This window comes from Thermosynechococcus sp. TG215 (assembly GCF_031583455.1).
Taxonomy (GTDB): Bacteria; Cyanobacteriota; Cyanobacteriia; order Thermosynechococcales; family Thermosynechococcaceae; genus Thermosynechococcus.
Genome location: NZ_CP134178.1, coordinates 1423771 through 1479656, shown reverse-complemented (window position 1 = coordinate 1479656; position 55886 = coordinate 1423771). Strand labels below are relative to the sequence as shown.

Genomic DNA, 55886 nt, shown 5'->3' with positions numbered 1-55886 from the left:
GGATGAATGCTTTGCCGACATGTACGTGCATCCCCAAGAAATTGACTACACGATCGCTAGCCTCTTTGACCTCATTGCTGCCTCTGGCCTAGAATTCGTCGGCTTTTCCAATCCCCAAGTTTGGCGGTTGGAGCGGCTGTTGGGCAGCCAGCCAGAACTGTTGCACCGCGCACAGCACTTAGATCCGATCCAGCAATATCAACTCATTGAATGCCTTGACCCTGAGGCAATGACCCACTTTGAGTTCTTTTTGGCCAAGCCGCCGCTGCCCCGTCACGATTGGTCTGAGGATGCGGCTTTGCTGGTGGCTATTCCGTGGCGACACCCCTGCTTAGACGGTTGGCCGGGGGTCTGTGTCTTTAACTGTCACTATGATGTGATTCAGCTCAATCAGGCTGAGCAGCAATTCCTGACGGCTGCGACGGGTCAAAAAAACGTGGCTGAGTTATTAGCTGAGCAACCGGGCTTCAATCTTGCAGGGGTGCGATCGCTCCTTGAGCGGGACTTGCTTCTCTTAGGAGTAAAAGAATGACGGATCTACTGGAAACAGTCTCTGCCAGTGGTGCAGTCTATGATTGCAGTCATTGGGGGCGCCTACGCCTCACGGGGGGCGATCGCCTGAAGTTTTTGCACAATCAAAGCTCCAATAACTGTCTTGTCTTGCAACCCGGCCAAGGGGCAGATACGGTTTTTCTGACCTCGACGGCGCGCACCCTTGATCTTGTCACCCTACTTGTTCATATGGAGTGGGTGGATCTACTGGTGTCACCGCAGCGCCGCGAGTTTCTCTTGAAATGGCTCGATAAGTACATCTTCTTTGGCGACGATGTGCAGGTGAGCGATCGCACTTCTGACAGTTACTGCTACCGAGTGTTCGGTGCCGTTTCGGATCAGATCGCTGACCAATTGGGTCTGCAACCGTTTTCCCAGCCCTACGCTCATGTGACTCTCACCTACGAAAACGCTCCCATAACCATTGCTGCCACCAGTGGCTTAGCGATTCCGGGCTTGACCCTTTGGAGCGATCGCCCCCTCACAGATCTCCTCAATGCCCATCTCCAACTGAATGATACCGACTGGGAACACCTACGCATCCGCCAAGGGCGACCCGCTGCCGACGCTGAACTCACCGAAGACTATAACCCCCTCGAAGCCCGACTGGGGCATACGATTTCTTTCAATAAGGGCTGCTACATTGGCCAAGAGACAATCGCCCGCCTCAACACCTACCAAGGGGTCAAACAACATCTCTGGGGACTGGAATTGAGTGCCGTTGTTCCCGCCCCAACTCCCCTACTTTTGGAAGGGGAAAAAGTGGGTCTGCTCACCAGTTGTACGCCCCTAAATGGGGGTGCCTTTGGTCTAGGCTATGTGCGCACTAAAGTGGGCGGTGCCGGGTTAACCTTGCACACCCCAGAGGGCATCATTGCTCAAGTGGTTGAGGTGCCCTTCTTAAGAACTGTTGCCTAAAAATACTCTCAGCAGAGAATGCTATAATCCAATCGGTTCGTGCAGAAAATTTACTGACCGAAGGAAGGAAGCCTATGGCGACGGCACAGGTGTTAGCGTTCATGCAAAAGACCGCTGAAGATACCCAACTACGAGATGAACTGGAGAACCTTCTGGGGGTAGGGGATGGCAATATCAGCGGCGCTGCCGAACTAGATGCTGAGGAACTCGCTGCCCTGCGAGGAGAGATGGCGCCTAAGGTGGTGGATTTTGCCAGTCAACATGGTTTTGAATTTTCCACCGATGAACTCATTCAAGTGGTTGATTCCTTTGCTCAGCACCAAGCAGGGGAAATTAGCGATGATGAATTTTCCGGGATTTTAGGTGTTCCCATTAACAGTAATCATGCCGAACACAAAAAACAAGTGGCCAATCCTCTGCAGCGCCTAGCCCGCTATCTGAGCAAAACCTATTTGGGTATTGGTGCGGATGAGGAGAGCGAATAAGGCTCAACCACTCTCAGCGAAGCTACGGCCAGCCCGTCGTAAAATCCGTTTGTGGTCCCAATGGTTGCTCCCTGGGCTACTGGTGAAACGATGGCTCCTAATTAGTGCAGTTGGCGTTTTGCTGGCTAGTCTGGGCTTTGCCATTAGCATCAACCTCACCCCCATTTTTTACTTCCTGCAATTTCTAGAGCAGTTTGTTCAAAGTATTGCCCGTTTTGTGCCCAGCTACATCAGTGGCCCTTTACTGCTGCTTGGGGGGTTGGCACTGATTGCTTGGGGCTATGCCCGCACCCTTGGCTCGATTACGGAAGTCCTGTTGCCAGAAGACGACAAGGCCTTGGTGGAGCGGCTGCTCATCCATCGGCGGCTAGGCAGGGGGCCAAGAATTGTTGCTATTGGGGGGGGAACTGGTCTCTCCACCCTCTTGCGGGGACTCAAGCTCTATAGTTCCAATATCACTGCCATTGTGACGATGGCCGATGATGGCGGCTCATCCGGACGACTGCGGCGGGAAATTGGGGTGTTGCCACCGGGGGATATTCGCAACTGCTTGGCGGCTCTTGCCGATGAGGAGAAAATCGTCACTGAACTGTTTCAATATCGCTTTGAAGCGGGGGATGGCTTAGCAGGGCACAGTTTTGGCAATTTGTTTCTGACGGCGATGACAAATATCACGGGGGATCTGGAGCGAGCGATCGCCACCAGTTCAGCGGTCTTGGCCATTCGTGGTCAAGTGTTGCCAGCCACCCTAACAGATATGACCCTTTGGGCACGCCTTGCCGATGGTCGCCTCATTCATGGGGAGTCCAACATTACAGCCGCCCGCGGCAAAATTGTCGAAATTGGTTGCTCGCCCCCAGCCCCCAAAGCCCTGCCCCGCGCCATTCAAGCCCTTCATGAGGCCGACTACATTATCCTTGGCCCCGGCAGTCTCTACACGAGTATCATTCCCAATCTTTTAGTGCCTGAGATTGCCCAAGCCCTAGCGGAGCGGCAGTGCCCCTGTGTTTACGTCTGCAACATTATGACGCAGCCGGGGGAAACCGATGGCTATGCTGTGAGTGATCATGTGCGTGCCCTTGATGCGGTCACGGGCGATCGCCTGTTTGATGCGGTGCTGGTGCAAAAATACCCCCCCAGTGCCGCTCACCTTGAACGCTATGGGCAGCAGGGAAGTACCGCTGTGGCTATTGATCGGGAAGCCCTGACCCGTCAAAACTGTCGACTAATCCTTGCGGATGTGATGGACGAATCCACGCCAACCGTGCGCCATGATTCGCAAAAGTTAGCAGCCATTCTGATGCGTTGGTATGAGCGAGTGCGATCGCTCTAGCCTTGTGCCTTGGGAAGGCGATCCCTAATAATAGAACCGTTGCACTTGGGTCTGTGGCCTGCCATGTCCTTGGAACTTCTGCGATCGCTCGTGTGGATGGACTACCGCCTTGCGGTGCTCTTTACTGTAATTATTCCCTTGATCCTGTTGCTGTGGTCAACGGTTAAAAATGTGCCAGCGATTACCCAACTGCTGATTATCTATTGGCGGGTGGCCAGTCTATTGGCGATTACGGTGTACCTGATGATGCCGCAGTGGCCAGTGGCCTACGTCACCGGATTTATGGCCTTGGTGCTGATTCCCATTAGCCTCTGGTTTTGGGTGGATCTTAATGAAGAAATTAGCGATCGCCAAGATTTGATTGGTCAGGTCTTTAGTAGCTGGCGCTGGGCAATCACGCTCTACTGTATCCTTGCCGCCATTGGTCAGGCCTTTTATTTGCCCTGTGCGTTTGTCGCTGGTGCCGTTCAGACCCCCAGTTGCCAAGTCTGGCTCGAGCCACCCCTGATGTTCAAAGATATTTTCCATGCCCAAGCCCGCGCCGGTACCCTTGGCTTCTTTGCCGCCGTTGCCCTTGTCATCTATATGCTCTATCTGAGCTACTTTGTGTTTGTGCGCTTACCCAAGCAGGGGCGATCGGCGACGGGTCTATAGCCTATGCCGCTGCAACGCATTCTTGAACCTGAGGTCATGGAGACGCCAGAAACGGCTGCTGCCTATGACGCCATGGATTTTACTGCTGTTAATGCCGCCTTCTGTGAAGATTTAGCCGCAGTCTTAGCCAGTGTTGAGCAACCTCTAAAAGTTTTAGATGTGGGTACAGGAAACGGGCGGATTCTGCAAATGCTGCATCAACGCTATCCCCATTGGCAACTAACAGGGATTGACCTCAGTCCAGCCATGCTGGCGATCGCCCGCCACCACAGTCCGCAATTAAACTTTATTCAAGGGGATGCCAAAGCCTTGCCCTTTGCCGACGCGAGTTTTGATGTTGTGATCAGTAATAGCTTGATCCATCACCTAGCGGATCCGCGGCCTGCCCTTGGCGAAATGCTGCGGGTGCTGCGTCCCCAAGGGACGTTGTTTATCCGTGACCTTTATCGCCCAGAAACATTGGCCGAACTGCAAGCCTTGGTTGAGCAATATGCGGGTCAAGACACACCCCAACAACGGCAACTGTTTGCCGATTCGCTCCATGCGGCACTGACCTTAACGGAAATGGGGGATCTGTTCAAAACCTTGCCGCAGCCGCCGCAGCAGTGGCAAGCCACCCTCACCTCCGATCGCCATTGGACCGTTGTGGCACAGCGCTAATGAACCGGCGGCATTACTTTATTGCTTTGTTGCCCAATGCTGACATTCAGGCGGAAGTCACCCGCCTCAAGCAGTATTGTTGCGATCGCTACCAAAGCCAAGCGGCACTGCGCTCTCCCCCCCACGTTACCCTCTATCCCCCCTTTTGGTGGCCAGATGCAGCGGTCGTAAATCTGGAGCAAGCTCTAGAAACTTTTTCCGAGCAAGCCGCTCCAGTGGAGTTGATCCTCGATGGCTTTGCCGCCTTTCCCCCACGAGTCATTTATATTCACGTGGCACCCACCCCAGCCCTCAAGACACTACAAGCAGATCTCGTCAAAGACGTAGCGAAGCCCCTGCACCTCCCCCCTACGCAACGCCATGCCTTTACCCCCCACATGACGATCGCCTTTCGTGATTTAACCAAGGACAACTTTCGCCACGCTTGGGCAGACTTTCAAGCACAATCCTTTGCGGCTCGCTGTTGGGTATCCCACCTCACACTGCTGGTCCACAATGGCCGCCGCTGGCAGATTTATCGTGAATTTTTGTTAAGAAATTTTGCTGCTGATCACCCTTGAAATCAATTTACAACAGGTCAATGACTTGATTTTTGCCAACTGCGGAATTATGATGCAAGGAACACTTTTCTCTCAAACTTCCTAAAATCAGAAGTACAGCCCTTTTTACAAGGACGGCAGACGCTTAAAATCGTGAAAGCCGACAGGGGAGAAGACTGTTTCTCCTATATTTCAGGAAAGGGTTGTAAAACAATATTGTAGTCTTGGTAGTGATAAATACTTAGTGACTTTCATGCGCTATATAAGGCTAGAGGCAAGTGCTGATATTAAGGGGGGAGTATTTGTGTTTTCTATCGTTTGGAGCAACAGAGTTGAATTCAGACGCTTCCATGATCTGAGGAATTTTGGGGAGTCAATGGATCAGCAGTAGCCCATTGCTGAGGATAAGGTTATGAAACTGGAAGATATCTACACCTTTTTCCGCCAGCCACCGCCCGTTTACCTGAGCAAGGAAGTTGCGGTGTGCTATGTGCTCTATACCCTTGTGGAAAAGGGGGACTCCTATGGCACGGCGCTGATTCAAGCCATTGAAAACGAATATCCTCTTTACCGCCTTTCCGATACGGTGCTCTACAGCGCCCTCAAATTCCTCGAGGATGAGGGAATTATTGATGGTTATTGGAAGAAGGTGGAAGGTCGCGGTCGGCCGCGGCGAATGTACCACATTGTTGGCGAAAAGGAGCAACAGGCGCGGGAACTTTCGGAGCTTTGGCTACGCTATTTGCAGGAACATCCCCACCGTCAGGAGTAATCTAAGCATCAAGTTGGCGCAGGCGATCGCGCACGGCTTGCATATCCTGCCACGTTAGCCACTTGGGACTGCCCGGCTCCCGCGAGTTATTTCGCAACAGATAAGCAGGATGAAAAATCGGCATACACCAGCGTCCTTGCCACTCGATCCACTGACCGCGAATTTTTGTAATCCCCCGCTGATCTTGGAGCAAGCCGCGCACAGCCGTTGCCCCCGCCAGTAGAATAATGCGGGGATTGACCAAGCGAATCTGCTCTAACAGATAGGGCAGGCAGGCTGCTGTTTCAGCGGGTTCAGGGACGCGATTGCCGGGAGGGCGGCACTTCACAATGTTGCAGATATAGGCATCCCGTTCACTATCGAGATTGACCGAAGCCAGAATTTTATCGAGGAGCTGCCCTGCCTTGCCAACAAAGGGGCGACCCGTTTCATCCTCCGCTTGACCCGGTCCTTCACCAATAATCATCAGCTTGGCGGCGGGATTACCACGGCTGACCACCACATGGGTACGGGTGGCCGCTAAGCCACAGCGTTGACACTGCTGACAATGCGCCGCAAGCGCCTCCAAGTCGCGGTAGGTACCGGCGGGAATAGGCACCTCAGCGCGCAGCGGAATTTGATCATAGGTAGCAGCATCGAGAGGCGTCGGTGGCGGGGATTCGGCCTCGGTGGGGGCGAGGGTGTCAAATAAGCTAAATTGCAACGGTTCACTCATGTGGATCGTAACTTCCTGAGAATAATGTTAAAGAAACTTCACGAAACTTAGGAAAAACTTAGGACAAATCGCACCAATTTTATGGCGATCGCGGGAAGCTTAATTTATCTCACAAAAGTATTTTACAAATTAATAACTACGGCGAAACAGGTTTCCCACCGCATTGTATAAGAAATACCTGAAGGGTTTAACAGCACGGTTGTTGACCTCACCTAGGGAAACACAGGCTGTTATTCGACCTTTCCGGCACCCACCACTGTGGTGTTCGTGACCTGACATATCCACACCAAGGATCAGCTTGGTCGCTCTAAGGTTGCTTGACACAGCCTTTATGGGTTGACACAAAAACACCATAAAAATCCTGCAATCCCGCTAGGGGCAGGAATGTCAAGAAGTTCTAACTTCTTTAACAACCTTTAAGGAGAATTGATCCATGCTAGATGCATTTGCCAAAGTTGTCGCTCAGGCCGATGCCCGCGGTGAATTCCTCACCAACGCCCAGTTCGATGCCCTGTCCAACTTGGTGAAAGAAGGCAACAAGCGTCTGGATGCCGTCAACCGCATCACCAGCAATGCCTCCACGATCGTTGCTAACGCTGCTCGTGCCCTCTTTGCAGAGCAACCCCAACTGATCCAACCCGGTGGGAATGCTTACACCAACCGTCGTATGGCTGCTTGCCTGCGCGACATGGAAATCATCTTGCGCTATGTGACCTACGCCATTTTGGCCGGTGACTCCAGCGTGCTCGATGATCGCTGCTTGAACGGTCTGCGGGAAACCTACCAAGCCCTTGGTACCCCCGGCTCCTCCGTGGCTGTGGCTATCCAAAAAATGAAAGATGCCGCGATCGCGATCGCCAATGATCCCAATGGCATCACTCCTGGCGATTGCAGCGCCCTGATGTCTGAGATTGCTGGCTACTTTGATCGTGCCGCTGCCGCTGTTGCCTAAGACACAGCTACCGTCTTGTAACTTTGACCGTTCTGAACACGCACATTTTTTAGGGAGATATTTTATCCATGAAAACGCCGATTACTGAAGCTATTGCCGCCGCTGATACCCAAGGTCGTTTCCTTAGCAACACCGAGCTGCAAGCGGTTGACGGTCGCTTCAAGCGCGCTGTGGCCAGCATGGAAGCTGCTCGCGCCCTGACCAACAATGCTCAGAGCCTGATTGACGGCGCAGCCCAAGCGGTGTACCAAAAATTCCCCTACACCACCACCATGCAAGGCTCTCAATATGCCTCGACCCCCGAAGGCAAAGCCAAGTGCGCCCGTGACATCGGCTACTACCTGCGGATGGTGACCTACTGCCTCGTTGCCGGTGGCACTGGTCCGATGGATGAGTACCTCATCGCTGGCTTGTCTGAAATCAACAGCACGTTTGATCTCTCCCCAAGCTGGTATGTGGAAGCTCTGAAATACATCAAAGCCAATCATGGCTTGACGGGCCAAGCTGCGGTGGAAGCCAACGCCTACATCGACTACGCCATTAACGCCCTCAGCTAATAGGCGTTTCCCTTCGTTGCCCGGTGAGGTAAGCAGATGTTGTCGGCGTTGGGCTGACCCTTTGTTTACAGCACCGGGCTTGTTTGTACCCTCGATATTTAGGAGTTTGTACCGTGGCTATTACTGCTGCTGCTTCGCGCTTGGGTACCTCCGCCTTCAGTGATGCTCCGCGGGTGGAGCTGCGTGCCAACTGGAGCGAGGAAGATCTAGAGACTGTCATCCGTGCCGTTTACCGTCAGGTCTTGGGCAATGACTATGTCATGGCATCGGAGCGTTTGGTGAGTGCGGAGTCACTGTTGCGCAATGGCAAAATTACCGTGCGGGAGTTTGTGCGCGCAGTGGCCAAGTCGGAACTATACAAAGAGAAGTTTCTCTACGGCAATTTTCAAACCCGTGTCATTGAACTGAACTATAAGCATTTGTTGGGGCGGGCACCCTACGACGAGTCGGAAGTAATCTTCCATTTGGATCTCTACGAAAATGAGGGCTTTGATGCCGACATTGACTCCTACATTGATTCCCCCGAATACACCGATAGCTTTGGGGATTGGGTCGTGCCCTATTACCGTGGCTTTAATAGCCAGCCGGGTCAGAAAACAGTGGGCTTTAACCGCATGTTCCGTCTCTATCGTGGCTATGCCAATAGCGATCGCGCCCAAGCAGAAGGCAGCATGTCCCGTTTAGCGCGGGATCTGGCCACCAACAGTCCCAATACGGTGGTGCCGCCTTCGAGTAGCGATACGGCCTTTGCCTACTACACCCCCAGTGCCGATGTTCCCCCACGGGCTTGCTTGGGTGGTTCCTTTGGTGAAAGTGGCCGCGTCTATCGCATTGAAGTGGCGGGCATTCGCCAACCGGGCTATCCGGGGGTGCGCCGCAGCAGTACCGCCTTCTTGGTGCCCTATGAGCAACTGTCGAGCAAAATGCAGCAGCTTCAGCGCACGGGTGCTCGCATTGTCAGTGTCAATCCTGCCTAGGAATGTTTGTTTAGCGTCCTTTTGAGATTGGGAGTCAGGTGTCATGTTTGGTCAAACTGCGTCTGGAAGTGCTGCCCTTAGCCCCTCCGGCGCTCGCGTTTTCCGCTACGAGGTTGTGGGTCTGCGTCAAAACGAAGAAACTGACAAAATGGGGTTTCCGATTCGGCGCAGCGGTAGCACCTTTATTACGGTGCCCTACAACCGCATGAATGAAGAGATGCAGCGCATTACCCGCATGGGGGGCAAAATCGTTTCCATTACCCCCGTGGTCGCCTCCTAATTGGCTGATGTCTGGAGAGGGAATGACGGCGGTCTCTGAACCGGTACAACTGACGGTTCCCCAAATGCTGGCGCAGCTTCAGGGGACGGATACCAGTCTCCGCTACTATGCGGCGTGGTGGCTGGGGAAGTTTGGCCTAGAAACAGCAACGGCAGCGGAGCGGCAGGCGATTGTGGCCGCCTTGATTGCTGCTTTGGCCGATGAGGCCGATCGCACAGAATTGGGGGGCTACCCTCTGCGACGGAATGCCGCCCGTGCCTTGGGCAAGTTGGGCGATCGCCAAGCCGTACCGGCATTAATTGAGTGCTTGCGCTGCGAGGATTTTTATGTCCGTGAGGCGGCGGCCATTGCCCTTGGTCAGTTGGGAGACCCCCAAGCGATCGCGCCCCTGCAATCGCTCCTAGAAGGGGGTGTGGCAATGGCGCGGCTCGTCCCCGGTCGCCCGCATCTGGTGCAGCCAGTGGAAGCCGTGATTGAAAGCTTGGGTCACCTTGGTGCCACTGAAGCCATTGCCCTGATTGAGCCATTCTTGGCCCATGAAATGCCGCGAGTCCAATTTGCCGCTGCGCGGGCACTTTTTCAGCTCACGGGAGCGGCCGAGTATGGCGATCGCCTGCTAGCGGCTCTCAACAGTGAGGATGTGCAACTGCGACGGACAGCGCTTCTGGATTTGGGAGCGATGGGCTATCTACCCGCAGCAGAGGCTATTTTGCAGGCGGGTGTTGAAGCGAGCTTCAAGCTCATTGCCCTCCACGGCATCCTCAGCCAGCAACTGCGGCAGGCCGCCCCAGCCGCACAGACCCTCTCCCTCTTTCAAGGATTGGATCAACTGCTGTGAGTGATCTCCATCCCTATATCCATGCCGTTGAGACTGCCACCTCTGCTCCTGCCCTATGCGAGGCGGTGGTTCAGCTTGCCCAGCAAAAAGACACCGCTGCTATTCCCACGCTGATTGCGGTTTTGGGGTACAACAACCCCGCTGCTGCCCAAGCCGCTGTGGCAGGCCTCATTGCCCTTGGGGATGCGGTTGTGGAGCCGCTGTTGGCACAGTTGGATGGATACAACTATGGTGCCCGTGCCTATGGGGTGCGAGTTTTGGGGAGTATTGGTCATCCTGCCGCCCTACGGGTCTTATTGGCTGCCGCGCAGTCGGATTTTGCCCCCAGTGTTCGCCGCGCCGCCACAAAGGCCTTAGGAACGCTCCGCTGGCAGTTAATCCCTGAAGAGACGGCAAGAGAGGCTCAATTAAGGGAAGCACTCACAGTTCTTCAACGCAACAGTGAAGCAGCGGATTGGGCGGTTCGCTATGCCGTGGGTGTTGCCCTCGATCATCTGCATCAGCAGGCGGCTGCTCGTGCCCTTCGGGAAGCGGTGCGTTTCCTCCTCAATCATTTGAGCGATCGCGACCCCGACATTGTTGTGCGTTCCCGTTGTCAACTTGCCCTCCAGAGGGACTCTCTGTCCATGCACACCTAAAAGGATTGGAAAGTTATGTCGTTACCCTTGCTGGCTGTGAAGCCCAGAACCCTTGACCAGCGGGTGGTCAGTTATGAAGTCCCCGCCGAGGATGATCCCGTCATCTACCGCCTCACCGATGCCACCGATGCCGCAGACGTGGATGCCCTGATTTGGGCAGCCTATCGCCAAATTTTCAGCGAGCACCTGATTTTGGACTCCTACCGTCAGCCCTTCCTAGAATCCCAACTGCGCAATCGTGCCATTTCCGTACAGGATTTTATCCGTGGCTTGGGTAAGTCCGAGGTCTATCGCGAGCAAGTGGCAGCCGTCAATTCCAATTACCGCCTCGTGGATGTCTCCTTCAAGCGATTCCTTGGCCGCCCCACCTATGGCCAGCAGGAGCAGATTGCTTGGTCGATTATTCTAGCCACCCGTGGCCTAGAAGGATTTATTGATGCCTTGGTGGACAGCGACGAGTACCAGCAAAACTTTGGTGCCGATATTGTCCCCTACCAACGGCGGCGGCGCATGGCGCGTCCTTTTAACCTGGTTAATCCCCGCTACAGCGACTACTGGCGCAACAAGGAAATGTCCCTCAGTGGTCGTTCTTACTATCAAGTGCGCTACTACACTGCAGGGCCACTGGACAAGCAAATTATCCGCGGCGCGATTCCAGCCAACTTCCTCTCTATGGCGCGTTCAATTGTGGTGCCTACCCTCGATACTCAACGCCATGTGGCACGGGCCACCTCCAGTTTGGTGACGGTTCCCAACACCGCCCAAGAGCGGGATCTACCGCCGACACCGGTCAAACCTGTGCCCGTTGCGTTGCCCTATCGTTATTTGCCCTCTCAACCAAAGGTGTAAGCCATGACGATTCCCTTGCTGAGCTATGCCCCTAGCTCCCAAAATCAGCGGGTACCGGGCTATGAAGTGCCCAATGAAGACACCCCTTGGCGCTATTCCCTTGAGGATGTAGTGGATCAGTCAGATATTGACGAACTGATTTGGGCGGCCTATCGCCAAGTCTTCAGTGAGCACGTCGTCCTCAAGAGTACCCGCCAGCCCCATTTGGAGTCCCAACTAGCCAGTCGTGCCATTTCGGTACGGGATTTTATTCGCGGCTTGGCCAAATCGGAGACATTCCGTCGCTTGGTGGTGGAGACGAACTCCAACTATCGCTTGGTGGAAATTGCCCTGAAGCGGCTCCTTGGGCGTGCCCCTTACAACAAAGATGAGGAACTGGCGTGGTCCATTCGCATTGCCACCGACGGTTGGCAGAACTTTGTGGATACCCTTGTGGATAGTGACGAATATACGCAAAACTTTGGCGATAACACCGTGCCCTACCAGCGTCGTCGCTATAAAGATCGCCCCTTTAATCTGGTGACCCCTCGCTATGGTGACTACTGGCGCGATAAGTTAGAGAACAGTCGCTACAAGTGGGGCGACATTCGCAATTTCTTGGAGATGGCACGATCAGTCAAGGTGACACCTGTGCAATTCAAGCCAGTGTCCACGGCCAATGTGCAAATCCCCGATACCACGCGGCGCGATCGCCCGACTGTACCGGCGTCGATCAACCCGACGGCGACCTTTCCGCTGCGCTAGCTATTGTTTCACTCTTTGACTTGGGAGAGATCCATGGACTTACCTCTACTCGCCTACAAGCCGACGACTCAAAACCACCGCGTCGCTACCTTTGGCATTGCCGATCAAAACGAAGATAGCCCCTATATCTATCGTCTTGAGGATGCGGCCTCCTACCCGGAAATCCGCGAGGTGATCTGGGCCTGCTATCGGCAGGTGTTTAGTGAGCATGCCACCTTAGCCTTTAACCGTCAAATCACCTTGGAATCCCAATTAGTGAACCGAGTGATTACGGTGCGGGACTTCATTCGCGGTCTGGCCAAATCAGAGCGCTTCTACAATACGGTGGTGGCTGTGAACGACAACTACCGTTTGGTGGATGTGTGCCTGCGGCGGTTCTTGGGGCGCAGTGCCTACAACGAAGAGGAAAAAATTGCTTGGTCAATTAAAATCGGCACCCTTGGCTTCTATGGCTTTGTCGATGCCCTCCTCGACAGTGAGGAATACACCAATGCCTTTGGTGACTTTACGGTGCCCTACCAGCGCAAGCGGATGGAGGGACGTCCCTTTAACCTCGTGACGCCGCGCTATGGCTTTGAATACCGCGACAAAGTGGGCACCACTACCACCGATTGGCGGTTTACGCTGGAGAAATTCTACGATCGCAAGTTCCAAGAGCGGCGGCTACCGGAGGGCGACCCCCGCAAATACCGCGATTTGGCAGCAGCGATCGCGCCCAAGACTCGCTATGCCCAGCAGTTGCGTGCCGCTGATATTGATTACTTAGCCAAAGTGCCCCGCCGTCGTTAAATTACGCCCAAGGATGCTTTAATCATCCAGCCGTCGGTAAATTTACTGGCGGCTTTTTCTCATTCGTTCCTGCTTGGAACCCCAGTGCATTTTTGCGTGTCCAATCTAGAGGCTCATTGTTTCTTGCCGCTATGCGCGATTGCCTTTTCCCGTGGCTAGTACCTGCCATTATCACTGCCACCATTCTGCCCGCCAGTAGTCAAGTTACGATTCCAATTACGGTCACCGTCAGTCCCGATCGCCCTGTTTTGGGAGATACGCTGGCCATTGTGGTCAACGCTTCAGAACAGCCCACGGTCGAGGTGGCGGGCAAAGCGCTGCCGGTCTTTTCCATTGGGCCACAGCAATGGCGTGCCTTTGTGGCCACAACACCACTCCAGACCCCCGGCCGCCGTTCATTGGTGGTTCGCTCAGGAAATGAAACCCGCAATATGCTTCTGTGGGTGGGCGATCGCTCCTTTCCTGTGCAAAGGATTTGGCTCCCACCGGGCAAAGACTCCTCAGGAACGGATTTGGAATTTGATCGCGTGGATGCCTTTAAGGCACTGGTCACCCCCGAAAGACTCTGGCAAGGTGCCTTTCGCCGCCCCAACAGTGGCCCTGTGACCACACCCTACGGCGTACGGCGGTACTACAACGGGGTTTTGGCCAAGGACTACTTCCATCGTGGTTTGGACTATGCAGGCCCCAAGGGATCACCCGTAGTAGCGGCGCAGCGGGGGCGAGTGGCCTTAGTGGGGCCAGAATCCCAAGGATTTCTCATCCATGGCAACACGATCGGTATTGATCATGGGCAAGGGGTGCTGACGATTTACCTGCACCTCGATCAAATTCACGTCCAAGAGGGACAAATGGTTGAGGCAGGGCAAGTCATTGGTACGGTTGGCAATACGGGTGCCTCCACAGGACCCCATTTACATTGGGGACTCTACGTTAATGGCGAGTGCGTCGATCCGCGATCGTGGCTGGCTCAGGGTTGGCAGTAGTTGCGATATAACTCGCTTCTGAGCCTAGTTTAGGGTCAACAAATGGGGGATAATGCTAGTTCAGAGGTAGCCGCTTCGCTACCATTGCCGCTGATAAGATTTGGGAGTTAGCAACAATGACGATTCTCTTTCAACTGGCTCTTGCTGCCCTTGTCATCCTCTCCTTTGTGATGGTGGTGGGTGTGCCAGTGGCCTACGCCTCTCCCCAAGATTGGGATCGCTCAAAGCAGTTAATTTTCCTTGGCTCTGGGCTATGGATTGCCCTAGTGCTAGTGGTAGGCGTTCTCAACTTTTTTGTGGTTTAGTTCAGCCAGCGTTGGCGATAGACTTCGTACAAGAGCACTGCTGTGGCGATCGCCACATTGAGGGATTCAACATTTGGCTCCTGAGGAATCCGCAGTGCCGTAAACGTGAGATCTTGGTAGGCCGGGGGTAACCCTTGGCCTTCATTTCCCATGACCAGTAAGGTCGGTTGACGAAAATCCGCTTGCCAATAGATCAGTGGCGCGGTTGGTAATGTGACGACTATTTGCCATCCTTGGGCTTGGTAGGCTTTGAGAGTGGCCAAACCATCGCTAACAGTTTGCATCGGTAGGCGAAACCACTGGCCGGCACTGGCACGCAACACTTTTGGATGGGTCATGTCCACGCAATCGGGGGTCAACAATAGCCCCTCAACACCCACGGCGGCAGCGGTACGAATAATCGTTCCCAAGTTGCCCGGATCCTGAAGCGTGACTAAGCACAGACCTAAACGCTGGAGTGGCAAGGTAGGAAGGGGTGTATAGTTGGCAACAGCAACAACGCCATCGGGAGTGGTTGTCGTACAGAGGGCAGTCAGTACCTCTTCACTGACTTCAACGGTGCGATCGCTCCTATGGACAACCTGCTGCCAAAATGTTGGCGATTGCTTTGCTTGCCAAGCGCTGGTATAGCAAACCACTGATAAGCGATAGCCGGCTGCCAGTGCCTCTTGGAGCAAATGAGTCCCCTCTAAAAGCAAGTGCCCTTGGCGATATTTGCGGTGGTGCAGCCTACGGATCGAGCGCACCAAGGGATTCTGCCGACTGGTAATGATCACGACTGAATCCAGCGCTCAAGTAAACGTTCCAGATAGGGAGTCAAGAGTGCGGTTTGCGCGGCTTGAGCTTGAATCTCTGTGGCGGATTGAATGTAAGGGCCGGGGACTAGCTCATGCTGACAGTGCTGAATCAACTCCCCAAGGCTAGCGGGGGTCACTTCTAAGTGAAACTGAAGACCAACAACGCGATCGCCCCACAAGAATCCTTGTTGCGGACAGGTGGCACTTTTGGCGAGGGGCATTGCATCCGGAGGGAGGCTAAACATCTCCCCATGCCAATGCAGCACCGTCAGTTGGGGTGGCCAATCCTGAAACCAAGGATGCGCTTGGGCGGCTGCTGTCAGTTCAATGGGAAACCAGCCGATTTCCTTCGTGGGTGCTGGGGTGACCTCTGCCCCTAGGACTTGTGCCAAGAGCTGAGCACCAAGACAAATCCCGAAAATGGGTAACCCGTTGGCGATCGCTTGGCGCAAAAAGGCCTTTTCAGACCCTAACCATGGATAAACAGCCTCATCGTGTACCCCCATAGGGCCGCCCATCACAATCAGCGCATCCACCTCCGTCAATGCGGGTAGCGGCTCGCCTGCATAGAGATGACTGCCTTGCCAATCAAAACCACGGGCGATCGCCCACTGGGCAATGTAGGCAGGGGTCTCAAAGGGCACGTGCTGGAGATAATGCAGGCGCATGAACTCGCTTAAGAAGAACTGGCGCCTTCATTCCCAAGGATACGGGATTTATACTCATTCACCTTTTGGCCAAGTTCACGGCGACCGGACTCAAAGAGGACATAGCGATACAGAAACCAACAAGTGTAGCCAAAGCCTACGAGTTCACAGGTCGGGCCTAGGAGGGGAATGGCATTCACTACTTCCAAAATGGCAACCGCTAGTGCCACAAAAGGAATGGTGGCAAGAATGATGAGGAGGGTGCGCAGGGGCTGCTTGTATTCACCCACAAATGCACTAACCTGATCGGGGAAGACCGTGAGGAGCCAATAGAGTTTTTCACGAGCCTGTTGCCACTGTTCATCCGTGAGACCGCCCACTTTCGGCGGCGCTGGCTGAGACTCTACTTCCGCTAAGGGTGCTGGTGCCGGCGTTGGTTCAAAAATAGGCTTTTCCGTATGGGTAGTTTCTGTGGTTGGGGATGTCTCAAATTCATTCATGTGCTTAAGTTCCTTCAGTACCTCAGCAAGTTTAGGCTAAGTTCACCGATCAGCGTTGGCTAATAGCTAATAATTGTTTAACATAGGTGGTGCCTTACCGCTAGCATCCCCTGTCCCCAAAAGACGGCTCTAATCATTAAGCACCCAAGTATCCTTGCTCCCGCCCCCTTGGGAAGAATTCACCACCAATGAGCCACGCTTCATCGCCACCCGCGTCAGACCACCGGGATGGACATAAATTTCCTTGCCGTACAGGATATAGGGGCGTAAGTCCACATGGCAGCCGACAATTTCATCCCCCAGCAGGGTGGGCACGCGCGACAGCGAAAGGGTGGGCTGGGCAATGTAGTTGCGGGGATTGGCTTTGATGCGCTCTGCAAATTCTGCCCGCTGCTCAGTCGTGGCTTGGCAACCAATGAGCATGCCATAGCCGCCGGACTCGTTGGCAGATTTCACCACGAGGGAATCGAGGTTCTTGAGCACATGATCCAACTGTTGTGGCTCCCAACACAGGTAGGTGGGCACATTGGGTAGTAGGGGTTCCTCACCGAGATAATAGCGAATCATTTGCGGCACATAGGCATAAATCACCTTGTCATCGGCCACGCCAGTTCCGAGGGCATTGGCGATCGCCACCCGCCCTTGGCGATAAACCTCCATCAGACCCCTGACCCCCAGCATCGAATCAGGACGAAATACCGCTGGATCAATGAAGTCATCATCAATGCGGCGATAGACCACATCCACGCGCTTCAGACCCTTGGTTGTGCGCATTTGTAGGTAACCATCAGCCACCACCAGATCCCGCCCTTCCACGAGCGTTACCCCCATTTGCTGAGCAAGGAAGGAATGCTCAAAATAGGCGGAATTGTACATCCCCGGCGTCAGTACCACCACGGTCGCATCCGGTAGGCCGGGGGGCGCAAGGTTCAGCAGCGTTTCTAGGAGACGGCTGGGGTACTCGTCCACAGGTTGAATGTGCAGTTCTTTGAAGACAAGGGGAAACGTGCTTTTCATCACGCGGCGGTTTTCTAGCACATAGGAGACCCCCGAAGGGCAGCGCAGGTTATCTTCTAGAACATAGAAGGTGCCATCGCGATCGCGCACTAAGTCGGTACCCGTAATATGGCACCAAATGCCCCCCGGCGGCTTCAGGTCGTGGCAGGGACGCAGATAGCCCTTGGCCGACTCAATGATTTCCCGTGGGATGACACCATCCTTAATAATTTTTTGCTCACCATAGACATCAGCAATAAATGTATTGAGCGCCGCAATCCGTTGCTTGAGACCCCGTTCAAGGGCTTGCCACTCTTGGGCGGGAATGACCCGCGGCAGAATATCAAAGGGCATGATCCGCTCGGTGCCCTCGGCAGCACCATAGACCGTGAATGTGGCGCCAATGTTAAACATCACCTGTTGGGCGGTTTTTTGGCGCTGTTGCAGTTCTCCCGCTGGCAACGATCGCACCCGTTGTAACAGCGGTTCAATAAAAGGTCGTGGTTGGCCTTTGGCTAGAAACCACTCGTCGTAAAAGTCTTCCGGATCGTAGTTCTCAAATTCCAGCATTGATATTCCTTGGTGGCGATTTCCCTCAATGGTCTTGCTCGAGAGGAGTCGGCAAATCTGACACCGCCACTAAATGAAACCCCATTTGACAGCGAAAGTGTTGACATCCCGCTTCAGCAGTACTCCCTAGAGGCGCCCCACAACGGAGCTGACCCTCCTGCCAGCGGGGTTTGCCTTGGCGATCAGCAAACAAGCAGGATTGACACACAGACTGTGACGGTAAAATCTGATTTTGGGTGAGGATCACAAGCATTGGACACCTCCCGCCGATCAGAGCCTTTAATAGGCCGTCTTTATAGAACCTGATAAAAATAAAGACTCTAACCCCAATGTTTTTATCTTACCGTGAAAGCCTAGCGGATACGGTTGACGACCACTGCTAACTTTGCTACAAATTGCAACTCGCAGCCCCTTGCTTAAATCGGCAGCCAAGACGGTATGGGGAAGACGGTTTGCTACGATAGATACTCTAAGATCAATGAAATTCTTGTTGCCCCTTGAGCTGTAATCCATGTTTGACGCCCTTGCTGAACGCCTTGAATCTGCTTGGAAAACCCTACGGGGTCAAGACAAAATTACCGAAAACAATATCCAAGAAGCTCTTAGGGAAGTGCGCCGTGCCCTGTTAGAGGCCGATGTCAACCTCCAGGTCGCTAAAGACTTTATTGAAAATGTGCGTCAGCGGGCGATCGGTGCTGAGGTCATTGCCGGGGTTCGTCCCGATCAGCAATTTATCAAAATTGTTTACGATGCCCTTGTTGAGGTCATGGGGGAATCCCACAGTCCCCTTGCTCACGTGGAGCCACCCCCCACGATTATTCTCATGGCCGGTTTACAGGGAACGGGGAAAACCACCGCCACAGCAAAGCTCGCCCTGCACCTGCGCAAAGAACGCCGCAGCACCCTCTTGGTGGCCACCGATGTCTATCGTCCCGCTGCGATTGATCAGTTAGTCACCCTTGGCAAACAAATTAACGTGCCCGTGTTTGAGATGGGTACAGAAGTTAGCCCCGTGGAAATTGCTCGCCAAGGGGTGGCCAAAGCCAAGGAACTCGGTGTGGATACCGTGATTATTGACACAGCGGGGCGCCTACAAATTGATGCCGAGATGATGGCAGAACTGGCGGCCATTAAAGATGCGGTACAACCCCACGAAACCCTCTTAGTAGTAGATGCGATGACGGGGCAAGAGGCGGCCAACCTCACCCGTGCCTTCCATGAGCAGGTGGGGATTACGGGAGCCATTCTCACCAAACTGGATGGGGATACACGCGGCGGTGCAGCTCTCTCGGTGCGTCAAGTCTCCGGACAACCGATTAAGTTTATTGGTGTTGGTGAAAAAGTCGAGGCTCTCCAACCTTTCTATCCCGATCGCTTGGCCTCTCGCATCTTGGGGATGGGGGATGTCCTCACCCTTGTCGAAAAAGCCCAAGAGGAAGTGGACTTGGCCGATGCCGAAAAAATGTCCCGCAAAATCCTCGAAGCCCAGTTTGACTTTGATGACTTCCTCAAGCAACTGCGCCTACTAAAAAATATGGGTTCCCTTGCGGGAATTATGAAGCTCATCCCCGGCATGAATAAAATTTCAACGGAGCAACTCCAGCAGGGCGAAGTACAACTCAAACGGGCGGAAGCAATGATTAACTCCATGACCCGCGAAGAGCGTCGCAATCCTGAACTTCTCGCTAGCTCCCCCAGTCGCCGTGAACGGGTTGCCAAAGGTTCTGGTTATCAAGTAGCCGATGTAACAAAGTTGGTCAGCGATTTCCAGCGGATGCGATCCCTGATGCAGCAGATGGGTCAAGGGGGCTTTCCGGGAATGGGTATGCCGGGTATGAACCCAATGGGTCGAGGGGGTCGTGCTCAGGCTCCCAAAAAGCCCAAGAAGCAAAAGAAACGCAAAGGCTTTGGCGTTCTTTAACCACTGCTCCGACTACAAGGGGCGATAGACCCGATAGTTAATGTGGGGAAAGATATTGTCAATGGCTTCCACTTTTTCCAGCCAACCCGCATCAATTTTTTGTGCCTTGATGTCATCATAGAGCTTGTGGAAGCGCATCAAGTGGCTACGGGTGCGGCGAACCGCATAGGGTACCATCGTTCCCGTCCGCATAATAAAAGCCCAGTCTGAGGATTGGGCAAGGAGTAATTCCCGTGCCGCTTGGTTGAGGGCACGCCAACTCAGTTCATCCCACGGCTCCCCCTTGGCCAGTTCAATCATCCGTTCAGCGGCCTTATGGAGGTGGGGGTAAATCCAAGCATTGGTGTCATTCAGCCAGTATTCATGGAACCCCTTGTAGCCCCAACTGGACTGGGACGGACGGCACACCTGCTGGGTGGGATGGGCGCGCAAATAGTCTGCCAAGTGGGTCATGGCAAAGGTGTCTTGGTCAAACCACACTTTGCGGAAGAGAAAGTCAAGGAACCAAGGCCCTTCGTACCACCAGTGACCATAAAGTTCCGCATCGTAGGGAGAGACCACAATCGGCGGGCGCTGCATTAGGTGGTATAGGTAGCGAATTTGGTTTTCGCGGTTAAACATGAAATTGGCGGCGTGCTCGGCTGCTTTTTCCCGAGCCCAGTAGGGGTCATAGAGTTGCTTGTCCCCTAAACCAAGACCGCGCCCGGTAATTTTGTGGTACTTAATCCCCGTATTTTTGCGTTGGCCATTGGGCATGATGTAGGGCTTGATGTATTCGTACTCTGCTTCCCACCCCAAGTCCTTGTAGAACTCACGGTATTCAGGCGCCCCCGGATAGCCCACCTCCGATGACCACACCTGCTGTGAGGATTCATGATCACGGCCAAAGGCAGCCACCCCAGTTTCGGTGAAAATAGGCGCATAGGTGCCAAAGCGAGGCCGCGGACGGGCATAGAGAATACCATGGCCATCAGTAATGAAATAGCGCAAACCCGCATCGGCCAGCATTCGCTCTAGGCCTTCGTAATAGGCGCATTCTGGCAGCCAAATGCCCTTGGGCGGGCGGCCAAAGGTTTGTTCATAGTGCTCACAGGCCACTTGCAGTTGTGCCCACACCGCTTGGGGATACATTTTCATGAGGGGCAGGTAGCCGTGGGTGGCACCACAGGTAATGATTTCAAGGTTATTGGTGTCTTGAAACTGCTTAAAGGCCTTGATGAGGTCGCGATCGTAGTTTTCCCATGTCTGCCGTACGCGGTTGAATTCTTGGGCATAGTGCTCGGCAAGGTAGCGGATGTGGCCATTGTAGGTATTGCGCTCTACCTCTAGTTCTGCCAGTTCCTCTAGTTTTGCCAAGTGCTGATCGTAGCGTTCCTGAAGTAGCGGATCCCGCAGCATTGAAATTAATGGCGGCGTCATACTCATTGTGATTTTGAAGTCCACGCCGTCACGCTTTAGCCCCTCAAACATCCAGATCAGGGGCACATAGGTTTCGGTAATTGCCTCAAAGAGCCACTCTTCTTCTAAAACGTAGTCACTCTCGGGGTGGCGGACAAAGGGGAGGTGAGCATGCAAAACCAGCGCTAAATAACCAATTGCCATAGGAAGCTTGCCTATTTATGTATTTGGGACAACGGCAGGGGATCAATGAGATCAGTTGAGTTTCCCTCATCTTAGGCGAAATAGCCAAATCTGCAACGGGTAATTTTTATCTTTTCTTCAGATTTATCGTTGGTGCCATCCTCCTGTGATTGATGGCGCGTACAGCCGCCCTTTGCTGAAATAGGGAATAGGAAATCAAATCCTTGCCGGCACTGGCTTTCACAGCTGTGAGCGTGTGCCATCCTTGGGAAAAGGGCTGTAGGGTTGCCAACCCATGCCTTGAAATTTTGGTTCTTGGGGTGGGTGGAGAATCTCGACAAGAATTTCAAGGGAATCCACTAAGCGGGGGCCGGGGCGGTTGAAATAGGCGTTGCCATCAACAATGTACAGTTGACCTGTTTGCAGGGCACGCAATTGCTGCCATTGGGGATAAGTGTGCAAGGCTTGGTCAAGTTCTTGACGGCTGCGTTCGAGGTCAAAGCCACAGGGCATGACAATGATCACCTCCGGGTCGATCGCCAGAAGTGTTGACCACTCAATGTAGGGGGAATGTTTTCCTGCTGTACCGAGGACATTTTCGCCCCCCGCGAGGGCAATCAATTCCGGTACCCAATTGCCACTGGCCATGAGGGGGTCAATCCATTCAATGGTCGCGACTTGCCGCCGCGGGCGATCGCTCACCCCTGCTTGACAGGCATGAATTCTGGTGTGTAGCGAATTCAGTAGGGGGTCGGGAGAGACACCGAGGGCAAGACCCACCCGCCGAATATCCTGCCAGACATCCTCAAGGCAATGGGGTTGGAGGGAAATTAACTGCGGTGGTGGCTCAAAGAGTCTGGCGATCGCCCCCTGCACCTCTGCCAAGGTTACAGCACAAACATCGCATTGATCTTGGGTAATGATGTGGGTCGGTTTTAGTGCTTGCAGGGTCGCCAGTTCCAAGTCATAAATGCCCAGAGCCGATCGCAGGAGGTCTTGAACCGCCCGATCAATTGCTAAACTTGACTGCTGTGTATCTAACCTTGCCCGTGTACAAACAGGCAATGTCTTCACCTCTGGCGGATAGTCACATTCATGGCTACGCCCCACAAGAAACGGTGTCAATCCTAGGGCAGCAACAATTTCTGTGGCACTCGGTAGGAGCGAAACGAGGCGCATCTTGTCGGCGATGCCAGGAGCCAGAATTGAACTGGCGACACGAGGATTTTCAGTCCTCTGCTCTACCAACTGAGCTATCCCGGCTTGAAAGTGCTTCATGATTCTAGCAAGCGTCTAGGTGCGATGACAAGTCTCTCAGAAAATCAATTAGGGCAAAGGCATACTCTCGCATACTATATGGAAAGGTCTTGACCACGATTCTGGAGCCGACTAAGCTGCCCTTATAGTGACAGTCCCCTTGTGGAGCCTCCTAATGGGTATTCAAGTTGTTGCCACCACTCCCTTCAAGGATCAAAAACCCGGCACCTCTGGGTTGCGTAAGGCGGTACCTGTTTTCCAGCAGCCCCATTATCTGGAAAACTTTATCCAAGCGATTTTTGACACCATTGAGGCACCGCAGGGGCAAACCCTTGTCCTAGGGGGTGATGGCCGTTACTTCAATGCTGAGGCGATCCAAGTCATCCTCAAAATGGCTGCAGCCAATGGCTTTGCACGGGTCAAGGTGGGGCAAAATGGCATTCTCTCAACGCCAGCCGCCTCCTGTGTGATTCGCAAGTATGGGGCGATCGGTGGCATTATTCTCTCAGCCAGTCACAACCCCGCCGGTCCACAGGGAGATTTTGGCGTTAAGTTCAATATTGCCAATGGCGGCCCTGCGCCAGAGAAAGTGACCAACGCGATCTATGAGCGGAGCCTTGCCCTCACCAGCTACAAAATCTACACAGCCCCCGATGTCAATCTGCACACCCTTGGGGAGTTTCCCTTGGGTGAAATGATTGTTGAAGTCATTGACCCCGTCGCCGATTATCAAACATTGCTGGAGACTCTTTTTGACTTTGATTGTATTGCTGAGGTCATTCGCACCGGGAAGCTGCGCCTTGTCTTTGATGCCATGCACGCGGTTACGGGACCTTATGCCCATCGGATCATTGAAAAACGCCTAGGGGCACCCCAAGGCACGGTGCAAAATGGTGTGCCGCTACCGGACTTTGGTGGTGGTCATCCCGACCCCAATTTGGTCTATGCCCATGACTTGGTGCAGCAACTCTTTGGCGAGCAGGCTCCTGATTTTGGTGCGGCCTCCGATGGCGATGGCGATCGCAACATGATTTTAGGGGCTAATTGTTTTGTTACCCCTAGCGACAGCCTTGCGATTTTGGCCGCCAATGCCCAACTGGTGCCCGGCTACAAAGACGGATTAGCGGGGATTGCCCGTTCGATGCCCACGAGTCAAGCGGCCGATCGCGTTGCGGCCAAGCTGGGGATTGACTGTTATGAAACCCCCACGGGCTGGAAGTTCTTTGGCAACCTCCTCGATGCCGGTAAAGCCACTCTCTGCGGTGAGGAAAGTTTTGGTACTGGCTCCAACCACGTGCGCGAGAAAGATGGCCTCTGGGCTGTGCTTTTTTGGTTGAATATCTTGGCTGTCCGCCAAACCTCCGTGGCCGAGATTGTCAAAGCCCATTGGCAAACCTATGGCCGCAACTACTACTCCCGCCATGACTACGAAGGCATTGAGAGCGATCGCGCCCACACCCTGATGAGCCAACTGGAGCAAAAACTGCCCAGCTTCGTGGGTCAGACCTTGGGTGCCTACACCGTGGCCACTGCCGATAACTTTAGCTACACCGATCCAGTGGATCACAGCGTCAGCCAAAATCAAGGGATTCGGCTGATTTTTGAGGATGGCAGTCGCATTGTCTATCGCCTATCGGGAACGGGAACCCAAGGGGCAACACTACGGGTCTATTTGGAGCGCTTTGAACCCAATCCTGCCCAGCAGCACCTCGATGCCCAAGTAGCACTCGCCGATTTAATTCAACTGGCCAATGAAGTGGCGAATATCCAAGGCTTAACGGGGCGCGATCGCCCCACGGTCATCACCTGATCGCTATGAAAATTCTCCATGTGTCCGATATTCACCTGGGCAGTGGCCTCAGTCATGGCCACATTAACCCGGCCACCGGCTTGAATACGCGCCTTGAGGATTTTATTGCTGCTCTGGCCACCTGTATTGACCGTGCCCTCAGTGAACCCGTTGATCTGGTGCTCTTTGGCGGTGATGCCTTTCCCGATGCCACGCCACCCCCTCTCGTCCATGAAGCCTTTGCCAGCCAATTTCGCCGCTTGGCCGATGCCCGCATTCCCACGGTTTTGCTGGTGGGCAACCACGATCAGCACGCCCAAGGACAGGGGGGCGCCAGCCTCAGTCTTTATCGCACCCTTGGGGTGCCTGGTTTTATCGTGGGCGATCGCTTGGCTACCCATCGCATTGAAACTCGCCGGGGTAGTGTTCAAGTCATTACCCTCCCTTGGTTAACGCGATCTACGCTCCTCACTCGGCCAGAAACCAGTGGCCTTTCCCTTGCGGAGGTGCATCAACTGCTCCTAGAGCGGCTGCGCCTTGCCCTTGAGGGGGAAATTCGCCAACTTGATCCGGCCTTGCCCACTGTCTTACTGGCTCATGCCATGGTGGACACCGCCCAGTACGGCTCTGAACGCTATTTGAGTGCCGGCAAAGGTTTTACGATTCCCCTGAGTTTTTTGGCGCGCCCCTGTTTTGACTATGTTGCCCTTGGCCATGTGCATCGCCATCAAGTCCTGTGTCACGATCCACCCGTGGTCTATCCCGGCAGCATTGAGCGGGTGGATTTTGGTGAAGAGGGGGAAGAAAAGGGCTATGTCTTAGTGAACCTTGCTAAGGGCAAAACAGAATTTCAGTTTTGTCCCCTACCCACCCGCCCCTTCCGCACCATTCGTGTGGACTTAACCGAGCTGGAACTGGATCCCCAAGCCGCCCTCTTGGGGGCGATCGCCAGCGGGGAGATCAGCGGGGCTGTGGTGCGGGTCATGTATCAACTGCGCCCCGATCAAATTCCCCTGATCAACCTCCATGAGCTGCAAAAAGCACTAGAGAGTGCCCACAGCGTCAGCCTTCTGCCCCAACTAGTGAATAGCCAGCCCATTGCCCGCCTGCCAGAAGTTGCCCTCGAACAGTGCCTTGACCCCAGCCATGCCCTGCAACTCTATCTGGATCATCACCCTGACCTTGAACCGCTGCACCAAGATCTGCTAGCGGCACTCCAAACCCTTAATGGCCACTCTGAAGAAGAGAGTCAAGACACTCCAGAGATGCCGCGATCGCCTGAAGGGCGCGCTGCGCGAACGCCCGAACCTGTGATTCAGCAACTGAAATTGCTCTCCTAGCCTGAAGTTAAGCTTTGACTCAAGTCCGGTAGGCTAGGCTGGAGTTAGGCATTAAAAATTGTGTTTGAATTTGCGAGATTCAGCCATGACTCAGACTCCCGTTAGAAAGGTTACCTTTGCGGAGTTCCTTGATTATGATGCGGCAGATCATCGCATTGAATTAGAAAATGGCGAAATTATTACCATGCCAACCGGTAGCCCCCTACATATCGCAATTATCCGATTTTTATTCACCACGCTTGAAAACGAAATTAAGGGGAATCATTTACCCTTCGAAATTTTCCCCGGTGGCATTGGCGTGCGCACTGGCTTGCGAACATCACGGGAACCAGACTTATGCATTTTGCACCGCGAAGAATGGGACGCTCTGCGCAAACAAAATCCGCTTTCGGCGATCGTCGAACGCCCACCGCTTTTAGTGGTAGAAGTGGTTAGTCCGGGCAATGGGAATCGCGATCGCCCAAAGGGCGCGCTTCGCGATCGCGACTATCACACAAAACGTCGAGAGTATGCCGAAATGGGCATTCCTGAATATTGGATCGTTGACCCTGAAGAACAAAAGGTGGTGCTTTGCGTTGTAGTCGGTCAATCTTATCAGCTCACCGAATTGCAAGGACAATCCCTAATTCGATCAACGCTACTCCCGCAATTGGTGTTGAGGGCTGAGCAACTCTTCAACCTTGAGCACCCCCCAAAGCAGTGGTCACTTTTCTCAGAGGTTAGGGCGAAAGCCCATGGCTTGGAATCTGAGGGAGACAGGGCAAGAGGGTGCTCGGCATCTTGGGCAAACTTTTTCTTCTAGCTTGTTGACATTTTTTCTCATCTGCCTTAGGCTAAGTTTTAGTGTTCTCCTCTCTGAGGAATCGGCAGGCGGGGTCAGTCATTGCGACGACCCCATTTTTTCTTTAGTCGCTACGGTTGATCCTCAGAAAGCGCTCGATCTCCCGCCCCTTCGGGGAAGTTAACTATTGCCAAAGATTTGCAAGTTCTTGGTAGGGAATATGGCGGCTACAGTACCACAGCACGGTATAGGGAGCCATCAGGTAGGGTTCTTCTTGCGCCTTAAAAACCGCAATTTTCTGGCAAACCCACGGGATGACTGTAGTTGAGATGTAGGGAGTTAGGGGCTGCTGCAATTCATCGAGAGCCGCTAGGCCATAGTAAAAGCCGAGAATATCTTGGGTTTCCTGCGCCTTGACCAAGAGCGATCGCAGGGTCGCCAACACAAGGGGATGCTCAGGGGAAATGCGGTGAAGGGCCCGCACCGCCGCCATCAATGTTTCCAGATCGTAGGCCTGCTGCTCAATGATTAACTCAAGGGTGTCAATGGCTTGGGGATGATTCGGACTAACAATGCCAAGGGCGCCGGCAAGGGCAATCTGGTGGGACTGCACCGTGGCTAAGCCCAAATAGCGCTCTAGTCGGCCAACAACCTCCCACTGCCGCACCCCCGCTTGGTGTAAACAGCAACTGGCAAGGATCACATCCTCTAGGTATGAGGAGTTACGAAAAATTTCTAGGGCAACATTGCTAGCTTCAACCGCCCAACGGCCTTTTGCCGTAATCAGAACAGAGGCGATCGCCAGTTTCAGGCGGTTAGACTGTTGGGGATAATGGAGCAGCCGCTGTAAAAACTGCTGTAGGCGCTCTCCCGTGGTGCTGTCCCAAACGCTCCTGACCAGCTTGGCATCTAGCTCCTTGAGAAATTGCTGACACTCCGCTAATAGCTCTTCGCGCACTTGGGGCTTGGTGTCTTGGCGTAAGGTATCCTCTAAAACTTGAAACGCTGTACTGAGGTGGCTGACATTGGGATATTGCTGCGCAATTAAAAAAGCGGCACGGACACGGGGGAGACCCCGCTGCTCCACCACCAAGGATTCCAAGTAAGGCAGCAGCTGTTGGCTAGAGATCCGCGGTAGAAGTTGCCGAGCCTCAGCCTCTAGGGCAGGAAAGAAAAAGGCCAACTCCGCTTGAGGGGAAAAGCCACCGATAGTGCGTTCGAGGCCGCAGACCCAGTGGGCAACATTCGCAAGGGCATCTTGGTAGTTTTGCTGTGGCCTTTGGGGACTGCAACCCCCAGGAATTGCTGTCACCCAGCGACTAGGATCTTGGGCGTGGGGCAGGAGTTGCGCCAGTTCCAGTTGCCAGCGACACCAGTAGAGGAATGCGGGAAATTTAGAAACCCTTGGGGAGGAGCGATCGCCCCCAGACACACCAACTGTAACAGCAGGGGCTTCTGATCGGCGTAAATGGTGCCAGTGGGGGCAGCGCGCTTGGGGATGGCGGCAAATGAGGGGCAGGGCCGACGTTCCCGGCAGATACTCATCACAGCGACTCAGTTCGCGTAATTGCGATCGCGCTTGAGCTACAGCGGCATAGAGATCTGCACCGCCGTGAAAGTTCTGTAAAAAGTACTTCAAAAACAACTCAGCGGCAATATTCGGAACCGCTTCGCGCATCACGATCGCGTGGGGCAAGCCCAACTGAATCAAAAACTGTCCTAGGGGAATACTGTCGCAGGAATTAAAGATTGCCAGTTTTAGCCCCTGCGCCACTGCGGTTTTAAGCGTCTCATAAAGCCTGTAAATCTGTAATGGTTCCTCTTCATTGTTGATAATAATGCCATTACCCTGACTATGCCCAGCAAAAAAGAGAATGTCCCAGGGCTGACACCACAGGGAATAGAGTTCACTTAATTGGGGCGATCGCAGGCAGTGGAGTTCGACATTGGGTAACGCCCTGAGAGCCTCAAGATCCCCCTTGAGATCAAGGTCGCCACTCGCGCCAAAAATTGCCAGAATCCGTACTCCCTCATGGTGCGCTGTCGAAGACTTCAGGGACTGATACACCATTGGTGAAAACACCACATCCAGATTGCTGTGTTGGCGAATCGGTGTCCAGTCGTGCCATGGATAGTGCCACAGTTCAACAAAATCTGTCTGCACAGAAATGCGGTGAATCTCGTTCATCGGCGGCGGCAAGATAAAGTTGCCTAGGCCAAAAAATGAAGTCTGCTCCTTAGAAAGTGAAGTTTGCTCATTGATCTGTTCCTCGCAGAGATAACTGATGCGCGTATTGTGCAACCACGTGCCAAGGGTAGTCACAAGGTCAGTGTAGTTTTGCCGTACCTCTTTAAGGAGGGTGGGTTGCTGAGTACCAATGTTCGTAATCTGGTTACCGCTAGCCCCCAGACGAGTATTCTTCGCATAGCCGTGATAGGCGTCGCGCCACTGCCGATACCGGTGCGGAAGGTGAGGCATTGCTGGAAACTCTACAGGATACACCCCATAGGCATCCACTTGGCTTTCTGTCCCCAATAATAGGCGACCCTTGAAGGAATGCTGCTCAAGGCAACCCCCGTAGATTTCAAGACAGACGTGTTTCATCGCAGCGGCAATCAAAAAGAGCCAATGCAGCTAGACAACAAAAGTTTCCGTGATCTTAGCATCTCCATAGGCCAATGTGATGCCAAAAGTTTCGCCAATTTGTCCCCAAAACTTGTACTGCACCGCTTGATCCTGCTGCCGACTAGTGACTTGGGCAAAGGTATTGCCATTGGCCTCAGTAATCATCAAAACCAAGTCTGGGGGCAACGTTTCACCTACCTTGAGGGCAGTGACGCGCACAAGAATATTGGCAGACATCGTATCTCGCGGCAGTACGGCCATGACCAAGCCGAAGGACTGTCCGCCGAGGGCAAGACCCAAGTCCACGGCACGAGTTTTCCACACCCCTGCTTCTGGGGCAGTGGCATCTTGAGCGTGGAGATATTCTGCCGCCATCCAGCGCAATCCTTCATCGGCAGTGGTGGCAATCAGGTCTTTGAGGAGGGCAACCGCTTGGCGACAATCCTCCGTTTCCAAGGCTTGGCGTAATTGAGCTTGAGCTTGCATGGCTTCTAAGGTGTCATTGGAGCGCAATGCCCACTCTGGCGATGTCCAGCCCAGCTTCCAACTGATGTAGGGATTGAGCATTGCGCCCTCCGCCAGCAACTCCTGCGCCTCTTGCCACACTTGACCCAACAGGTTGCTCACGCCCTTGGTCTTGGCATAAAGCCAGAGACTCAGCCGCTGCGGATGACAGGCCAAAAAGAGATCAAGGCGATGGCGAGGTTGCCCAATGATGTGCAGCCATTCCTCTAGGGGCAACACCAAGCGGGGCAAGAGCATCTCACCACTGGCAATTTGCTGAAGCGTGGCTGTGGGAATCGCAGTTGCGGCAGGTGATGGAACAGGGATGTGATGGCAGGCCGGCAAGGCAGCGAGGAGGGGCACATCTTCGATCATGTCCTCGCGATCGAGGGTGTAGGTACGGCTCAAGGCATCAATGGCAGAACGATTCACACTGCTGCTTGGTGCATAGCCCCAGAGTCTGACCTGCGCTTCTTCGGCAAAGACTTGTACGCCCAAGATGTAATCGGGTTTCCAAGCGGCAATGTGCAACCATTCCTGAGGAATGCGGCACTCGTCAAGCTCTATAGAAGTATCAGGCACAATCAACACTTGACCAATGGCGGTCGTCAAGAGGGTGCCGTTGACAAACTCCCAGAAGATGGGCAGTTCGACGGTGGAGAGGAAGGGGTCGGCACTAATGCCCATTGCTGCGAACCAGTTACGTACGGCTACATAGGCCATCGCATTTATTCGCACACTGCCACGACGGTAAGCGCGGGCAGCCGCTGTGATCTGCTCAATCCACTGGCGATCGCCAGCATCTGCTAAATCAATGTGAACGTGTTCCGTGTGCGCCATCGGTGGCGCATCTATGGCAGTGAGAAACGAAAGTGATAGCGATGTCATGGTTCCTTACCTAAGTACAACAACTCCCAAAAGTTCATACCGTTTACAAAACAGTCAAGATGCACCCTCATAACGACAGTGTTCTGCCATACCTACCTGATCACACCGCTGACAAGACCCTGCTAACACCTTATAACCCTCCTTCAACCACAGGTTGACAGCCACTGTTGCCTCCTTAAGGCGTTGAGGATGCGTAGGTTGGTTAAGGCCGGCGAGTAGCGCTTTCACCAAATGACCACGAATCCGCTCTAGGGCACGAGACACTTGATATTGTTTTGCAAAGCCTAAGTGCTGGGCAATTGCTTGTTGGCTGACCTGCTCGCAATAGTACAGACAAAACACCTGACGACTAGTGTCATCCAGTGCTGCAATCGCATTTTTCATCATTTCAAAGACCCGTTTAAGGGTTTCCTGTTCTTCCTGTTTCAGGGTTGCTTCCCAAGGCGTATTTCCTCCTTCTAGGGTGTCCCAAAACCTTTGCTCAGCAGGATTCACCACCTGTGGTTGGCGATAAGCTCGCAAGGCAGCGATCGCTGTGCGGAGCAGGGTTTCAACTTCGCTAGGGGTTACAGCGGGGAGATCAGGACAACATTGACGATAGGTTTTAGCCACCTGAGCCAGCAGTGCCTGATCGGGAGCAGTGGTCTGATCCGCCAACTCCTGCCACAATTCGACAAGGGCACAGACTTGACGAACTCGATCTTCTGTGTATCCTTGGTTCCCCAAGGCTGAGGAGAGAGAACGCAGACCACTGTGTTTGAGTAGACCCCAATCTGATTTCCGAACCCCCACCAGCGCAGCATACACACCGTCATAGATACGGAGATAGGCATAGGTGGATAGCCGCGTACCCCGCTCGGGCTTAAATTTGCTCAATAACTTGAGGGGATCATTAGTGAGACAGCAAGCCTGCTGAAAACAGTCACTGACCTGATGCATCCCGCCCAGTTTCTCCCGCAGGGTCATGGCTACAGACCAACTAGTTTCTTGGAGATAGCAAAATAGACCCCGCTGCCAGTACTGGGCATCATCATGGTTCGGCTGACTCTGTAATTTTTGGAGGAGGAAGACAGCCGTCGACTCTGGCTCCTCGAGGTTGTACCCCGCTGCTGTGAAGTAGGCCTGTAGTTGGCGATCTCGATACCAGCGCGGGCGATCGGAACCGTCAAATCGGAGCAAAGCAATGAGTTTATCGCAGGGTTGGCGTGTCATCAATCGCTCTCACTAGATATCAATCAAAGGACAACCGTACGAAGAAACGTGACTGCCTGTTTTATTCACTCCTCATTATTCATCCATCCTCCTGTTACAACCCTCTATTCATTTATCCAATGGCGTTTTTACAAATATGCACTCACCTTGCAGATTTTAGAAAAAATTTTTCACCAACCTTCGTGGCGGCTAGCCCCCACTCTATCAACTCCTAGCGTCACAGGGGGAGGATGATCCATATCACAAGTCAAGCGTGTTTTCTGTGGCACACTACGATCAAGATTTGCGATATGCCCATGTTTAACCCACTCACCATTCGGTTTTGGGGCGTGCGCGGCAGTATTCCCTGTCCCGGTTCCCACACTGTCCGCTATGGCGGTAACACTCCCTGCGTGGAAATTCAAGCTAATGGTCAACGCATCATTTTTGACGGCGGTACGGGTTTACGGGTTCTGGGGGAGCACTTAATGAGTCAACATCCGGTGGCGGCACATTTATTCTTTACCCATACCCACTGGGATCATATTCAGGGTTTTCCCTTCTTTCAGCCCGCCTTTGTACCGGGGAATCAGTTCCATATCTACGCAGTGCCGGGGAAAAATGGTCAGGGCATTGAACGACGACTGAATGATCAAATGCTGCACCCCAACTTTCCTGTCCCGTTGCAGATTATGGGGGGAGATTTGCGTTTTTATGACTTGGAGGCGGGCGAACAGGTACACCTAGGCGGCGGTGTGGTGGTGAGTAATGAAGCCCTGAATCATCCGGGTGGGGGGGTGGGCTACCGTGTGAGTTGGCAGGGTATCCATGTGGCCTATATCACAGACACGGAGCATTTGCCTGATCAGCTGCATCCGGGGGCGTTTGCCTTGGCCGATCGCGCCGATGTGATGATCTACGATGCCACCTATACCGATGAAGAATACTATCACCCGCAGCAGAGCAAGGTGGGGTGGGGGCATTCCACATGGCAGGAGGCGGTTAAGCTTGCCCAAGCCGCCCAGGTCAAGCAACTGATTTTGTTTCACCATGACCCTAGCCATGATGATGACTGTCTAGATCGCATTGGTGAGTTGGCACGGGCACGATTTCCGCAGACGCTGCTGGCTCGCGAGGGGCTAATGATTTCCGTCTATCCAAATGTGATACACTTCCCGGCGACGCCTCAAGCAAGTTAGTCCTGTGTTGCCTGTCGTTATTTTGCCGGGATATTTAGCGGCTGCCCCTGAGTACTACCCACTGCGGGATTATCTGCGGCAATTGGGGTTTGTGGCGGAGGTGGTGCCCCTCAGGGTACGCTCGTGGTTTCCCACGTTGGGGGGGCGATCGGTGGCGCCAATTTTACAGGCCTTGGATACCACCATTCAGCATGTTCTGAATGCAACAGGGGCGTCCGCCGTGCATCTCATTGGCCACTCAGCGGGGGGCTGGATTAGCCGCATTTACCTAGGGGATCAACCCTATGAGAGCCAAGTTTGGGCGGGTCACAAATGGGTGCACACGCTAATCACGTTGGGTACTCCCCATCGGAGTCAGGAGCGTTGGACGCGCCGCAATCTTGACTTTGTGAACACCACCTACCCCGGCGCTTATTACCCCAAAATTCGCTATGTCTGTCTGGCGGGCAAGGCCATCTATGGCACACCACGCGGTTCGTTTGCCAATTGGTTTACGTATCAAAGCTATAAACTCACCTGTGGCGAGGGTGCCTGTTGGGGAGATGGGGTGACACCGGTGGCAGCAGCCCACCTTGAGGGGGCAGAGAATCTGGTCTATGAAGATGTGCTCCATGCGCCTCGCAGTCGCTTGCGCGATCGCCCCGATGCCCCTTGGTACGGCTCCCCAGCAATTGTCGCTACTTGGCAGCAGTATTTGAAAGCCAGTTAGAGGGCACACCGCTCAAATTGCCAGCGGTAAACGGGTAATCCTTTACTGAGGACACATTTTTCCCGTTCTGTCGCGACGGGCCAAGGACTCTGGGGTAACCAATCGGTACAGGTTGAGCTAAAGGCGGCATGGGCACGAAACTGTTGCACCATTGATTCAGCCACCTCAAAGACATCTGACTGAAGGACAACACGCCCACCAGCGGGCAGGAGTTCGGCAAGGGTGGCCACCAGTTCAGGGGTGACGACGCGGCGTTTATGGTGACGGCGCTTGAACCACGGATCTGGAAACTGAATCGTGACGGTGTGCAGGGGGAGTCCGCGGAGGATTTTGCCCAAGTGGACATTGGCATTGCCCCAAAGGTAGTGGAGGTTCCGAAGTTGCTGGCGATCGCGCCGCTCATTGGCTGCCACCACCAGCGGGTAGCGAATTTCCAGACCCAGAAAATTTTGCTCTGGATACAGTGCTGCCATTTCTAACAAGAACGTCCCCTTGGCACAGCCAATATCGAGATGTAAAGGCTGCGAGGGTTGCTCGTAAATCGTTGACCAATCGGGAACAGCAATGTCCTGCTGGAACTTTTGACTGAGAGGGTTAACGTGTTGTCGCACCCGTACCGCCATGGCGCGATCGCTCATCCAAAACTCCCTAATGTACTGCCGCTATAGCGTAGCGTATATCACTGCAAAGTTAGAAAAAAACTGCCCTCAAACGCTGAGGACAGCAAAAACCACCTAGGGCAATGGGATCGTTCAGCGGCGTGGTACGACCCCAAACTTATTGGCAGGCGAGTTACTCCTTCAAGAAACCGCTGTAGGCTTCCATGCCATGCTCGCCGATGTCCAAGCCTTTGAGTTCCTCTTCTTCGGAAACACGAATGCCAAGCGTTTGTTTCAGAGCCAGCCAAAAGATACTGGTCAGCAGTACAGTAAAGCCACCGACTGTCAAAATACCGATGATCTGGGCAATCAACTGAGTCACTCCGTGGCCGGTGAGCAAGCCTAACTCTTTGTCAAACAAGCCAACAGCTAAGGTACCCCAAGTGCCGCAGACCAAGTGGACAGAGGTGGCACCAACGGGGTCATCAATTTTGATGCGGTCAAAGAAAAGGACAGAATAGACCACAATCACACCGCCAATGGCACCAATGATCACGGCACTCCAGTAAGACACACCTGCACAGGGTGCTGTAATGGACACTAATCCCGCCAGAATACCGTTGATAATCATGGAGAGGTCAGGTTTACCAATGGCTAGCCAAGCAGTAATTGTTGCCGCAACCCCACTGGCTGCCGCCGCCAAGTTTGTTGTAACTGCGATGTAGGGTACAGCTTCATTCGCGGCCAGTTCAGAACCAGGGTTAAAACCAAACCAGCCGATCCAGAGGATCAAACACCCCAGCATGGCAAAGCCCATGTTGTGGCCGGGCAACGCCCGAGGCGTACCATCTGCGGCATACTTGCCAAGCCGTGGTCCTAGGAACGCAGCGCCCATCAGTGCCGACCAACCGCCTACGGCATGAACCACCGTTGAACCGGCAAAATCCTTAAAGGCAATATCTGGGCCAAGGAAACCAATGTTGCTGAGAAGGCCACCCCCCCAAACCCAGTGACCCGTAATGGGGTAAGAGATACCAGTGAGCAGGAGGCTGAAAATCAAAAAGTCAACAAACTTGATCCGCTCGGCCACTGCCCCAGAAACAATGGTGGCTGCGGTTCCTGCAAAGGCAGCTTGGAACAGAAAGGCCACAGCGATGGGTAAGCCCTCCGGAAAGGGATCAAGACCGTAGGTTTCGGGGTTTTCACTACTGAGGAAAAAGCCCCCCAAGCCAATAAAAGCATTGCCCTCGGTACCAAACATGAAAGAGAATCCGATCGCCCAGTAGGCAAGGGTGGCCAAGGCAAAAACAATGAGGTTCTTAGAAAGAATGTTGACAGCATTTTTCTGGCGGCAGAAGCCAGTTTCCAACATGCCGAAGCCAGCATTCATGAAAATCACCAGAATGGCTGCAATGAGTACCCAAATGGTGTTGAGTACGCCTTGAACTGTTTCAGGGGTGAGGGGTTCATCCTGTGCCTGAGCAGCCACTCCCCAAACAGCCACAATGATTAAAGCTAGGGGAATGCAGGCGACAAGGGCTGGCGATCGCCAGCGGAAATTGGGCTGCCGGTCGAGGTTGCGTAACGGGCGCTTTTGCCGTCTCGCACGTTTCAGTTTTAACTTGGACATCGCTTTCATTCTCAACGATTATGGAGTAGAGTTGCACATGGGTTCAGCGGAGGAGAAATCGCAGTTGCGGCACCATTGCGCCAGAAAGTGATCTGGCTGTTGTTTGGCTGGAGCTGAGCAAAGCATTGACCCGCAATTAACCTTTGATTGCACCAGTTCTCACAGTGGAAAATCTGTATCGGGTTATACATTTACCTTGACGGCCAAAACCGCCTATCCTAGGAAAGGCAAATAGCTTCAAGTTTGCGGGTAACGTTCCTCTAGGTGTGAATGGATACGATCTGGGAGTTGGATTTTTATTCCCGTCCCCTTGTGGATGAAAGCAACAAAAAAATCTGGGAATTGCTGATTTGCGATCGCCAGCAACAATTTCAGTTCAGCAAAACTTGTGCCGGAGCTGAAGCCAATGCCCGCTGGTTAGAAGCTGCCCTCAAAGAAGCCATGGATCAATGGCGGCAGCAACTGGGACTGGCAAACAGCGCTCAACCCGATCGGGTACGTTTTTTCCGCCGAGCCATGACCAGCATTATTACGCGGGGGGGAGAAGCGGCAGGATTAGTGATGGTGCCCAGTCGGCGCACGTTTGCCCTCTATGATTGGCTGCGCGATCGCGCCACAAACCTCTATCCAACCCTACCCAACTACCAAGCCGATCTGGCAACGCCACCCCAGTTGATCCTCCCTGCGCCTCAACCTTTACCACCAGCCCTGAGGGGCGATCGCTGGCAATTCAGTGGTCTTCCTCTGGGGGAAATTAAAACGGCTGGTGAATGGGAACTGCCCTTTGGTGAGGTACCCCCACTGCCCTTTTTGACCCTCAGTGACGATACGCTACTGCCGGGGTTAATTATCTATTCGCAGCGCGCACTGCCCTTGGCGGGTTGGCTGTCGGGATTAGAGCCGGCCTATTTGAGTTTTGAGGAAGAACCTCAGCCGTTGCTAGTGTTGGAAACGGGAGCCAGCGATCGCTGGGTACTCATCAGTGGCCGCAATCCCCAGATTCAGAAAGAACTGGCCGCCTTTAGGGACGCCTGTACCCAAAGCCAAGGCTTGCATTTCATTGCCGTGAAGGAAAGACCAGAACAGGAGACCCTGCAAGGCTTTTGGTTGTTGCAGCAAATACCTGCAGTCTAAATTGCTAAATCAGAGCAGCTTCTCTAGGCCATAGATCAAGCGCTTGAGCTGCCGTACTTTGCGGATTGCCAGCAGTACCCCCGGCATATAGCACTGGCGATCGCTGGTGTCATGGCGCAACGTATAAATTTGCCCCGGTGCGCCAAAAATCACCTCCTGATGGGCAATCAGTCCCGGCAAGCGCACACTGTGGATGCGAATCTCCCCCTCTGTACACGCCCCGCGGGCACCCCTGAGATGTTCCGACTCCTGCACTTGCGGTGGGTTAAAGGTTTTGCCCAATTCTGCTAAACGCTGCGCGGTTTGAATGGCGGTACCACTAGGAGCATCAGCCTTTTGGTTGTGGTGCAGTTCAATGATCTCCACATGGTCAAAATACTGGCTCGCCCGGATGGCCGCCTCCTGCAGTAACACCATACCAATGGAGAAGTTGGGAGCAATCACCCCCCCCATATCGGCTTTGTCAGCAAACTCGGCCAGATCTTCAATTTGTTCTGGACTCAAGCCCGTTGTTCCGACCACAGGATAGATACCGTAGGCGATCGCCATGCGCACATTTTCGTAGACGGCTGTGGGATGGGTAAAATCCACCATCACCACCCCTTGTTTTTCTTGGGCAGCGGCGACACACACCTCTTGCAAGCTGCCACTAATTGGAATGCCCAGCGCCCCTAGCCCTAGGACTTCACCAATATCCTCCCCCACCTGCTTGCGATCAACAGCAGCATAGAGGGCAGTGTCGGCAGCCTGTTGTACGGCTTTAACGACCTCGCGTCCCATTTTGCCGAGAGCACCGACAACAATGACCGGAATGGGTGTACTCATTCAAAACTCCGAACCGCGGCCATTGGCTAGGATAGCGCGATCGCTTGGCGATACAATAATTTAATATTCATAATGGTCAAGATTTATCCTAATGGCATAATGTTAGTTTTCTCCTTTCCTGAATTAATCGAGCGTTGCCAAAACTGGATGCCTAAGCGGCCAGGCTACGCCGTTTGTCCTTTGGATCACCACAATGCGGAATTAGCCTCTAGTCTCTATCGCATTGAACCCGGACAAGCCAACTATCCCCATTACCACCATCGCGGTGACGATATTTTCCTAATTGTATCGGGAGTTGGTGAACTCATTACCTGCCCGATGACGCCCCCTGCAAGTTCTGTGGCAGCAACCGCGTTGATCCGTACCCCCGTGGAAACCGGCTCCTATGTCCATGTGGATGCCCAATGTCTCCATTGGCTGCGGAATCTTTCTGCCGATCAGCCGTTGTATTACCTTAACATTGCGCCCCTATCCCACGAGGGCGATCGCGTCGATGTCACCATTGAGGGTTGGAGCTAAGAAAACAGTTATTCACCCTTAAACTTACTGGCTGCTTCCTCAAAGGCCTTGCTCAACTCATCCCACGCACTCTGGAACCCTGCTTTGAGGGACTCCCAAGCATCATCGCCCGCTTCTTTGAGGGCAGCCAATTGCTGAGTAATCTCATCGCGTTTGGCCTTGAGGGCTTCAATTTTAGCTTCAATATCTGCCTTGACATCTTCACCCGCTTGATCCGCCTTTGCCTTGAGTTGGTCAAGCTGGGCACCGAGTTGTTGCAGCTTCGTTTCCATTTCGCCTTGGTAGGTCAAGCGATCGGACATACAACTATCCTCCCTTGCTCAAGATAAATACCTACGATGACTCAAAGCATCCTAGATGGATAACAATGCAAGGGTGGCATACTCCGTGCCATGGGATCAAGGCATTGGGGATATTTTGTAAAAGTTACTTTCATTTCCACACAAAGCGAATTAAAAAACTAAAGAATAATTAAAAAATGTATCTAATCATTTTATTTTGTGTAGTGTGTCGAGAAATACAGTCAAAGAACTACAGAGAAATCTATACTTTTCATTAGAAAGTCAGGGGAATACTCTGCATTAACCGCAGCCTGTTTCTGCAACGCAGAGTGATAAGTAAGCTAACTTCACACTTTTTAGAATGAGGAGCAACTTTGTATTTCTGTGTTGAGTCCCTGTGAAATCGGCTAAATCTGAGTTGAGGTTGCATGTCGTGGAGTGAGGAAGCGCTTTTCAAGCATCTAATGCAGAGGTCTGTACCAGCAGTGCTTGGATTTTTAAGGGGGAATCTTTAATTGTTTCTAAAATTTTCAGCTTTTCCGAATATTGTTTGTTAGCTTGCAGGAGTAAGTGCCTGACTTGATTCTAATCACTGAATCACGGACGCCCAGTCAATTCACCTGATCTAGTAATTAAAGTTATTCAGTGTTTCGAGGCGAAAGAGATGACAATTGAGCCAGTCAATTTTATGGCAACGATGGTACGGCGAGTCCAGTTGACCGATGCAGACAAATCCCTGTTGGCGGAGGCCGCGCCGTGGGGAAAGGAAATTGCCCCCCAAATGGCCGACATTTTTTATGACTACTTGGGGCGGGATGAAGAGATGAATGCCATTCTCAACGCCACAGAAGGACGCATTCATCGCCTCCATCAAACCTTCATCGACTGGTTCCATGAAATGTTCACAGGGATGGATGGTTGGGGCAAGGCCTACGCTGAGCGACGCTGGAAAATTGGTCTGGTTCACGTGCGCATTGGCATTGGGCCACAGCATGTGGTACCCGCGATGGCAATTGTTGTCAACGCCGTGCGGCAAAAGTTAAGGGAAGCCAACAAATCCGAGGCTCTCAGTGATGCCCTAGGCAAAATTTGCATGATTGATCTTGCCTTTATTGAGCAGGCCTACTTCGAGGTGTCTTCCCAAGCGGTTCTTAAGGAAACCGGTTGGACCCAGGCACTGTTTCAACGGCTAATTGCCACAGGGGCTGCTGCCATGTAGGTCACCTAGCAGTCATTGTTCAAAAAGTTCCCATATCTTTACGAGGATTAGATTATGCCAATTAATGCCGCAAAACTTGAAGCTACACTGCAAAACTTTGTTGCCAATGCCAGTAATGTCCAAGGAGCCGCCCTTGTGTCTCCCGATGGTCTGACGCTGGCGGCAACCTTGCCGGGGGGAATGGATGATGAACGGGTGGCAGCGATGTCAGCGGCCATGCTGTCGTTGGGGGAACGTATTGGACGAGAGCTAAGCCGGGGCAAAATCGAGCGCATCCTTGTAGAGGGTGCCAGTGGGTATGGCATTCTCACCAGTTGCACCGAAGATGCGGTTTTCCTTGTGCTGGCGGATGCCTCTGCCAAATTGGGCATTATCAACCTTGAAATTAAAAATGTTCTGGCTGAATTGCAAACCCAACTTATGGGTATGGGGCAAGCCGTGAATGTTTAGACCAGCCTGATTCCTCTGTGTTTTGCCGTAATTGAGGTGCCAACCCATGGAAATTATGCGCATTGTCATCACAGGACCAGTGGGCGCAGGCAAATCCACCTTCATCCGTACCATCAGCGAAATTGAGGTGGTGGATACCGATCGCAAGGCAACGGATGAAATTGCTGCTTTCAAGGAAAAGACAACGGTAGCGATGGATTTTGGGCGGCTGCAGTTTGGTCCTAATGTTGCCCTGCATCTGTATGGCACGCCTGGTCAAGAACGCTTTGACTTTATGTGGGATATTCTTATTCGCAAAGCCCATGCGTTTATCCTACTGGTCAGTTCTCACCGTCCCCAAGATTTTCGAGCGGCACGGCGGATTTTGGCCTTCATGCGCCATCGCACAAAGATTCCAATGCTAGTGGGTCTGAGCCATGCCGATAATCCCAATGCGTGGCCTGCTGAAGAGATCGCGATCGCCCTTGGCTACTTGAGTCCCCACCGTCGCCCACCGATGCTACCAGTCAATGCTTTAGATCAGTCCTCTGTTGCTGCTGCCATGATGGCACTCATTCAAGCCTATGCCAGTGCCCAATCCTCGCAATTAAACCGCAGTGCTCTAGCCACGTAACTGAACGCAGAATCACTCAACTTATTAGGGGGAATCTATGAAAATCACCGGTTATCTATCAGAGTTTTCACTGGGGGAAATTTTCCGTTTTCTGGAGCAGGGGCAAAAAACGGGTTGCCTTTCCATTAAGCCCGTGGAAATGGCGGGGATGATGCCGCTGATTCCCCAAATGCAGGAGTACTATATCTTCTTTCGCTTGGGTCAAATTGTAGCCGCAACAACGACCTTGGATCACCAAGGATTGCAACGGCTCATTGAGCAGCGGGGCTGGCTGCGCCCAACTACCATTCAACGCCTCTTACCCTTTTGTTCCCTAACCGGATCCCTTGGACTGTGCTTGAAAACCCAAGGTGCCCTTGAGCCAGAACAGCTGCGGCTATTGTTCAAGCAACAGGTACTGACACCGATTCCTCACCTCTTTAGTCTCAATGAGGGCTGGTTTAAGTTCGATGCCAACCATCCACTGCCTTTTGGCGAAATGACGGGACTGAGTGCCTCACCCATGGAAATTTCCTTGGCGGGTCTACGACTGCTGCGGGATTGGACAGCCCTAATGGACAAGCTGCCCTTGCCGAGTTCAACCATTGCCAGCACGATTGAAGGACAGCCCCCCTACCGCCTCAATCATCATGAGTGGCAAGTGTGGGAGTACGCTAACGGTACCAAAACCCTCCAAGAAATCAGTGAAGCGTTGAACTTACCCATTCTAGACGTGCAAAAAATTTGTTTTCGCCTAATAGTGGTGGGGATTGCCGAGGAAATTGCTGGCATTGCTGCTCCCGCCGCCAGCCCTAGGGAACCAGAACTCATTGAAACAACAGAAATTAGCTCCTCCTTTCTAGAGGGAATCTTTACGTTTCTGAAAACAAAAACCCACCCGCAATCGGTCTAGGGGGATAAAAAACAATGCAACGCTTCGCGTGGACAGAGCAGCTGCAGACCGGCGTGCCCATGATTGATATACAGCACAAGGAACTCGTCTGTGCTGTCAATGATCTGGCGGATGCCATTGAACAGGGTCGGGGAAGCGCTGCGATTAAACAGCTAATTGCTTTCATGAAGTATTATGCAGAGTGGCACTTCGGGAATGAAGAAGGCTGTGCTGAAAAATACCAGTGCCCCCTAGCAGAAGTTAACCGCTGCGCCCATAAACAGTTCATCGAGATGATTGAAGAGCTGCAGCAGCAGTACCGCGACAGCCAAGCGGATGCGGCGATCGCCACCCGGATCCATGGTAAGTTAGCAGACTGGTTAGTGAATCACATTATGAAAATTGACAAGCAAATTGGGCAGCACATCTGTGCCCATGCTTCAGGCTAGGAGGGCATGAAGAAATACCATCTGGTGGTCAAACCCAATGCAAGAACCTCTTCTGTTTCCGTGAATTCTGACGGCCAGCTAGTGGTGGCGGTGCGTGCCCCAGCTACTGAGGGCAGAGCCAATGAGGAACTCATTGCTGTCTTGGCGGCCTATTTTCAGGTACCCAAGTCCCGTATTCAGCTGATTAAGGGTCATACCAGTCGCTATAAGGTGGTTGAACTCCTCGATTGATGCCCCTTAGACTAAGAGCAAGTGCGGCTCAACATGACCTATGACTCTTGATGTCACTCCAGCCAAATCCTTTGTTCTCAGCGGTGCGCGTCCCCACTACAGTCCCGATCGAGTGGGGCAGGTGGAACATATCTGCTTGGACTTGACCCTAGATTTAGAGACCCAGGCATGCTGGGGACAGTGTCATATCCATCTACGACCATTGCACTCCCAAGTGCGCCAGCTGCGCCTCAATGCCGTGGGGCAACAGATCCAGAGTGTGACTGTGCAGCACCAACCCCAAGCCTTCCACTACGATGGTGAATTTCTGGATATTTCTCTTGATGCGAGCTTGGGGATTCATCCAGATCAGGTGCTGGTGATCACCATTGACTACCGTCTGCAGAAACCCCAGCGGGGATTGTACTTTGTTGCCACTGATCCCCCCCAAGCTTGGACTCAAGGGGAAGATGAGGACTCCCGCTATTGGTTTCCCTGCTTTGATTCTCCTGGGCAGCTGGCGACGTCAGAGGTACGAGCGCGGGTGCGCCAACCCTTACAGGCCATTTCCAATGGGGAATTGCGTGCCTGCTACAGCGAGGGAGAGTGGCAAATCTTTCACTGGTATCAACCCCAGGTCCATCCCACTTATCTGATGACCCTAGCGGTGGGGGATTTTGCGGTTTTTGATGACCAGTGGCAGGGGAAGCCCGTCACCTACTACGTTGCTAAAGATCGCGCTGCTGATGCCCGCCGCACCTTGGGCAAAACGCCAAAGATGATGGACTTTTTCAGCCGCATCTACGGCTATCCCTATCCCTACCCCAAATATGCCCAAGTCTGTGTGGCCGATTTTATCTTTGGCGGCATGGAAAATACCTCGACAACCCTATTGACAGACCGCTGTCTGTTGGATGAGCGAGCCGCCGCTGAAGATTTTCGCAGTGAAAGTTTAGTGGCCCATGAGTTGGCACACCAGTGGTTTGGCGATCTGGTGGTGATCAAGCACTGGTCTCACGCTTGGATCAAGGAGGGCATGGCCTCCTATGCCGAGGTGCTCTGGTTTGAGGAGGAATATGGCGCTGATTTTGCCGCCTATTATCGCCTTGAGGAATTGCGCAACTACCTCAGTGAGGATAGCGATCGCTACCGCCGCCCCATTGTCACCCATGTCTATCGCGAAGCCATTGAACTCTACGATCGCCACCTCTACGAAAAAGGCGCCTGTGTCTATCACATGATCCGCCAGGAACTCGGAGAAGAGTTATTCTGGAAAGCCATTCAAACCTTTGTCCGCACCTACGCCCACCAAGCTGTGGAAACGGTGGATCTGCTGCGGGCGATTGAAATGGCCACTGGGCGCAACCTACTTCCCCTCTTTGACCAATACGTTTTTCGTGGGGGACATCCCGACTTCCATGTGAGCTATCGCTGGGAGGTAGCCGATCAACTAGCCGTTCTTACCGTCAAGCAGCAGCAGGTGACCGATGGGGTCACGCCCCTAGAGCGCAACCTTTTTGATCTACGGATTCCTGTTGGCATCGGTACGGTGGATGATCAGGGGCAGGTGACGGTCAAAACCATTCCCCTGCGCATTCATGAACCAGAGCACACCTTCTATTTGCCGCTGCCACAGCAGCCCACCTTTGTGAGTTTTGATGCCGGCAACCATACCCTCAAAACCGTTACCCTAGAGTACCCCCTCCCTGAACTCAAAGCCCAACTGCAGTACGACCCCGATGTTTTGGGGCGGGTTCAAGCTGCCATTGCCCTAGGCAAAAAAGGAAACCTAGAAGTTGTGCAAACCTTGGCGGCGGCGCTGCAACGGGAACCCTTTTGGGGAGTGCGGCGTGAAATTGCCAAAGTGCTGGGCACGATTCAACTGGATCAAAGCTTAGAGGCGCTCAAGCTGGCACTAGCCGATGATCACCCCCATGTTCGTGCCGCCGCAGTGGAGGCCATTGCTGGGTTTAAGTCCGCCAAAGCCTACGAACTTCTCAAGCCCATTGCCAAGCACGGCGACCCCAGCTATAGCGTTGAAGCTGCCGCCCTGAAGGGAATTGGTGTGATTGCCGCTGCCAAACCGCAACCGAAACCCAAGCTCGAAAAAGTGCTGAAACGACTGCGGAAGGCTTTGGAAAAACGACAAGGCTGGAATGAGGTGGTACGCTGTGGGGCGATCGCTGGCTTGGGGCAACTCAAGGAGTCTCCAGAGGCGGTGAATTTGGTTCTTGACTACACCGCTATTGATGTCCCGCAACCCCTACGCTTGGCCGCCATTCGTACCCTTGGCACCATTGGCGATCGCCACCATCCCCAACTGAAGCAAATTCTGGAACGGCTAGAGCAACTCAGCCACGAGACCTTTTTCTTTACCCAGATGGCCGTTGTCCAAGCCCTGAGTCAAGTTGACCATCCCCAAGTTTTAGGCCTGCTGCAGCAGCTGGGCGATCGCACCACCGACGGCCGTATCAAACGATCAGTTGATGAAGGAATCGCCAAAGTTCAGAAAGCCCTTGGCAGCGATGACCGCCTCAAGACCCTTGAGACCACCCTCAACGAGTTACAAAAGGAAAATCAAACTCTAAAAAGCCGCCTTGAAGAATTAGAAGCACGCACTAAAGCGACCCAGCAGGACTCAGCGCCAAGTTAGCAATATCATCACCCAGACCCCTGCGGGCATTGGGCAAGCCCAGATGACCCTGCCATGGGATAGGGGCTTTCATCGTTTAAGCCGTGTTCCATCCATAGGAAAAGGGCTGTAGCATAGTAGGAACACAATTAGAGGAGGTTGGGGTGACCAAAAAACGGGTGCTTTCGGGAGTCCAGCCCACAGGTAGCTTGCACTTGGGGAATTATCTCGGAGCCATTCGCAACTGGGTGGCGGGGCAAGCCGAGTATGAAAACTACTTTTGTGTGGTGGATTTACATGCCATTACCGTCCCCCACAATCCCGCAGAACTGGCGGCTAATACCTATACTGTTGCTGCTCTGTACTTGGCCTGTGGCATTGACCCAGCCCACGCCACCATCTTTGTCCAATCCCACGTCAGCGCCCATGCCGAACTCACTTGGTTACTGAACTGCATTACCCCCCTCAACTGGCTGGAGGACATGATTCAATTCAAGGAAAAAGCCGTCAAGCAGGGGGAAAACGTGGCGGCAGGACTACTCGACTATCCTGTGCTCATGGCCGCGGATATTTTGCTCTACGATGCCGATCTAGTTCCTGTGGGGGAAGATCAAAAGCAACACTTGGAACTGACCCGCGATATTGCCGCTCGTGTGAACTACCTCTTTGCCCGCAATCAGCCGCCAATTCTCAAGCTACCGGAACCCTTGATTGCCAAGGCGGGAGCACGGGTGATGAGTCTCACCGACGGCACCAAGAAAATGTCGAAGTCGGATCCCTCGGAACTGAGTCGCATTAACCTTTTGGACTCGCCGGATGAGGTTCGCAAGAAGATCAAGCGCTGCAAAACTGACCCGATTCGTGGCTTGACCTTTGACGATCCCGATCGCCCCGAAGCCAATAACCTGCTGAGTCTCTATCAAGTACTCACGGGAAAAACCAAAGAGGCAGTGGCAGCAGAATGTGCCGATATGGGCTGGGGACAGTTTAAGCCCCTCCTCACCGATGCGGTGATTGCTACCCTAGAACCGATTCAGCAGCGATACCAAGAGATTATGGCAGACCCCAGCTATCTCAAGGATTTGCTCAAAAAAGGCCAAGAACAGGCTGCCCGCGTGGCCAATGCAACCCTAGAGCGGGTAAAACTTGCCTTTGGGTTTACGCTGCCATGAATATCACAAGCGGGTTGAGGCGACTCTGGCGGGGATTTTGGCGGCGATCGCGCCTTGTCAATGACGAACCCCTGAATTGGGTCAGTCTCATTGTCATTATCTTGGTGGATATTTTTATCCTCATTAATGTCTTTAGTGGCCTCAGCGAAATTAGCAATTGGCCTTTGAGTCCCAGTCAAGCCCAGCCCTGTTATGCTCCTTGGCAAGCCTATCGCCAAGACACCGCTAGGGAGCGCGACATTCGTTTTCTAGAGCAGCAGATTAGCCTTGACCCCCCGCTCCAGACCGCTGTGGAGCGCCTACAGGAAAGCAGCAAGGGCAAACTGGGAACCATCTCCGCCATTTGCTTCACCTATGCAGAGTATCAAGATGCCGTCAACCGCCCTACCTATCGGGAGCGACTCCAGCAACGACAGCAGAAACAGGCACAAATTCAAACCCTCGAGGCCACCAATGCCCGCATTCGTCAAGAGTATGACTCGACACTATTAGAGCAGCTTGCGGGGCAACCCCCGGATCAATCGATCAACTTGGTGGAAGCCGCCAAGGCCAAAGCCACCCTTGAGGCCAACAACCGCCAAATTGCCGCTCTCAAAAATGAGATGGCGGCCCTTGAACAGGCGATTCTCCAAGAAGCCGATAGCCAAGCCTTCTTAAAATTTTTAGCCGAGGACGCCACCTTTGCCCAGCTTGAGAACCAATATCAGCGCTCTCAGTTTTGGTATCCCAGTCTCCAATTTGTTTTACAAGCCCTCTTTCTATTACCGCTGATTGCGATCGCCCTAGTGGTGCATCGTTTTGCCGATCGCCACCGCCATGGCCTGCTTGCCCTCATGAGTTGGCACCTACTGGTGATCCTCTTGATTCCTTTGGTGCTGAAGATTTTTGAACTATTGCAGGTGGGAGCCCTCTTTGAGTGGCTGGCTAATGTCATTCTTGCTCTCTTTGGCGGTCTGCTTTTTTTGGTCAGCTACCTCTATATCCTGCTGATTCCAGCGGTGGGGTTTGGCATGATTAAAGTGGCGCAAGCTCTTTTCCTCAATCCACAGCGACAGGCGGCAGGGCGAGTCCAAAAACTCCGCTGTGTCCGTTGCGGCAAACGACTGCGGGATCTCGATCAACACTGTCCCCACTGTGGTTATTTGCAGTGGATGCCCTGTCCCAATTGTCAGCAGCCCACCTATCGCCACTTACCCTATTGTCGGCATTGCGGTGCATCGACCCGTTCTTCTCTCTAATTCTTGCTGGGGCGGTTGATCCAGTCGGCACACTCGCGCTGTAGCCCCTGCAATGTCATATTGGGTACCCGCTCAGCAGCAAAGGCCTCGGCCTCAATTGGAATGTCTTCGGGGTTATAGCCACTCTTGCGGTAGAGATCCGCGACGATACCGGGGCTGACGCGAATGCCCACGGGCACCAAGGAATCCAAATCTCGTTTGGCGGCAAAGCAGGCTTGAACGACGTGCCAGCCCTCGTGGCGCAGCGTTTCGATAAAAATTGGCCAATGGGCAAGGGCGCGGGGACGCAAGATCAAGCGATCGCGACTAAAACTATAGGAGCCGTAATTATCATCTTGGCGCTGCCGGATGTAGAGGGTCGTGCCCGTACGCAAAATGGTGCGAATCAACTGATAGGCTTCCACCTCAGCACTGTTTTGCAGCCGAAAACGGGCAGGATCGCGGCGCGGATAATAAACCAGATCAAAGAGAAGCTGAATATCCTCATCGGAACCGTCAATGGGGATCAAATCCCGCTGGGCGAGACCCGGGGATGGGGAAACTACAAGGGCGATCGCCAGCGTCAATGTCGATAAAGAAACCCGCAGCCAGCTTTGAAGTTGTTTTTGCAGCACAATGATCAACCCCCTGCCTTTGGGGAATGCTGCTCCTAACCTAGCAATTTTGATAGCAGTCTAAACGTGTTCTCTATCACGATCTCACAGCGATCCCCACCCCTTTTCACAGTGACGGGATCACGGTCAGAAAAACCTCAAAACCGCTCTTTGAGGGATGAAGCGCCATCGCTGCTCCAATAGTTTAGAAAAGGGCTGTATGATGGACTTAGGAAGAAGCAACAAATAATATTCCTTGATAAGTTTTTGTATAGTTTGTGATTTTAATGTGTTGAATGATGACTTAGCAATGATTGAGAAACTCCTTGTTTTATCCGCTGTTGATGACTGCCCTTTAGAATCACTAGCGACCCTTGAAGTCGTCGCAGAAGACTCTGCGCAAAAATATCCTCAAAAAAAATGCTTATTGCCATCCATCAACATATTACTGATCGAAAACATCCCCCAATCGGGTGAAATTTTATATCCCCATCTCGCCGAGATTGATTACATTTGCTATCAAGTTCACACCTGTCCGTATTCTCATTTAACCCCCGGGGTGGTTGCTCAGGCCAAGCCCAATCTCCTTGTCCTCATTGCTCAAGGGGATCACGTTCTTAAAGCAGTGCAAACACTCCAGCAACGCTATCCACACTTACCCTTAGTTGTGATTGATCCCAGCGATCGTCCGGATCTGGCCACGCAGATCCTCCACAGTGGTGCTCAGGACTACTTGAGCTTTCAGGAACTCAGCCCCAACTTGCTGGCGCGCAGTATCCGCCATGCCATCGATCGCCATCAGGTGGAACAACAACTTCTGCGCCAAGCCCAGTACGATCGCCTGCTGGTACAAATTACCCAGCACATTCACCAATCCCTTGATCTGGCCACGATTCTTGAAGCTGCCGTCAAGGATGTGCGAGAACTCTTGGGCTGCGATCGCGTGCTTATTTATCGCTTCCTTGAGGATTGGCGCGGCATTATGGACGTTGAAGCGGTGATCCCTCCTTGGTTGTCAGCCCTTGGGGATGTCGTGGGGGATTCCTGCTTTACAGAGCGATACATTGAAGCCTACAAGCGCGGTCGCATCCATGTGGTAAATGATTTAGACACAGCGCCTGTTACCTCCTGCTATCGCGATTTGCTGGCGCACTATCAGGTTAAGGCTAATCTAGTGGTACCGATTATTGTCGAAGGGCGGCTGTGGGGGTTGCTCATCTGTCATCAGTGCGCCCATCCCCGCGACTGGCAAGACAGTGAAATTGAACTGATTAAGCAAATTTCGACCCAGTTGGCGATCGCCATCCTGCAGGCAGAACTCTATCAAAAGGCGCAAGCGGAAATTCAAGAGCGCAAAGCAATCGAAGCCCAACTCCTCTACCAAGCCCGCCATGACCGCCTCACCCATTTACCCAATCGCTGGTTCTTTGAGGAACAGTTGCGCCTTACCCTCAGCTATGCAGCCGAGCACCCCAAGTACCACTATGCTGTTCTCTGCTTGGATATCGATCGCTTCAAGACCCTCAATGACAGTCTGGGACATGGCACAGGGGATTTATTCCTCCAAGCCTTTGCTCAGCGGCTGACGCGTTGTGTGAGTCCTCAGGACGTAGTGGCACGCCTAGGGGGAGATGAATTTGCGGTCTTGCTCAATGATATTGAGGGGATAGAACATGCCCAAGCCATTGCCCACCAACTGCAGGATCGCCTCAACCATCCCTTTGAAATCGATCACTACACCCTGTACAGCACGGTGAGTATCGGTCTTGTGATGGGTAACCCCCATTACACCAGTAGTGAGGAACTGCTGCGGGATGCTGACATGGCCATGTACCACGCTAAAACCAAGGGACACAATCGCATTGATGTCTTTGATCCTGTGATGCTGCAACAGATGCGCGATCGCCTGTACTTAGAAGTGGAACTGCGGCAAGCGATTGAACGGGGGGACTTTGTCCTCCACTATCAGCCCATCGTCAAGCTCCGGAGCCAATCTCTCAAAGGTTTTGAGGCACTCCTGCGCTGGCAAAAGGGGGATACGCTGATTTCCCCCAAAGTTTTTATTCCCGTCGCTGAAGAAACGGGGCTGATTTTTGAACTCTCCCGCTGGGTCTTGCACAATGCCTGTGAACAGTTGCAGCAGTGGCAACAGCGTTATCCCAAGCTTCAGTCCGTGGGCTTTACGATGAGCATCAATCTGTCCGCCAATCAATTTTCTTTGCCCACCCTTGTAGCTGAGATTCAACAAACCCTTGAGCATTACCATTTAGCAGGGCACTTTCTAAAGATAGAAATTACTGAAAGTACCTTGATGCAGCACTTGGATTCTGCCCGCGAAATTCTTGCCGAGCTGAAGGCGATGGGGGTGCGCATTAATATTGATGACTTTGGCACTGGGTATTCCTCCCTGAGCTATTTACGCAATCTGCCTCTCGATGGCATTAAAATTGACCGCTCCTTCATTTCCCAAATGGATCGCAGCCAAGAAGATCTGGAGGTGGTTCACACGATTTTGGTGCTGGCGCGCAACCTCCACCTCGATTGCATCGCCGAGGGCATTGAAAACACAACTCAACTGCAACTGTTGCGATCGCTGCGCTGTCCCTCTGGCCAAGGCTATCTTTTTGCCCCACCGCTGACTACGGACAAGGCTGAGGTGTATCTACAGGAACACATCCTTTAACAACACCAGCACCTTCAAGTCAAGTTCAATCGAAAAGTGAATAACAAATTGACTTGCCATCATTGCCCAAGGGAAAGAAAACAAAAGTCCGCGCCACCACTAGCAATGGGTGTGCCGATAGGATTTAGGATAGTGGCAGTGCTCTTGGATTTCTCAGATGGCCAGCTTATTTGACCAAAACTTTCGCTATACCGATCGCGCCCGCGCCATCTTCAAAGAACTGCAACGCAACCTCCATCCTATCTATATGGAGCTACTGGAAGAAGGGTTCTCTCCTCGGGAAATTAGCGCCCTCGTCACCAGTGCTGCTGCCCAAACCGAAAATGCCGCTATTGCTGAATGGGAAGAGGCGCGGGGTAGCTCCCCCAATACGGAGGAATCACAGACCACGGCCTAGGGGATGACTTCTCAAGCGCGCATCTTGGAAATTGAGTCCCTGAGTGTCCACTACGGTGGCATTTGCGCTCTGCGCGAGGTGAGTCTGGCCATTGCAGCCGGCGAGTGCATTACCCTTGTGGGTGCCAATGGTGCTGGCAAAACCACCCTGCTGCGTGCCATCTCTAAACTCGTTCCCAGTGAAGGTACCATTCGCTTTGCCGGTCAATCGATTGCAGGGCGATCGCCCCATGAATTAGTGAGGCTGGGCATTGCCCATTGTCCAGAGGGGCGTCAGGTTCTCGCCCGCCAAACCGTACGCGACAATCTTCTTCTCGGTGCCTACTGTCGTCGAGATGAGGCGCAGATTGCACAAGACCTCGAAGAACAACTCAAGCGCTTTCCTAGACTACGGGAGCGGCAATACCAACTGGCGGGAACCCTTAGTGGCGGTGAGCAACAAATGCTGGCGATCGCTCGTGCCCTGATGAGTCGTCCTCGCTTACTGCTCCTTGATGAACCCAGTTTAGGCTTAGCGCCCAATTTAGTACGGGAAATTTTTGCCATCTTGGCACAACTGCGGCAACAGGGGATGACAATGCTACTGGTCGAGCAAAATGCGCACCTAGCCTTACAATTGGGCGATCGCGGTTATGTGCTTGAAGCGGGTCAAGTGACCCTCAGCGGTCGTGCAGCAGATCTCCTGAATGATCCACGGGTTCAGCAAGCCTACCTTGGTTAATGCTATGATGAGAAGGCTGGACGTGTGGCTCAGTGGATAGAGCATCAGATTCCGGTTCTGAGGGTCGGGGGTTCGAATCCCTCCACGTCCGTTAATCAAGCATCAGCATCATGACTGAACCCGTTACCCGTTCCGAATTGAGCCAAGTTTTAGATGCTATCCAAGGGATGCAGGCCGATATGCAGTCAATGCAGGCTGCCATCCAAGCCATGGATAAAAAGCTGGATATTCACATCGCCACGAGTAACGAGAAATTCCAAAGGCTTGAGGACAAAATTGATACTGTCGAGGCCAAACTTGAACAGCGTATCAATGCTGTGGAGGCTAAGCTAGAGCAGCGCATCAACGCCGTCGAAGCCAAACTGGAGCAGCGCATCAATGCTGTCGAAGCTAAGCTGGAGCAACAGATGAAGGCTGTGGAGGCCAAACTGGAGCAGCGTATCAATGCTGTCGAAGCTAAGCTGGAGCAACAGATGAATGCTGTGGAGGCCAAACTGGAGCAGCGTATCAATTCCATAGAAGTACAGTTAGGGCAGCGGATTGATACGGTAGAGTCCACCTTGCAGGATATTTCTAAGCGACAAGCGGGCACAGATGCCCGGCTTTGGGGATTCCTAGTGACCTTGTTGGTGGCCACAGTTGGCTTACTGACAACAGTGCTGTTCTTTGATTTGCCCCGCCCCTAGATTCGTTACCCTAAAACTGGCCTTATCATTCTTAGCCAGTATGTTTCTCAACCTCAAAGACATCATTTTGCTGTTGCATCCCATCTTGGCCTGCACATTTGTCTTTCCGGTCATTGGTATCACCACATTCTTTGCTCTGCAAACGCGGCAGCGTCGTCTCAAAGACACCACCATCCCACCCACAGTGGGCACCCTGCATGTCAAATTGGGCAATCTTTTAGCAGCCGGCGTGGTTGGCATCACATTGGTGGCCTTGGCCTATTCAGTGGTGTTTGGATTTCAGGGCTTCTTGATGCAGGCGGAGAATCAGACACTGCAACCGCTCTCTGTTGTCCTCGTGGCACTGATGTTTGTTGTCACCATTGCAGCAACGGCGCTGCTGTATCGTGCTCAATCGAAGCTATGGCGTGCTGTTTTTGCCACCCTCTCAGGGATGGGGGTGACCATTCTAGCTTTTCAACCGGGGGTCTTTCGCCGTGATGACGAGTGGTGGGTTTCCCACTTTTACTTTGGCTTGGCGGCGGTGATGCTGATGATTTTTTCTGTGGCCATTGTGCGGGAGATTTACCAAGATCGATCGCTCAGGTGGCGGCGGATTCACATTGGCTTGAATTCCCTTGCCCTTGTTCTTTTTCTCTTGCAGGGAATTACGGGTACCCGTGACCTCTTGGAAATTCCCTTGAGTTGGCAAGCACCTGTGGTCTATCAGTGCAACTTTGATCCGCGATCGCCCCAATTCAAGACCTGCCCCTAAAAGCGAGTCAGGATATACAGCAGGGTGAAGAGGATAATCCAGATCACATCCACAAAGTGCCAGTAGATCTCTGCCATGGTGACCCCCGTGTGCTTGTGGGCACTGTAATGGCCGGGACGGCGCGATCGCCAGATCACCCCCAAAATCAGCAAAATCCCCACAAAGACATGGAGGCCATGGAAGCCCGTCATCACATAAAAGCAGTTGGCAAAGACATTGGTGCGCAGGCCGTAGCCGAGGGTGAGGTACTCATAAACTTGACCGCCCAAGAACACTGCCCCCATGGCCGCCGTGATCCAGTACCATTGGCGCATGCCGCGAACGTCATCCTTTTTGATGGCAACATCGCCGTAGTGGATGACAAAGCTACTGGAAATAAGGATGATGGTGTTGATGGTGGGCACAAGAAGTTCCACCTCAGTGCCTTCGGGCGGCCATTGCTCATTCATGCCCCGCAGAAGTAAATAGGCCGCAAAGAGGCCACCAAACATTAGGGATTCAGAAATCAAAAAGACCAGCAACCCTAAAACCCGAAAATCAGGGTGCTCATGGGCATGATCAACGGCTATGGCCGTCGCTTGAGAGTCAACAGTACCTTGCATGGCTTGCTCCTAAAGCGTCCTACTCTTCCTCGTCCTCATCCTCATCAGTGCTTTCCTTGCGCTGCTCAATGCCGTAGTCGTAGGGACCTTTGGTGACCACAGGCAGCACTTCCCAGTTTGCAATCAGCGGCGGTGAACTGGTCGTCCACTCTAAGCTGAGACCGCCCCAAGGGTTATCGCCGGCAATTTTGCCCTTATTCCAGCTCCAAATGATGTTAATCAGGAAAGGAATAATTGAGAAAGCTAGGACAAAGGCACCAATCGTACAGATGAGATTAATTGGCTCAAACTGGGGATCGTACATGGCCACGCGGCGGGGCATCCCTTTAAGACCCAACTCATGCATCGGCAAAAAGGTCAAGTTCGTGCCAATAAAGGTCAGCACAAAGTGGAGAATCCCTAAGCGCTCATCGAGGAGCCGTCCTGTCATTTTGGGGAACCAGTGGTAAATCCCCGCATAGAGACCAAACACGGAGCCCCCAAAGAGGACATAGTGGAAATGTGCCACCACATAGTAGGTGTCGTGGACGTGAATATCCACGGGGGCAGTCCCCAAGGTCACACCACTGAGGCCACCAAGGACAAACATCGACAGTAGGCCAATGGCAAAGAGCATGGCACTGTTGAGGCGAATCTTGCCCCCCCAGAGGGTGGCGACCCAACTAAAGATTTTTACTCCTGTCGGCACCGCCACAATCAGTGTCGAAATCGTGAAGAACATCCGCATCCAAGGGGGCGTACCACTGGTGAACATATGGTGTACCCAGACAAAGAGACCCACGCAGCAGATGGCCAAACTGGAGTAGGCGATCGCCTGATAGCCAAAGATGGGCTTACGGGCATGAACCGGAATCACCTCAGACATAATGCCAAAGATCGGCAAAATCATCAGGTACACCGCCGGGTGAGAGTAAAACCAGAAAAGGTGCTGGTAAATGACAACGTTCCCACCGGCATCGGGTTTGTAAAACGAGGTGCCAAAGTTAATATCAAACAGCAGCAAAATCAGCCCTACCGCCAGCACGGGCGTTGACACTAGAGCCAGCAGAGAGGTGGCTAGCATGGCCCAGCAAAAGAGGGGCAATTGATCCCAGCGCATACTAGGCACTTTCATCTTCCAGATGGTGACGATGAAATTCACCGATCCCATGATCGAGGAGGTACCCACAAGGACGATCGCCAGAATCCACATACTCTGGGCAGTAGTGGCCGTGATCGTACTCAAGGGCGGATAGGAGGTCCAACCCGCTTGGGCACCGCCAAACAGGAAACTGGCCAAGAGTAATGCCCCCGCCGGCGGGTTCAGCCAAAAGGCTAAGGCATTCAAGCGGGGAAAAGCCATGTCCCGTGCCCCGATCATCAGGGGCACCAAGTAATTGCCAAAGCCACCAATGGCCGCTGGCACCACCCAAAAGAAAATCATAATGGTGCCGTGGTTGGTCATGAAAGCATTGTAGAGATTGGGATTGAGAAAATCTGAATCTGCCGTTGCCAGCTCCGTGCGCATGGCCACCGCCATCAGTCCGCCAATCAAGTAAAAGATAAAGGCGGTGACCAAGTATTGAATGCCAATCACCTTGTGATCAACATTAAAGGTGAAATAGTCGTACCACTTCCACGCCTTGGGATGCTCAGGGAGCGACAAGGGGGTATCTAGCGGCAGTTGTGCTTGCGCCATAACTCTCTCAAGAATGCAACAGTAGGAAGAAAACTACAGCTTTGACGGAGAATGGTGGTGGGTCATTGCTTCTACTTGCGCCACCAATTGGG

60 protein-coding genes and 2 tRNA genes (2 of these 62 only partly in view) are annotated in these 55886 nt (G+C 53.1%); 42 read left to right on the top strand and 20 right to left on the bottom strand.

The features are described 5' to 3' along the window. The 8 genes from RHJ02_RS07150 to RHJ02_RS07115 all read left to right on the top strand — a co-directional run. Positions 1-532 carry the 3' portion of a bifunctional 2-polyprenyl-6-hydroxyphenol methylase/3-demethylubiquinol 3-O-methyltransferase UbiG gene (locus tag RHJ02_RS07150; protein ID WP_286626604.1) on the top strand. It extends 659 nt beyond the left edge of the window, so 532 of the gene's 1191 nt are visible here — the last part of the coding sequence; its start codon lies beyond the left edge, outside the window; its stop codon occupies positions 530-532. Next, entirely contained in the window at positions 529-1470 is a 942-nt protein-coding gene (locus RHJ02_RS07145; RefSeq protein WP_286626603.1) for a folate-binding protein YgfZ, read from the top strand. The genes RHJ02_RS07150 and RHJ02_RS07145 overlap by 4 nt, the downstream gene beginning before the upstream one ends. Before the next feature lie 74 nt (positions 1471-1544). Beyond that, positions 1545-1955: a hypothetical protein gene (locus RHJ02_RS07140; RefSeq protein ID WP_286626602.1), complete on the top strand. Its 411-nt coding sequence runs from the start codon at positions 1545-1547 to the stop codon at positions 1953-1955. After that, positions 1939-3288, top strand: a complete 1350-nt coding sequence (locus RHJ02_RS07135; RefSeq protein WP_315863385.1) for a YvcK family protein — start codon at positions 1939-1941, stop codon at positions 3286-3288. Before RHJ02_RS07140 ends, RHJ02_RS07135 begins: the two co-directional genes overlap by 17 nt. 63 nt (positions 3289-3351) lie before the next feature. Next, entirely contained in the window at positions 3352-3942 is a 591-nt protein-coding gene (locus RHJ02_RS07130) for a DUF3177 family protein (RefSeq protein WP_206199560.1), read from the top strand. A 3-nt stretch (positions 3943-3945) separates the two neighbouring features. Further along, entirely contained in the window at positions 3946-4602 is a 657-nt protein-coding gene (locus RHJ02_RS07125; RefSeq protein ID WP_310800078.1) for a class I SAM-dependent methyltransferase, read from the top strand. Continuing rightward, complete coding sequence (locus RHJ02_RS07120; protein WP_206199558.1) at positions 4602-5162, top strand: 2'-5' RNA ligase family protein; 561 nt, start codon at positions 4602-4604, stop codon at positions 5160-5162. The genes RHJ02_RS07125 and RHJ02_RS07120 overlap by 1 nt, the downstream gene beginning before the upstream one ends. A gap of 391 nt (positions 5163-5553) precedes the next feature. Next, a complete protein-coding gene (locus RHJ02_RS07115) occupies positions 5554-5913 on the top strand; it encodes a PadR family transcriptional regulator (RefSeq protein WP_149818207.1) in 360 nt (119 codons plus the stop codon). A gap of 1 nt (position 5914) precedes the next feature. Here the strand turns inward: RHJ02_RS07115 and RHJ02_RS07110 are convergent, their stop codons facing one another. Further along, on the bottom strand, positions 5915-6628 hold the full coding sequence (locus RHJ02_RS07110) for a uracil-DNA glycosylase family protein (RefSeq protein WP_206199557.1): 714 nt from the start codon (positions 6626-6628) through the stop codon (positions 5915-5917). Between the two features lie 433 nt (positions 6629-7061). On the opposite strand from RHJ02_RS07110, the gene RHJ02_RS07105 reads away from it, so the two are divergent. From RHJ02_RS07105 to psbZ, 11 genes are all read left to right on the top strand, one after another. Next, a complete protein-coding gene (locus RHJ02_RS07105) occupies positions 7062-7580 on the top strand; it encodes a phycocyanin subunit beta (RefSeq protein WP_011057792.1) in 519 nt (172 codons plus the stop codon). A 68-nt stretch (positions 7581-7648) separates the two neighbouring features. Continuing rightward, complete coding sequence (gene cpcA / locus RHJ02_RS07100; RefSeq protein WP_149818203.1) at positions 7649-8137, top strand: phycocyanin subunit alpha; 489 nt, start codon at positions 7649-7651, stop codon at positions 8135-8137. 113 nt (positions 8138-8250) lie between these two features. Next, positions 8251-9114 (top strand): phycobilisome linker polypeptide, encoded by an 864-nt coding sequence (locus tag RHJ02_RS07095; protein WP_149818201.1) that lies wholly within the window; start codon positions 8251-8253, stop codon positions 9112-9114. A gap of 43 nt (positions 9115-9157) precedes the next feature. Continuing rightward, positions 9158-9394 (top strand): phycobilisome linker polypeptide, encoded by a 237-nt coding sequence (locus RHJ02_RS07090; protein ID WP_149818199.1) that lies wholly within the window; start codon positions 9158-9160, stop codon positions 9392-9394. A 7-nt stretch (positions 9395-9401) separates the two neighbouring features. After that, positions 9402-10232 (top strand): HEAT repeat domain-containing protein, encoded by an 831-nt coding sequence (locus RHJ02_RS07085; protein WP_206199556.1) that lies wholly within the window; start codon positions 9402-9404, stop codon positions 10230-10232. Next, positions 10229-10870: a HEAT repeat domain-containing protein gene (locus RHJ02_RS07080; protein WP_225901515.1), complete on the top strand. Its 642-nt coding sequence runs from the start codon at positions 10229-10231 to the stop codon at positions 10868-10870. Before RHJ02_RS07085 ends, RHJ02_RS07080 begins: the two co-directional genes overlap by 4 nt. A gap of 15 nt (positions 10871-10885) precedes the next feature. Continuing rightward, the gene (locus RHJ02_RS07075; RefSeq protein WP_206199555.1) at positions 10886-11719 is read left to right on the top strand and encodes a phycobilisome rod-core linker polypeptide; all 834 of its coding nucleotides are present in this window, start codon (positions 10886-10888) and stop codon (positions 11717-11719) included. A 3-nt stretch (positions 11720-11722) separates the two neighbouring features. After that, positions 11723-12463 carry a phycobilisome rod-core linker polypeptide gene (locus RHJ02_RS07070; protein WP_206199554.1) on the top strand — a complete coding sequence of 247 codons (741 nt, stop codon included), beginning with the start codon at positions 11723-11725 and terminating at the stop codon, positions 12461-12463. A gap of 33 nt (positions 12464-12496) precedes the next feature. Further along, complete coding sequence (locus tag RHJ02_RS07065; protein WP_206199553.1) at positions 12497-13252, top strand: phycobilisome rod-core linker polypeptide; 756 nt, start codon at positions 12497-12499, stop codon at positions 13250-13252. A 131-nt stretch (positions 13253-13383) separates the two neighbouring features. Beyond that, on the top strand, positions 13384-14238 hold the full coding sequence (locus RHJ02_RS07060; protein WP_310800077.1) for a M23 family metallopeptidase: 855 nt from the start codon (positions 13384-13386) through the stop codon (positions 14236-14238). A gap of 116 nt (positions 14239-14354) precedes the next feature. Then, positions 14355-14543 (top strand): photosystem II reaction center protein PsbZ, encoded by a 189-nt coding sequence (gene psbZ, locus RHJ02_RS07055; protein ID WP_181496775.1) that lies wholly within the window; start codon positions 14355-14357, stop codon positions 14541-14543. On the opposite strand, the gene RHJ02_RS07050 is transcribed toward psbZ, so the two are convergent. From RHJ02_RS07050 to RHJ02_RS07030, 5 genes are all read right to left on the bottom strand, one after another. Continuing rightward, entirely contained in the window at positions 14540-15316 is a 777-nt protein-coding gene (locus RHJ02_RS07050; RefSeq protein WP_315862923.1) for an RNA methyltransferase, read from the bottom strand. The two genes, psbZ and RHJ02_RS07050, sit on opposite strands and share 4 nt — an antisense overlap. Beyond that, on the bottom strand, positions 15316-16008 hold the full coding sequence (locus tag RHJ02_RS07045; RefSeq protein WP_206199551.1) for a type 1 glutamine amidotransferase: 693 nt from the start codon (positions 16006-16008) through the stop codon (positions 15316-15318). Before RHJ02_RS07045 ends, RHJ02_RS07050 begins: the two co-directional genes overlap by 1 nt. A gap of 8 nt (positions 16009-16016) precedes the next feature. Then, positions 16017-16487 (bottom strand): CAAD domain-containing protein, encoded by a 471-nt coding sequence (locus RHJ02_RS07040; RefSeq protein WP_206199550.1) that lies wholly within the window; start codon positions 16485-16487, stop codon positions 16017-16019. A gap of 129 nt (positions 16488-16616) precedes the next feature. After that, complete coding sequence (locus RHJ02_RS07035) at positions 16617-18053, bottom strand: circularly permuted type 2 ATP-grasp protein (protein ID WP_399363684.1); 1437 nt, start codon at positions 18051-18053, stop codon at positions 16617-16619. Positions 18054-18078: 25 nt separating this feature from the next. After that, the gene (locus RHJ02_RS07030) at positions 18079-18306 is read right to left on the bottom strand and encodes a hypothetical protein (protein ID WP_206199549.1); all 228 of its coding nucleotides are present in this window, start codon (positions 18304-18306) and stop codon (positions 18079-18081) included. A gap of 258 nt (positions 18307-18564) precedes the next feature. On the opposite strand from RHJ02_RS07030, the gene ffh reads away from it, so the two are divergent. Beyond that, positions 18565-19974 carry a signal recognition particle protein gene (gene ffh, locus RHJ02_RS07025; protein ID WP_206199548.1) on the top strand — a complete coding sequence of 470 codons (1410 nt, stop codon included), beginning with the start codon at positions 18565-18567 and terminating at the stop codon, positions 19972-19974. Between the two features lie 12 nt (positions 19975-19986). On the opposite strand, the gene RHJ02_RS07020 is transcribed toward ffh, so the two are convergent. From RHJ02_RS07020 to RHJ02_RS07010, 3 genes are all read right to left on the bottom strand, one after another. Then, complete coding sequence (locus RHJ02_RS07020) at positions 19987-21576, bottom strand: glycoside hydrolase family 57 protein (RefSeq protein ID WP_310800076.1); 1590 nt, start codon at positions 21574-21576, stop codon at positions 19987-19989. A gap of 219 nt (positions 21577-21795) precedes the next feature. Continuing rightward, positions 21796-22734, bottom strand: coding sequence for a cobalamin-binding protein (locus RHJ02_RS07015; protein WP_310800075.1), 939 nt, complete (start codon positions 22732-22734; stop codon positions 21796-21798). A gap of 11 nt (positions 22735-22745) precedes the next feature. Beyond that, positions 22746-22818: transfer RNA gene (locus RHJ02_RS07010), tRNA-Phe, on the bottom strand. Positions 22819-22987: 169 nt separating this feature from the next. Between RHJ02_RS07010 and RHJ02_RS07005 the strand changes: the two genes are divergently transcribed. From RHJ02_RS07005 to RHJ02_RS06995, 3 genes are all read left to right on the top strand, one after another. After that, positions 22988-24622, top strand: coding sequence for an alpha-D-glucose phosphate-specific phosphoglucomutase (locus RHJ02_RS07005; RefSeq protein ID WP_310800074.1), 1635 nt, complete (start codon positions 22988-22990; stop codon positions 24620-24622). Positions 24623-24627: 5 nt separating this feature from the next. Continuing rightward, the gene (gene sbcD / locus RHJ02_RS07000) at positions 24628-25941 is read left to right on the top strand and encodes an exonuclease subunit SbcD (RefSeq protein ID WP_206199544.1); all 1314 of its coding nucleotides are present in this window, start codon (positions 24628-24630) and stop codon (positions 25939-25941) included. 85 nt (positions 25942-26026) lie between these two features. Further along, positions 26027-26743: a Uma2 family endonuclease gene (locus tag RHJ02_RS06995; protein ID WP_206199543.1), complete on the top strand. Its 717-nt coding sequence runs from the start codon at positions 26027-26029 to the stop codon at positions 26741-26743. Between the two features lie 163 nt (positions 26744-26906). On the opposite strand, the gene RHJ02_RS06990 is transcribed toward RHJ02_RS06995, so the two are convergent. The 3 genes from RHJ02_RS06990 to RHJ02_RS06980 are packed head-to-tail and all read right to left on the bottom strand — an operon-like array spanning position 26907 to position 31952. Continuing rightward, on the bottom strand, positions 26907-29327 hold the full coding sequence (locus tag RHJ02_RS06990; RefSeq protein ID WP_310800073.1) for a CHAT domain-containing protein: 2421 nt from the start codon (positions 29325-29327) through the stop codon (positions 26907-26909). Between the two features lie 30 nt (positions 29328-29357). Next, positions 29358-30740 (bottom strand): DUF1822 family protein, encoded by a 1383-nt coding sequence (locus tag RHJ02_RS06985; RefSeq protein ID WP_310800072.1) that lies wholly within the window; start codon positions 30738-30740, stop codon positions 29358-29360. A 54-nt stretch (positions 30741-30794) separates the two neighbouring features. After that, on the bottom strand, positions 30795-31952 hold the full coding sequence (locus RHJ02_RS06980) for a sigma-70 family RNA polymerase sigma factor (RefSeq protein ID WP_310800071.1): 1158 nt from the start codon (positions 31950-31952) through the stop codon (positions 30795-30797). Between the two features lie 290 nt (positions 31953-32242). Between RHJ02_RS06980 and RHJ02_RS06975 the strand changes: the two genes are divergently transcribed. Beyond that, entirely contained in the window at positions 32243-33130 is an 888-nt protein-coding gene (locus tag RHJ02_RS06975) for an MBL fold metallo-hydrolase (protein ID WP_206199539.1), read from the top strand. 4 nt (positions 33131-33134) lie between these two features. Then, positions 33135-33839, top strand: coding sequence for a triacylglycerol lipase (locus tag RHJ02_RS06970; RefSeq protein ID WP_206199538.1), 705 nt, complete (start codon positions 33135-33137; stop codon positions 33837-33839). Here RHJ02_RS06970 and trmB read toward each other — a convergent pair. Together trmB and RHJ02_RS06960 are read right to left on the bottom strand one after the other, a co-directional pair. Further along, entirely contained in the window at positions 33836-34477 is a 642-nt protein-coding gene (gene trmB, locus RHJ02_RS06965; protein ID WP_255521432.1) for a tRNA (guanosine(46)-N7)-methyltransferase TrmB, read from the bottom strand. The two genes, RHJ02_RS06970 and trmB, sit on opposite strands and share 4 nt — an antisense overlap. 154 nt (positions 34478-34631) lie before the next feature. Continuing rightward, positions 34632-36077, bottom strand: a complete 1446-nt coding sequence (locus tag RHJ02_RS06960; protein WP_310744390.1) for an ammonium transporter — start codon at positions 36075-36077, stop codon at positions 34632-34634. 261 nt (positions 36078-36338) lie between these two features. On the opposite strand from RHJ02_RS06960, the gene RHJ02_RS06955 reads away from it, so the two are divergent. After that, positions 36339-37202: a Tab2/Atab2 family RNA-binding protein gene (locus RHJ02_RS06955; RefSeq protein WP_310744389.1), complete on the top strand. Its 864-nt coding sequence runs from the start codon at positions 36339-36341 to the stop codon at positions 37200-37202. A 9-nt stretch (positions 37203-37211) separates the two neighbouring features. Here RHJ02_RS06955 and dapB read toward each other — a convergent pair whose 3' ends face one another. Further along, a complete protein-coding gene (gene dapB / locus RHJ02_RS06950) occupies positions 37212-38027 on the bottom strand; it encodes a 4-hydroxy-tetrahydrodipicolinate reductase (RefSeq protein WP_206199535.1) in 816 nt (271 codons plus the stop codon). A 147-nt stretch (positions 38028-38174) separates the two neighbouring features. On the opposite strand from dapB, the gene RHJ02_RS06945 reads away from it, so the two are divergent. Then, positions 38175-38546 carry a cupin domain-containing protein gene (locus tag RHJ02_RS06945; RefSeq protein WP_310742806.1) on the top strand — a complete coding sequence of 124 codons (372 nt, stop codon included), beginning with the start codon at positions 38175-38177 and terminating at the stop codon, positions 38544-38546. Positions 38547-38554: 8 nt separating this feature from the next. Here the strand turns inward: RHJ02_RS06945 and RHJ02_RS06940 are convergent, their stop codons facing one another. After that, the gene (locus RHJ02_RS06940; protein ID WP_206199533.1) at positions 38555-38848 is read right to left on the bottom strand and encodes a hypothetical protein; all 294 of its coding nucleotides are present in this window, start codon (positions 38846-38848) and stop codon (positions 38555-38557) included. A gap of 643 nt (positions 38849-39491) precedes the next feature. On the opposite strand from RHJ02_RS06940, the gene RHJ02_RS06935 reads away from it, so the two are divergent. The 9 genes from RHJ02_RS06935 (at position 39492) to RHJ02_RS06895 (ending at position 47681) form a co-directional block, all read left to right on the top strand. After that, the gene (locus RHJ02_RS06935) at positions 39492-40046 is read left to right on the top strand and encodes a protoglobin domain-containing protein (protein ID WP_206199532.1); all 555 of its coding nucleotides are present in this window, start codon (positions 39492-39494) and stop codon (positions 40044-40046) included. 54 nt (positions 40047-40100) lie between these two features. After that, positions 40101-40496, top strand: a complete 396-nt coding sequence (locus RHJ02_RS06930; protein ID WP_206199531.1) for a roadblock/LC7 domain-containing protein — start codon at positions 40101-40103, stop codon at positions 40494-40496. 46 nt (positions 40497-40542) lie between these two features. Continuing rightward, a complete protein-coding gene (locus RHJ02_RS06925; protein ID WP_206199530.1) occupies positions 40543-41109 on the top strand; it encodes an ATP/GTP-binding protein in 567 nt (188 codons plus the stop codon). A 37-nt stretch (positions 41110-41146) separates the two neighbouring features. Then, the gene (locus RHJ02_RS06920; RefSeq protein ID WP_310800070.1) at positions 41147-42001 is read left to right on the top strand and encodes a DUF4388 domain-containing protein; all 855 of its coding nucleotides are present in this window, start codon (positions 41147-41149) and stop codon (positions 41999-42001) included. Between the two features lie 14 nt (positions 42002-42015). Further along, a complete protein-coding gene (locus tag RHJ02_RS06915; RefSeq protein ID WP_206199528.1) occupies positions 42016-42429 on the top strand; it encodes a hemerythrin family protein in 414 nt (137 codons plus the stop codon). 6 nt (positions 42430-42435) lie between these two features. Next, positions 42436-42660, top strand: coding sequence for a DUF167 domain-containing protein (locus RHJ02_RS06910; RefSeq protein WP_206199527.1), 225 nt, complete (start codon positions 42436-42438; stop codon positions 42658-42660). Between the two features lie 40 nt (positions 42661-42700). Beyond that, complete coding sequence (locus tag RHJ02_RS06905) at positions 42701-45292, top strand: M1 family metallopeptidase (protein WP_206199526.1); 2592 nt, start codon at positions 42701-42703, stop codon at positions 45290-45292. 143 nt (positions 45293-45435) lie between these two features. Continuing rightward, entirely contained in the window at positions 45436-46443 is a 1008-nt protein-coding gene (gene trpS, locus RHJ02_RS06900; protein ID WP_310800069.1) for a tryptophan--tRNA ligase, read from the top strand. Then, positions 46440-47681: a zinc ribbon domain-containing protein gene (locus RHJ02_RS06895; RefSeq protein WP_310800068.1), complete on the top strand. Its 1242-nt coding sequence runs from the start codon at positions 46440-46442 to the stop codon at positions 47679-47681. The genes trpS and RHJ02_RS06895 overlap by 4 nt, the downstream gene beginning before the upstream one ends. Here the strand turns inward: RHJ02_RS06895 and RHJ02_RS06890 are convergent. After that, on the bottom strand, positions 47678-48295 hold the full coding sequence (locus tag RHJ02_RS06890) for a hypothetical protein (protein ID WP_206199524.1): 618 nt from the start codon (positions 48293-48295) through the stop codon (positions 47678-47680). The two genes, RHJ02_RS06895 and RHJ02_RS06890, sit on opposite strands and share 4 nt — an antisense overlap. A 538-nt stretch (positions 48296-48833) precedes the next feature. On the opposite strand from RHJ02_RS06890, the gene RHJ02_RS06885 reads away from it, so the two are divergent. From RHJ02_RS06885 to RHJ02_RS06860, 6 genes are all read left to right on the top strand, one after another. After that, complete coding sequence (locus RHJ02_RS06885; protein WP_310800067.1) at positions 48834-50957, top strand: EAL domain-containing protein; 2124 nt, start codon at positions 48834-48836, stop codon at positions 50955-50957. A 157-nt stretch (positions 50958-51114) separates the two neighbouring features. Next, positions 51115-51354, top strand: a complete 240-nt coding sequence (locus tag RHJ02_RS06880; RefSeq protein ID WP_310744385.1) for a hypothetical protein — start codon at positions 51115-51117, stop codon at positions 51352-51354. A 3-nt stretch (positions 51355-51357) separates the two neighbouring features. After that, the gene (locus RHJ02_RS06875; protein WP_310744384.1) at positions 51358-52074 is read left to right on the top strand and encodes an ABC transporter ATP-binding protein; all 717 of its coding nucleotides are present in this window, start codon (positions 51358-51360) and stop codon (positions 52072-52074) included. A gap of 18 nt (positions 52075-52092) precedes the next feature. Further along, positions 52093-52165 (top strand) — tRNA-Arg (locus RHJ02_RS06870). 19 nt (positions 52166-52184) lie between these two features. After that, positions 52185-52760 (top strand): apolipoprotein A1/A4/E family protein, encoded by a 576-nt coding sequence (locus RHJ02_RS06865; protein ID WP_206199520.1) that lies wholly within the window; start codon positions 52185-52187, stop codon positions 52758-52760. Positions 52761-52800: 40 nt separating this feature from the next. Beyond that, positions 52801-53514, top strand: a complete 714-nt coding sequence (locus tag RHJ02_RS06860; protein ID WP_206199519.1) for a DUF4079 domain-containing protein — start codon at positions 52801-52803, stop codon at positions 53512-53514. On the opposite strand, the gene RHJ02_RS06855 is transcribed toward RHJ02_RS06860, so the two are convergent. The 3 genes in view from RHJ02_RS06855 to RHJ02_RS06845 are tightly spaced (at most 33 nt apart) and all read right to left on the bottom strand, a layout consistent with a single transcriptional unit that may run on beyond the window. Then, entirely contained in the window at positions 53511-54116 is a 606-nt protein-coding gene (locus RHJ02_RS06855; protein ID WP_206199518.1) for a heme-copper oxidase subunit III, read from the bottom strand. The two genes, RHJ02_RS06860 and RHJ02_RS06855, sit on opposite strands and share 4 nt — an antisense overlap. 19 nt (positions 54117-54135) lie before the next feature. Continuing rightward, a complete protein-coding gene (ctaD, locus tag RHJ02_RS06850; RefSeq protein WP_310800066.1) occupies positions 54136-55794 on the bottom strand; it encodes a cytochrome c oxidase subunit I in 1659 nt (552 codons plus the stop codon). A gap of 33 nt (positions 55795-55827) precedes the next feature. Further along, on the bottom strand, positions 55828-55886 hold the end of the coding sequence (locus RHJ02_RS06845; protein ID WP_315863717.1) for a cytochrome c oxidase subunit II. The gene runs 928 nt beyond the window's last position; 59 of the gene's 987 nt are visible here — the last part of the coding sequence; its start codon lies off the right edge, out of view — the gene reads right to left on this strand; the stop codon is at positions 55828-55830.

Excerpts from the sequence above, each read along its gene's own strand:
- RHJ02_RS07030 (WP_206199549.1), bottom strand. The coding sequence starts at position 18,306 with ATGCTTGTGATCCTCACCCAAAATCAGATTTTACCGTCACAGTCTGTG.
- RHJ02_RS06975 (WP_206199539.1), top strand. The coding sequence starts at position 32,243 with ATGCCCATGTTTAACCCACTCACCATTCGGTTTTGGGGCGTGCGCGGC.
- RHJ02_RS06920 (WP_310800070.1), top strand. The coding sequence starts at position 41,147 with ATGAAAATCACCGGTTATCTATCAGAGTTTTCACTGGGGGAAATTTTC.
- RHJ02_RS06935 (WP_206199532.1), top strand. The coding sequence starts at position 39,492 with ATGACAATTGAGCCAGTCAATTTTATGGCAACGATGGTACGGCGAGTC.
- RHJ02_RS07145 (WP_286626603.1), top strand. The coding sequence starts at position 529 with ATGACGGATCTACTGGAAACAGTCTCTGCCAGTGGTGCAGTCTATGAT.
- RHJ02_RS07020 (WP_310800076.1), bottom strand. The coding sequence starts at position 21,576 with ATGGCAATTGGTTATTTAGCGCTGGTTTTGCATGCTCACCTCCCCTTT.
- RHJ02_RS07130 (WP_206199560.1), top strand. The coding sequence starts at position 3,352 with ATGTCCTTGGAACTTCTGCGATCGCTCGTGTGGATGGACTACCGCCTT.
- RHJ02_RS06960 (WP_310744390.1), bottom strand. The coding sequence starts at position 36,077 with ATGAAAGCGATGTCCAAGTTAAAACTGAAACGTGCGAGACGGCAAAAG.
- RHJ02_RS07125 (WP_310800078.1), top strand. The coding sequence starts at position 3,946 with ATGCCGCTGCAACGCATTCTTGAACCTGAGGTCATGGAGACGCCAGAA.
- RHJ02_RS06945 (WP_310742806.1), top strand. The coding sequence starts at position 38,175 with ATGCCTAAGCGGCCAGGCTACGCCGTTTGTCCTTTGGATCACCACAAT.
- ffh (WP_206199548.1), top strand. The coding sequence starts at position 18,565 with ATGTTTGACGCCCTTGCTGAACGCCTTGAATCTGCTTGGAAAACCCTA.
- RHJ02_RS07040 (WP_206199550.1), bottom strand. The coding sequence starts at position 16,487 with ATGAATGAATTTGAGACATCCCCAACCACAGAAACTACCCATACGGAA.
- RHJ02_RS07060 (WP_310800077.1), top strand. The coding sequence starts at position 13,384 with ATGCGCGATTGCCTTTTCCCGTGGCTAGTACCTGCCATTATCACTGCC.
- RHJ02_RS07085 (WP_206199556.1), top strand. The coding sequence starts at position 9,402 with ATGTCTGGAGAGGGAATGACGGCGGTCTCTGAACCGGTACAACTGACG.
- RHJ02_RS06995 (WP_206199543.1), top strand. The coding sequence starts at position 26,027 with ATGACTCAGACTCCCGTTAGAAAGGTTACCTTTGCGGAGTTCCTTGAT.
- RHJ02_RS07140 (WP_286626602.1), top strand. The coding sequence starts at position 1,545 with ATGGCGACGGCACAGGTGTTAGCGTTCATGCAAAAGACCGCTGAAGAT.
- dapB (WP_206199535.1), bottom strand. The coding sequence starts at position 38,027 with ATGAGTACACCCATTCCGGTCATTGTTGTCGGTGCTCTCGGCAAAATG.
- RHJ02_RS06925 (WP_206199530.1), top strand. The coding sequence starts at position 40,543 with ATGGAAATTATGCGCATTGTCATCACAGGACCAGTGGGCGCAGGCAAA.
- RHJ02_RS06865 (WP_206199520.1), top strand. The coding sequence starts at position 52,185 with ATGACTGAACCCGTTACCCGTTCCGAATTGAGCCAAGTTTTAGATGCT.
- RHJ02_RS07045 (WP_206199551.1), bottom strand. The coding sequence starts at position 16,008 with ATGCGCCTGCATTATCTCCAGCACGTGCCCTTTGAGACCCCTGCCTAC.
- RHJ02_RS07075 (WP_206199555.1), top strand. The coding sequence starts at position 10,886 with ATGTCGTTACCCTTGCTGGCTGTGAAGCCCAGAACCCTTGACCAGCGG.
- RHJ02_RS07015 (WP_310800075.1), bottom strand. The coding sequence starts at position 22,734 with ATGCGCCTCGTTTCGCTCCTACCGAGTGCCACAGAAATTGTTGCTGCC.
- RHJ02_RS06980 (WP_310800071.1), bottom strand. The coding sequence starts at position 31,952 with ATGACACGCCAACCCTGCGATAAACTCATTGCTTTGCTCCGATTTGAC.
- RHJ02_RS07110 (WP_206199557.1), bottom strand. The coding sequence starts at position 6,628 with ATGAGTGAACCGTTGCAATTTAGCTTATTTGACACCCTCGCCCCCACC.
- RHJ02_RS07135 (WP_315863385.1), top strand. The coding sequence starts at position 1,939 with ATGAGGAGAGCGAATAAGGCTCAACCACTCTCAGCGAAGCTACGGCCA.
- RHJ02_RS06930 (WP_206199531.1), top strand. The coding sequence starts at position 40,101 with ATGCCAATTAATGCCGCAAAACTTGAAGCTACACTGCAAAACTTTGTT.
- RHJ02_RS07090 (WP_149818199.1), top strand. The coding sequence starts at position 9,158 with ATGTTTGGTCAAACTGCGTCTGGAAGTGCTGCCCTTAGCCCCTCCGGC.
- ctaD (WP_310800066.1), bottom strand. The coding sequence starts at position 55,794 with ATGGCGCAAGCACAACTGCCGCTAGATACCCCCTTGTCGCTCCCTGAG.
- RHJ02_RS06940 (WP_206199533.1), bottom strand. The coding sequence starts at position 38,848 with ATGTCCGATCGCTTGACCTACCAAGGCGAAATGGAAACGAAGCTGCAA.
- RHJ02_RS07070 (WP_206199554.1), top strand. The coding sequence starts at position 11,723 with ATGACGATTCCCTTGCTGAGCTATGCCCCTAGCTCCCAAAATCAGCGG.
- RHJ02_RS06895 (WP_310800068.1), top strand. The coding sequence starts at position 46,440 with ATGAATATCACAAGCGGGTTGAGGCGACTCTGGCGGGGATTTTGGCGG.
- RHJ02_RS07035 (WP_399363684.1), bottom strand. The coding sequence starts at position 18,053 with ATGCTGGAATTTGAGAACTACGATCCGGAAGACTTTTACGACGAGTGG.
- RHJ02_RS06905 (WP_206199526.1), top strand. The coding sequence starts at position 42,701 with ATGACTCTTGATGTCACTCCAGCCAAATCCTTTGTTCTCAGCGGTGCG.
- RHJ02_RS06955 (WP_310744389.1), top strand. The coding sequence starts at position 36,339 with ATGGATACGATCTGGGAGTTGGATTTTTATTCCCGTCCCCTTGTGGAT.
- RHJ02_RS06875 (WP_310744384.1), top strand. The coding sequence starts at position 51,358 with ATGACTTCTCAAGCGCGCATCTTGGAAATTGAGTCCCTGAGTGTCCAC.
- RHJ02_RS07065 (WP_206199553.1), top strand. The coding sequence starts at position 12,497 with ATGGACTTACCTCTACTCGCCTACAAGCCGACGACTCAAAACCACCGC.
- RHJ02_RS06915 (WP_206199528.1), top strand. The coding sequence starts at position 42,016 with ATGCAACGCTTCGCGTGGACAGAGCAGCTGCAGACCGGCGTGCCCATG.
- RHJ02_RS06990 (WP_310800073.1), bottom strand. The coding sequence starts at position 29,327 with ATGAAACACGTCTGTCTTGAAATCTACGGGGGTTGCCTTGAGCAGCAT.
- RHJ02_RS06855 (WP_206199518.1), bottom strand. The coding sequence starts at position 54,116 with ATGCAAGGTACTGTTGACTCTCAAGCGACGGCCATAGCCGTTGATCAT.
- RHJ02_RS06880 (WP_310744385.1), top strand. The coding sequence starts at position 51,115 with ATGGCCAGCTTATTTGACCAAAACTTTCGCTATACCGATCGCGCCCGC.
- trmB (WP_255521432.1), bottom strand. The coding sequence starts at position 34,477 with ATGAGCGATCGCGCCATGGCGGTACGGGTGCGACAACACGTTAACCCT.
- cpcA (WP_149818203.1), top strand. The coding sequence starts at position 7,649 with ATGAAAACGCCGATTACTGAAGCTATTGCCGCCGCTGATACCCAAGGT.
- RHJ02_RS07105 (WP_011057792.1), top strand. The coding sequence starts at position 7,062 with ATGCTAGATGCATTTGCCAAAGTTGTCGCTCAGGCCGATGCCCGCGGT.
- RHJ02_RS07120 (WP_206199558.1), top strand. The coding sequence starts at position 4,602 with ATGAACCGGCGGCATTACTTTATTGCTTTGTTGCCCAATGCTGACATT.
- RHJ02_RS06985 (WP_310800072.1), bottom strand. The coding sequence starts at position 30,740 with ATGACATCGCTATCACTTTCGTTTCTCACTGCCATAGATGCGCCACCG.
- RHJ02_RS07115 (WP_149818207.1), top strand. The coding sequence starts at position 5,554 with ATGAAACTGGAAGATATCTACACCTTTTTCCGCCAGCCACCGCCCGTT.
- RHJ02_RS06860 (WP_206199519.1), top strand. The coding sequence starts at position 52,801 with ATGTTTCTCAACCTCAAAGACATCATTTTGCTGTTGCATCCCATCTTG.
- RHJ02_RS06910 (WP_206199527.1), top strand. The coding sequence starts at position 42,436 with ATGAAGAAATACCATCTGGTGGTCAAACCCAATGCAAGAACCTCTTCT.
- sbcD (WP_206199544.1), top strand. The coding sequence starts at position 24,628 with ATGAAAATTCTCCATGTGTCCGATATTCACCTGGGCAGTGGCCTCAGT.
- RHJ02_RS07005 (WP_310800074.1), top strand. The coding sequence starts at position 22,988 with ATGGGTATTCAAGTTGTTGCCACCACTCCCTTCAAGGATCAAAAACCC.
- psbZ (WP_181496775.1), top strand. The coding sequence starts at position 14,355 with ATGACGATTCTCTTTCAACTGGCTCTTGCTGCCCTTGTCATCCTCTCC.